This is a genomic window from Caballeronia sp. dw_276 (genome assembly GCF_018449635.1).
In the GTDB taxonomy this organism is placed as follows: Bacteria; Pseudomonadota; Gammaproteobacteria; order Burkholderiales; family Burkholderiaceae; genus Caballeronia.
This window is the reverse complement of the sequence record NZ_JAAVUV010000004.1, coordinates 56179-113428: the sequence shown is the minus strand read 5'-3', so window position 1 is coordinate 113428 and position 57250 is coordinate 56179. Positions and strand designations below refer to the sequence as shown.

At 59.5% G+C, this 57250-nt stretch carries 56 protein-coding genes (2 of these 56 running past the window's edge); 27 read left to right on the top strand and 29 right to left on the bottom strand.

Features of this window, described 5'->3' with window-relative positions; translation table 11 throughout:
* From HB633_RS09320 to dapA, 3 genes are all read left to right on the top strand, one after another.
* Positions 1 to 170, top strand: the 3' end of a protein-coding gene (locus HB633_RS09320) for an ABC transporter ATP-binding protein (protein ID WP_213777820.1). It extends 928 nt beyond the left edge of the window; the window shows 170 of its 1098 coding nt (coding positions 929-1098); its start codon lies beyond the left edge, outside the window; its stop codon occupies positions 168 to 170.
* Between the two features lie 96 nt (positions 171 to 266).
* Positions 267 to 1976 (top strand): ABC transporter permease subunit, encoded by a 1710-nt coding sequence (locus tag HB633_RS09315; protein WP_213778202.1) that lies wholly within the window; start codon positions 267 to 269, stop codon positions 1974 to 1976.
* Between the two features lie 26 nt (positions 1977 to 2002).
* Complete coding sequence (gene dapA / locus HB633_RS09310) at positions 2003 to 2908, top strand: 4-hydroxy-tetrahydrodipicolinate synthase (RefSeq protein ID WP_213777819.1); 906 nt, start codon at positions 2003 to 2005, stop codon at positions 2906 to 2908.
* Between the two features lie 9 nt (positions 2909 to 2917).
* Here the strand turns inward: dapA and HB633_RS09305 are convergent, their stop codons facing one another.
* Entirely contained in the window at positions 2918 to 3745 is an 828-nt protein-coding gene (locus HB633_RS09305) for an IclR family transcriptional regulator (protein ID WP_213777818.1), read from the bottom strand.
* Between the two features lie 71 nt (positions 3746 to 3816).
* Here HB633_RS09305 and HB633_RS09300 point away from each other — a divergent pair, with 71 nt between their 5' ends.
* Entirely contained in the window at positions 3817 to 4989 is a 1173-nt protein-coding gene (locus HB633_RS09300; RefSeq protein WP_213777817.1) for an alpha-hydroxy acid oxidase, read from the top strand.
* Positions 4990 to 5090: 101 nt separating this feature from the next.
* The gene (locus HB633_RS09295) at positions 5091 to 5432 is read left to right on the top strand and encodes a zinc ribbon domain-containing protein YjdM (RefSeq protein ID WP_213777816.1); all 342 of its coding nucleotides are present in this window, start codon (positions 5091 to 5093) and stop codon (positions 5430 to 5432) included.
* Here the strand turns inward: HB633_RS09295 and HB633_RS09290 are convergent.
* Entirely contained in the window at positions 5429 to 6079 is a 651-nt protein-coding gene (locus HB633_RS09290; protein WP_213777815.1) for a YukJ family protein, read from the bottom strand. The two genes, HB633_RS09295 and HB633_RS09290, sit on opposite strands and share 4 nt — an antisense overlap.
* Positions 6080 to 6353: 274 nt before the next feature.
* Between HB633_RS09290 and HB633_RS09285 the strand changes: the two genes are divergently transcribed.
* Complete coding sequence (locus HB633_RS09285) at positions 6354 to 6641, top strand: XRE family transcriptional regulator (protein WP_213777814.1); 288 nt, start codon at positions 6354 to 6356, stop codon at positions 6639 to 6641.
* A gap of 27 nt (positions 6642 to 6668) precedes the next feature.
* Here the strand turns inward: HB633_RS09285 and HB633_RS09280 are convergent, their stop codons facing one another.
* Positions 6669 to 7811 carry a GGDEF domain-containing protein gene (locus HB633_RS09280; protein ID WP_213777813.1) on the bottom strand — a complete coding sequence of 381 codons (1143 nt, stop codon included), beginning with the start codon at positions 7809 to 7811 and terminating at the stop codon, positions 6669 to 6671.
* A 390-nt stretch (positions 7812 to 8201) separates the two neighbouring features.
* Between HB633_RS09280 and HB633_RS09275 the strand changes: the two genes are divergently transcribed.
* Positions 8202 to 8891: a nucleoside 2-deoxyribosyltransferase gene (locus HB633_RS09275; protein WP_213777812.1), complete on the top strand. Its 690-nt coding sequence runs from the start codon at positions 8202 to 8204 to the stop codon at positions 8889 to 8891.
* Here the strand turns inward: HB633_RS09275 and HB633_RS09270 are convergent.
* Positions 8888 to 9643 (bottom strand): DeoR/GlpR family DNA-binding transcription regulator, encoded by a 756-nt coding sequence (locus HB633_RS09270; RefSeq protein WP_213777811.1) that lies wholly within the window; start codon positions 9641 to 9643, stop codon positions 8888 to 8890. The two genes, HB633_RS09275 and HB633_RS09270, sit on opposite strands and share 4 nt — an antisense overlap.
* A gap of 94 nt (positions 9644 to 9737) precedes the next feature.
* On the opposite strand from HB633_RS09270, the gene HB633_RS09265 reads away from it, so the two are divergent.
* A complete protein-coding gene (locus HB633_RS09265) occupies positions 9738 to 10322 on the top strand; it encodes an NUDIX domain-containing protein (RefSeq protein ID WP_213778201.1) in 585 nt (194 codons plus the stop codon).
* A gap of 102 nt (positions 10323 to 10424) precedes the next feature.
* On the top strand, positions 10425 to 11054 hold the full coding sequence (locus HB633_RS09260) for a LysE family translocator (RefSeq protein WP_213777810.1): 630 nt from the start codon (positions 10425 to 10427) through the stop codon (positions 11052 to 11054).
* A gap of 6 nt (positions 11055 to 11060) precedes the next feature.
* On the opposite strand, the gene HB633_RS09255 is transcribed toward HB633_RS09260, so the two are convergent.
* The 6 genes from HB633_RS09255 to HB633_RS09230 all read right to left on the bottom strand — a co-directional run bounded on the left by HB633_RS09255 (position 11061) and on the right by HB633_RS09230 (position 19856).
* Positions 11061 to 11960 (bottom strand): DMT family transporter, encoded by a 900-nt coding sequence (locus tag HB633_RS09255; protein WP_213777809.1) that lies wholly within the window; start codon positions 11958 to 11960, stop codon positions 11061 to 11063.
* Positions 11961 to 12074: 114 nt separating this feature from the next.
* On the bottom strand, positions 12075 to 13316 hold the full coding sequence (locus HB633_RS09250; RefSeq protein ID WP_255580831.1) for a CoA transferase: 1242 nt from the start codon (positions 13314 to 13316) through the stop codon (positions 12075 to 12077).
* 1 nt (position 13317) lies between these two features.
* Entirely contained in the window at positions 13318 to 14100 is a 783-nt protein-coding gene (locus HB633_RS09245) for an enoyl-CoA hydratase-related protein (RefSeq protein ID WP_346730288.1), read from the bottom strand.
* Positions 14101 to 14113: 13 nt separating this feature from the next.
* Positions 14114 to 15406, bottom strand: a complete 1293-nt coding sequence (locus HB633_RS09240) for an MFS transporter (protein WP_213777807.1) — start codon at positions 15404 to 15406, stop codon at positions 14114 to 14116.
* Between the two features lie 191 nt (positions 15407 to 15597).
* Positions 15598 to 18621: an FAD-binding and (Fe-S)-binding domain-containing protein gene (locus tag HB633_RS09235; RefSeq protein WP_213777806.1), complete on the bottom strand. Its 3024-nt coding sequence runs from the start codon at positions 18619 to 18621 to the stop codon at positions 15598 to 15600.
* Positions 18622 to 18635: 14 nt separating this feature from the next.
* On the bottom strand, positions 18636 to 19856 hold the full coding sequence (locus HB633_RS09230; RefSeq protein ID WP_213777805.1) for an aminotransferase class V-fold PLP-dependent enzyme: 1221 nt from the start codon (positions 19854 to 19856) through the stop codon (positions 18636 to 18638).
* Positions 19857 to 20012: 156 nt separating this feature from the next.
* On the opposite strand from HB633_RS09230, the gene HB633_RS09225 reads away from it, so the two are divergent.
* The 3 genes from HB633_RS09225 to HB633_RS09215 all read left to right on the top strand — a co-directional run bounded on the left by HB633_RS09225 (position 20013) and on the right by HB633_RS09215 (position 23141).
* Entirely contained in the window at positions 20013 to 20741 is a 729-nt protein-coding gene (locus HB633_RS09225; protein ID WP_213777804.1) for a GntR family transcriptional regulator, read from the top strand.
* Positions 20742 to 20985: 244 nt separating this feature from the next.
* Entirely contained in the window at positions 20986 to 22095 is a 1110-nt protein-coding gene (locus HB633_RS09220) for a porin (RefSeq protein ID WP_213777803.1), read from the top strand.
* Positions 22096 to 22097: 2 nt separating this feature from the next.
* Entirely contained in the window at positions 22098 to 23141 is a 1044-nt protein-coding gene (locus tag HB633_RS09215) for a nucleoside hydrolase (protein WP_213777802.1), read from the top strand.
* Positions 23142 to 23153: 12 nt separating this feature from the next.
* Here HB633_RS09215 and HB633_RS09210 read toward each other — a convergent pair whose 3' ends face one another.
* Positions 23154 to 24062: a LysR family transcriptional regulator gene (locus HB633_RS09210; protein ID WP_213777801.1), complete on the bottom strand. Its 909-nt coding sequence runs from the start codon at positions 24060 to 24062 to the stop codon at positions 23154 to 23156.
* Between the two features lie 91 nt (positions 24063 to 24153).
* Between HB633_RS09210 and HB633_RS09205 the strand changes: the two genes are divergently transcribed.
* The gene (locus HB633_RS09205; protein ID WP_213777800.1) at positions 24154 to 25503 is read left to right on the top strand and encodes an NCS2 family permease; all 1350 of its coding nucleotides are present in this window, start codon (positions 24154 to 24156) and stop codon (positions 25501 to 25503) included.
* A gap of 28 nt (positions 25504 to 25531) precedes the next feature.
* A complete protein-coding gene (locus HB633_RS09200; protein WP_213777799.1) occupies positions 25532 to 26626 on the top strand; it encodes an adenosine deaminase in 1095 nt (364 codons plus the stop codon).
* A gap of 128 nt (positions 26627 to 26754) precedes the next feature.
* On the opposite strand, the gene HB633_RS09195 is transcribed toward HB633_RS09200, so the two are convergent.
* Positions 26755 to 27153, bottom strand: coding sequence for an FKBP-type peptidyl-prolyl cis-trans isomerase (locus HB633_RS09195; protein ID WP_056360399.1), 399 nt, complete (start codon positions 27151 to 27153; stop codon positions 26755 to 26757).
* A 251-nt stretch (positions 27154 to 27404) separates the two neighbouring features.
* Between HB633_RS09195 and HB633_RS09190 the strand changes: the two genes are divergently transcribed.
* Positions 27405 to 28556: an epoxide hydrolase family protein gene (locus HB633_RS09190; protein ID WP_213777798.1), complete on the top strand. Its 1152-nt coding sequence runs from the start codon at positions 27405 to 27407 to the stop codon at positions 28554 to 28556.
* A 4-nt stretch (positions 28557 to 28560) separates the two neighbouring features.
* Here the strand turns inward: HB633_RS09190 and HB633_RS09185 are convergent, their stop codons facing one another.
* The 15 genes from HB633_RS09185 to HB633_RS09115 all read right to left on the bottom strand — a co-directional run bounded on the left by HB633_RS09185 (position 28561) and on the right by HB633_RS09115 (position 43843).
* Positions 28561 to 29040, bottom strand: a complete 480-nt coding sequence (locus tag HB633_RS09185; RefSeq protein ID WP_213777797.1) for a ferritin-like domain-containing protein — start codon at positions 29038 to 29040, stop codon at positions 28561 to 28563.
* Between the two features lie 117 nt (positions 29041 to 29157).
* Positions 29158 to 29337: a hypothetical protein gene (locus tag HB633_RS09180; RefSeq protein WP_213777796.1), complete on the bottom strand. Its 180-nt coding sequence runs from the start codon at positions 29335 to 29337 to the stop codon at positions 29158 to 29160.
* 15 nt (positions 29338 to 29352) lie between these two features.
* Positions 29353 to 29607 carry a hypothetical protein gene (locus HB633_RS09175; RefSeq protein ID WP_213777795.1) on the bottom strand — a complete coding sequence of 85 codons (255 nt, stop codon included), beginning with the start codon at positions 29605 to 29607 and terminating at the stop codon, positions 29353 to 29355.
* Between the two features lie 246 nt (positions 29608 to 29853).
* On the bottom strand, positions 29854 to 30609 hold the full coding sequence (locus HB633_RS09170) for an AAA family ATPase (RefSeq protein WP_213777794.1): 756 nt from the start codon (positions 30607 to 30609) through the stop codon (positions 29854 to 29856).
* A 58-nt stretch (positions 30610 to 30667) separates the two neighbouring features.
* Positions 30668 to 31021 carry a DUF1428 domain-containing protein gene (locus tag HB633_RS09165; protein WP_213777793.1) on the bottom strand — a complete coding sequence of 118 codons (354 nt, stop codon included), beginning with the start codon at positions 31019 to 31021 and terminating at the stop codon, positions 30668 to 30670.
* Positions 31022 to 31118: 97 nt separating this feature from the next.
* Positions 31119 to 32126, bottom strand: coding sequence for a 2-dehydropantoate 2-reductase (locus tag HB633_RS09160; RefSeq protein ID WP_213777792.1), 1008 nt, complete (start codon positions 32124 to 32126; stop codon positions 31119 to 31121).
* Positions 32127 to 32480: 354 nt separating this feature from the next.
* Positions 32481 to 33893 carry a pyruvate kinase gene (pyk, locus tag HB633_RS09155; RefSeq protein ID WP_213777791.1) on the bottom strand — a complete coding sequence of 471 codons (1413 nt, stop codon included), beginning with the start codon at positions 33891 to 33893 and terminating at the stop codon, positions 32481 to 32483.
* 18 nt (positions 33894 to 33911) lie between these two features.
* Entirely contained in the window at positions 33912 to 35306 is a 1395-nt protein-coding gene (gene pntB / locus HB633_RS09150; RefSeq protein ID WP_213777790.1) for a Re/Si-specific NAD(P)(+) transhydrogenase subunit beta, read from the bottom strand.
* An 11-nt stretch (positions 35307 to 35317) separates the two neighbouring features.
* Positions 35318 to 36865: a Re/Si-specific NAD(P)(+) transhydrogenase subunit alpha gene (locus HB633_RS09145; protein ID WP_213777789.1), complete on the bottom strand. Its 1548-nt coding sequence runs from the start codon at positions 36863 to 36865 to the stop codon at positions 35318 to 35320.
* A gap of 1 nt (position 36866) precedes the next feature.
* On the bottom strand, positions 36867 to 37646 hold the full coding sequence (locus HB633_RS09140; protein WP_213777788.1) for a fumarylacetoacetate hydrolase family protein: 780 nt from the start codon (positions 37644 to 37646) through the stop codon (positions 36867 to 36869).
* Positions 37647 to 37732: 86 nt separating this feature from the next.
* The gene (gene frc, locus HB633_RS09135; protein WP_213777787.1) at positions 37733 to 38980 is read right to left on the bottom strand and encodes a formyl-CoA transferase; all 1248 of its coding nucleotides are present in this window, start codon (positions 38978 to 38980) and stop codon (positions 37733 to 37735) included.
* Between the two features lie 282 nt (positions 38981 to 39262).
* Complete coding sequence (locus HB633_RS09130; protein ID WP_213777786.1) at positions 39263 to 39502, bottom strand: hypothetical protein; 240 nt, start codon at positions 39500 to 39502, stop codon at positions 39263 to 39265.
* Between the two features lie 231 nt (positions 39503 to 39733).
* Entirely contained in the window at positions 39734 to 40984 is a 1251-nt protein-coding gene (frc, locus tag HB633_RS09125) for a formyl-CoA transferase (protein ID WP_213777785.1), read from the bottom strand.
* Between the two features lie 23 nt (positions 40985 to 41007).
* Positions 41008 to 42765, bottom strand: a complete 1758-nt coding sequence (oxc, locus tag HB633_RS09120) for an oxalyl-CoA decarboxylase (RefSeq protein WP_213777784.1) — start codon at positions 42763 to 42765, stop codon at positions 41008 to 41010.
* A 361-nt stretch (positions 42766 to 43126) separates the two neighbouring features.
* Positions 43127 to 43843 (bottom strand): GntR family transcriptional regulator, encoded by a 717-nt coding sequence (locus HB633_RS09115; protein ID WP_213777783.1) that lies wholly within the window; start codon positions 43841 to 43843, stop codon positions 43127 to 43129.
* 239 nt (positions 43844 to 44082) lie between these two features.
* Here HB633_RS09115 and HB633_RS09110 point away from each other — a divergent pair, with 239 nt between their 5' ends.
* The 9 genes from HB633_RS09110 to HB633_RS09070 all read left to right on the top strand — a co-directional run bounded on the left by HB633_RS09110 (position 44083) and on the right by HB633_RS09070 (position 51818).
* Positions 44083 to 44592: a DUF1993 domain-containing protein gene (locus HB633_RS09110; protein WP_213777782.1), complete on the top strand. Its 510-nt coding sequence runs from the start codon at positions 44083 to 44085 to the stop codon at positions 44590 to 44592.
* Between the two features lie 174 nt (positions 44593 to 44766).
* Positions 44767 to 45162 carry a VOC family protein gene (locus HB633_RS09105; RefSeq protein ID WP_213777781.1) on the top strand — a complete coding sequence of 132 codons (396 nt, stop codon included), beginning with the start codon at positions 44767 to 44769 and terminating at the stop codon, positions 45160 to 45162.
* A 40-nt stretch (positions 45163 to 45202) separates the two neighbouring features.
* On the top strand, positions 45203 to 45823 hold the full coding sequence (locus HB633_RS09100; RefSeq protein ID WP_213777780.1) for a twin-arginine translocation signal domain-containing protein: 621 nt from the start codon (positions 45203 to 45205) through the stop codon (positions 45821 to 45823).
* A gap of 39 nt (positions 45824 to 45862) precedes the next feature.
* The gene (locus tag HB633_RS09095; protein ID WP_213777779.1) at positions 45863 to 47431 is read left to right on the top strand and encodes a GMC family oxidoreductase; all 1569 of its coding nucleotides are present in this window, start codon (positions 45863 to 45865) and stop codon (positions 47429 to 47431) included.
* A gap of 63 nt (positions 47432 to 47494) precedes the next feature.
* Positions 47495 to 47818, top strand: a complete 324-nt coding sequence (locus tag HB633_RS09090) for a ribbon-helix-helix domain-containing protein (RefSeq protein ID WP_213777778.1) — start codon at positions 47495 to 47497, stop codon at positions 47816 to 47818.
* Positions 47819 to 47821: 3 nt separating this feature from the next.
* Positions 47822 to 48169 (top strand): c-type cytochrome, encoded by a 348-nt coding sequence (locus HB633_RS09085; RefSeq protein ID WP_213777777.1) that lies wholly within the window; start codon positions 47822 to 47824, stop codon positions 48167 to 48169.
* 137 nt (positions 48170 to 48306) lie between these two features.
* Positions 48307 to 49740, top strand: coding sequence for an MFS transporter (locus HB633_RS09080; protein WP_213777776.1), 1434 nt, complete (start codon positions 48307 to 48309; stop codon positions 49738 to 49740).
* Between the two features lie 51 nt (positions 49741 to 49791).
* A complete protein-coding gene (locus HB633_RS09075; RefSeq protein ID WP_213777775.1) occupies positions 49792 to 50991 on the top strand; it encodes a CoA transferase in 1200 nt (399 codons plus the stop codon).
* Positions 50992 to 50993: 2 nt separating this feature from the next.
* A complete protein-coding gene (locus HB633_RS09070; RefSeq protein WP_213777774.1) occupies positions 50994 to 51818 on the top strand; it encodes a citryl-CoA lyase in 825 nt (274 codons plus the stop codon).
* Here the strand turns inward: HB633_RS09070 and HB633_RS09065 are convergent.
* Positions 51806 to 52570, bottom strand: coding sequence for an IclR family transcriptional regulator (locus tag HB633_RS09065; protein ID WP_213777773.1), 765 nt, complete (start codon positions 52568 to 52570; stop codon positions 51806 to 51808). The genes HB633_RS09070 and HB633_RS09065 overlap by 13 nt on opposite strands.
* 102 nt (positions 52571 to 52672) lie before the next feature.
* Positions 52673 to 53089 (bottom strand): helix-turn-helix domain-containing protein, encoded by a 417-nt coding sequence (locus HB633_RS09060; protein WP_213777772.1) that lies wholly within the window; start codon positions 53087 to 53089, stop codon positions 52673 to 52675.
* 103 nt (positions 53090 to 53192) lie between these two features.
* On the opposite strand from HB633_RS09060, the gene HB633_RS09055 reads away from it, so the two are divergent.
* The 3 genes from HB633_RS09055 to HB633_RS09045 all read left to right on the top strand — a co-directional run.
* On the top strand, positions 53193 to 54047 hold the full coding sequence (locus HB633_RS09055; RefSeq protein WP_213777771.1) for an SDR family oxidoreductase: 855 nt from the start codon (positions 53193 to 53195) through the stop codon (positions 54045 to 54047).
* A 172-nt stretch (positions 54048 to 54219) separates the two neighbouring features.
* The gene (locus tag HB633_RS09050) at positions 54220 to 56109 is read left to right on the top strand and encodes a phage integrase family protein (RefSeq protein ID WP_213777770.1); all 1890 of its coding nucleotides are present in this window, start codon (positions 54220 to 54222) and stop codon (positions 56107 to 56109) included.
* Positions 56110 to 56382: 273 nt separating this feature from the next.
* A protein-coding gene (locus HB633_RS09045; protein ID WP_213777769.1) for an AAA family ATPase crosses the window boundary here: on the top strand, positions 56383 to 57250 show its 5' portion. The gene runs 329 nt beyond the window's last position; only the first 868 of its 1197 coding nucleotides appear in the window; its start codon is at positions 56383 to 56385; its stop codon lies off the right edge, out of view.

Sequence of the window (57250 nt, the reverse complement as noted above, 5' to 3'; positions counted from 1 at the left end):
ACATCATGGTCACCGGCAGCATGACGAAGCTTTACTTGCAGTCGCATATCACCGACGCACCACCGCTCGTCGCCGCGTTTCCCACCAACCGGCTCGGTAGCCAGTACGAAATCGGGCAGACGCTCGGGCTTTCGTGGCTGACTGCGGACGCTGTTGCGATCGCGGGGTAAATGATGAATCGCTCCGCCTTGGTCGCCGAACAACCGCATCCCGAGATGCTCCCGCACCGTCCTGCGCGATGGCGCGCCTGGTTGCGTCCCGGCGCGATGAGTGCGCCGATCGTGATCCTTCTGCTCGTGATGCTGGTCTATCCCGTCGGGCAGTTGCTGCTCCTGAGCGTGCATAACGGCACGGGGTTCACGCTCGTGGAATACAAGCGGCTGTTTGCCTCGTCGGTTTATGTGGATGTGTTGGTCATCACGCTGAAGGTCTCCTTGTGGACCACGTTCTTTTCGGTGCTGACCGGGTATCCGATCGCGTATCTGATTTCATCGTTGACGCGGGAACGCAAGAATCGTCTTCTGTTCTGGGTCCTGCTTTCCTTCTGGACCAGCTTTCTCGTGCGCACATTTGCATGGGTCGTGCTGCTCGGGCGCAACGGCGTGATCAACCAGGTTCTGATGGGGTTGGGGATTATCGACCGGCCGATGAACCTGCTTTACAACTTCTCTGCCGTGATTGTCGGCATGGTCCACGCGTTGATGCCGCTCGCGGTGCTGACCATGTTGTCGGTGATGGAGAATATCGACCGGCGTTTGCCGAGCGCTGCGGCAACGCTCGGTGCGCGTCCCGGCACGGTGTTCTGGAAAGTGTATTTTCCGTTGTCCCTGCCGGGCGTCGCGGCAGGCGCATTGATGGTCTTCGTCACGGCAATCGGCTTCTTCATCACGCCTACGCTGCTCGGCGGACGTCATCAAACAATGATCACGCAACTGATCATCGATCAGGTCATGCAGGCGTTGAACTGGGGTTTCGCGGGCGCGATTTCCGTGTTGCTGCTGGCGGTCGTGCTGATCGTGTTCCTCATCTATGACCGCCTGGTCGGACTGTCGACAATGGCCGGCGGCTCCTCCGCACGCGGCCCGAAACACGGCGGCGGATTCGGCCGCAAACTCGGCGATTTCATCCTGACGACGCTAGGGAACGTCACTGATCTCGTCATCGGCCTGCTGCCGAAACGGCGCAAACGCGCAGCCGAGGGTGCGAGCCTCACCTTGCGTGCGGTCGTGATCCTGCTGCTCGTGTTTCTGAGCGCGCCTGCGTTCCTGATGATCCCGCTTTCCTTCGATTCAGCTTCCGGCCTTGCATGGCCGCCGCACGGATTTTCGCTGCAGTGGTATCGGCAGATCACGGATTCGCCGTTGTGGATGCAGGCCATCACACGTTCGATGCTCGTAGGTATCGGCACCGGCATTCTTTCGATGCTGATCGGCACGCCCGCCGCTTTCCTGCTCGTACGCGGCGGCATGAAAGGCAAGGCCGCGATGCTCGCGTTCGTGCTCGCGCCGATCGTCGTGCCGCGCATGATCATCGCGGTCGGCGTGTTTTATTTCTTCGCGAAGATCGGGCTGATTGGTTCGTCGTATGGACTCGTGCTGGCGCATACGGTGGTTGCCGTGCCGTACGTGGTGATCACCATGATGGCCGTGCTGCGCAACTACGACACACGCCTCGACCTCGCCGCGCAAAGCATGGGCGCGCGTCCGTGGGCCACATTGCGCCGCGTCACGTTCCCGATCCTTGCCGCAGGTTTGATGTCGTCGTTCCTGTTCGCGTTCGCAACGTCCTTCGATGAACTCACCATCGCCCTCTTCTCGTCGGGCGGTTTGAGCACGACCCTGCCCAAGCAGTTCTGGGACGAAATCACGATGCAGATTTCGCCGGTCATCGCGGCGGTATCGACGTGTTTGTTTGTGTTTATTGCGGTGCTGATCTGGGTCGCCGACCGCTTGCGCCGACGCAGCCTTGCTTCTTGAATAACCTTGATTTACAGGACTTGCTCATGCTTTCAGCTCAACAACTGCGTGGCGTTTTTCCGGCCATTCCAACCCCCGTCAATCCCGACGACACCATCAACGCCGATGCCGCCCGCGCCCTGATGCGCTATCTGCTGAAGCAAGGCGTGGATGGGGTGGTGCCTCTCGGCGGCACCGGTGAATACGGCGCGCTTTCGCGCGCGGAACGCATTCGTATGGCCGAAATCACGGCGAAGGAAGCAGCGGGAAAGATTCCGGTAATCGCCGGCGTGCTTGATCCCGGCTATCACGACGCGATGCAGGCCGGCAAGGATTTCGCCGCTGCGGGCGCCGATGGTCTGCTCGTGCTGACGCCCTATTACACGAACCCGACGCAAGGCGGCATTCGCGACTACTTCCTGCGTTACGCCGATGAATCCCCGTTGCCGATTCTCATCTACGAAATCCCGTACCGCACACGCATTGCGATTGCGCCCGAAGTCCTGCATGAGTTGTCGAAGCACGAGCGGATCATTGGCATGAAGGCGTGCAACACGGACATGTGGCACTTCTTGCGCACGGTCGCGGGCGTCGATGAATCGTTCGCCGTGTTGAGCGGCGAGGACACGCTGTTCCCGCTGCACGTGGCGGCTGGTGCGCGCGGTGGCATCGTGGTGACGGCGACGTTGTTGCCGACCGCGTGGAAAAAGATCTACGACCTGGCTCGCGAAGGCAAGACGCAGGACGCGCTCGCGCTGCATCGCTCGCTGATTCCGTTGATGAACATGGCCTTCGCCGAGACGAATCCGGGCCCGATGAAGTCCGTGATGGATCTCATCGATGTCCACGCACCCCACATGCTCGCGCCGCTGGTTCAGGCAGACCCGGCGTTGTCGGCGAATCTGCGCGCCGAACTGGAAAAGCAACTCGATCTGTTCGAACGCAAGCGTTGATTTGGACGCTCAGCGCTTGTAGCCGGAAAGCCGCGCCTTCGATATGGAAGTCGCGGCGACCTGCACGTGCTGCGCAAGTTCTGCTTCAACGCGTTCGATTGACCAGCGCGACGTGGGCACGGAAATGTTGATCGCAGCGACCGCCATGCCGCCGTGATCCGTCACCGGCGCAGCCACGGAAATATCGCCGAGCACGGTTTCGTTTTCGATCACTGCGTAGCCGCGCCGCGCGACCTTGCGCACGCGTTCAAGCAGTTTGTCGGGATTGGTTTCGGTGTAATGCGTGATGGGATCGAGCCGCGTTTGCGAAAGGATTTCGCGCACGCGGTCATCGGAAAGGCGCGACAGGATCGCGATGCCCGATGCCGTGAACATGGCCGGCAAACGCGCGCCAACCACGATGTCGATGTTGACCAGATGCTGCCCTGGAAAGCGCGCGACGAACACGATCTCGTGGCCGTCGAGCTCCTGAAGGTTGGTGGTTTCGCCAAGCCGGCGGCTGATGTCGAGAAGATACGGCGAGGCTTTATCGATGAGTTCGTTTGCGCGCACGTAGTTGTACGAGAACTGCAGCACCTTGGTGGTCAGGCCGTAGTTGCGCGTTTCCGGCACGCGATACAGATAGCCAAGCACTTCGAGTGTATGCACGAGGCGTTGCGTGGCGCTGCGATCGAGGCCGGAAGCGCGGGCGATATCGACGAGGGTCATGTGGCGGCTCGGACCGTCGAACGCGTGCAGGACCTGGAAGGCTTTTTCGGTTGATCCGACAAACAGCGACGAGCGCTGAGCCCCTTTCTCGCCTGACTCTTGTGGCTTGCCGGCAGCGCTTTTGACCATGCTTGTTTGGTTCTTGAAAGTATCGGATTGTGATTATCACAATTGTAGTGCAATCGAATCGGGGAGCTTGAATGGTTTCATCGGTGGCCGATTACCGGCTTGCTGCGCGCCGGCGTTTGTCGCGTTTGGCGTTTGATTATCTCGATGGCGGCGCGGAAGACGGCGACGCGTTGAAGCGCAATATCGACGCGTACAAACAATGGCTTTTCAAGCCGCGCGTGCTCAAAGACGTGTCGATTTGCTCGACGGCGACGCAGTTTTTCGGACGTGAAGCCGCCGCGCCGATGATCGTCGGACCAACGGGCCTGAACGGTCTTTTCTGGCCGCGCGCCGATGAACTTCTCGCTCAAGCGGCGAGCCGCGCGGGTTTGCCGTTCGCGTTATCGACTGCATCGACGTCGCTACTCGAGGACGTGCGCGCCGCCGCGCCGCAAGGCGACTTGTGGATGCAGCTCTACGTGCAACAGGATCGCGGCATTGCGGAAGACATCATGCGGCGGGCGAGCGCCGCGGGTTTTTCGACGCTTCTCTTGACCGTCGACGTCCCTGTGCACGGCAAGCGCGATCACGACACGCGCAACGGATTCAGGTTGCCGTTGAAGCTGACGCCGAAGCTCATCGCCGATTGCGTAATGCATCCGCGCTGGTCGATGCAAATGGCGCGCTTCGGTTCGCCGCAATTGAAGAACATTGCGAAGAGCGTGGGCGAGCGCGCGGATTTATCGCGTCATTCGGCCATGCTGAGCCGGCAGATGGATCTGAGCCTGGGATGGACGGACCTCGACTGGGTACGCAAACACTGGAGCGGAAACGTCGTCGTGAAAGGCTTGATGAGCGCCGACGATGCAACGCTCGCGTTGAAGCATAGTGCGGATGGCATCGTTGTATCGAACCATGGAGGCCGGCAACTGGGGAGCACGTTCGCGCCCATGGAAGTGTTGCCGCGAATCGTGGATGCCGTTGGCGACAGCATGACCGTGTTGATCGACGGCGGTGTGCGCCGCGGCAGCGACGCATTGAAAGCGGTCGCATTGGGCGCGCGCGGCGTACTGCTCGGGCGCGCGCCGTTGTATGGCGTCGCAGCAAGCGGCTTGCCGGGCGCTGCCGGAGTCCTCGATTTGATGATGGATGAAATGCTGATCGCGATGTGTTTGCTCGGATGCCAGACACTCGCGGACCTTGGCCCGGCGTTTATCGGCAATGCGAATGATGTAGTCAATCACGCGCCACGTTGCACGGCGTGAAGCGCAGTACAAGCCCTCTATAATCCCGCCTTTCGAAGCGACCTGTTTGCATTCCGAAACGTGTTTGCATCGCTTCGACTGTTACGATTATTTGAGAAATTATGTCTACACTTCCGCCCTGCCCGCTCTGCGCGATGGAAAACACTTACGCCGACGCCGACCGCATCATTTGCGCCGACTGCGGCCACGAATGGTCCGCGACCGATACCGCTTCCGCCGATGAAAACGAAACGTCCGTCGTCAAGGACGCGAACGGCAACGTGCTCGCCAACGGCGATTCCGTCGTGTTGATCAAGGACCTCAAGGTCAAGGGTTCATCGATCACGCTGAAGGTGGGTACGAAGGTGAAAAGCATCCGGCTTGTCGGCGGTGACCATGAAGTCGATTGCAAGATGGACGCCGGAAGCTTCATGCTCAAGGCTTGCTATCTGAAGAAGGCTTAAGACTTCACGGGGTTGCCGTTTGCATCGGTATCGAAGGTCTGCGACTGGAATGCGAAGAAAAACGCGCGCCACGTGTTGTCCGGATACGCGATCATCAGCGCGCCGTCCTGGTACGCGCCGTTGTCCCGCGCATACTGGCCGCCGTTGCCCTGGTTCATGTGAATATCGTGAACGCCGTTGCCGGGAACGAAATGGAAATACTGATCCGGCTTGTTTTGCTCGGGTCCCCAGCGCGATCCGAACGCGTAGACAATCGACCCTTCCATGGCCATTGCGGTCACGACCGCGGCTTCCAGTTTGTCTTTCAGGTCATTGTTCGCGCCGGGCGCGTCGGGCGGAACGGGTTTCATTGCCTTGGTATCAACAATCCCGCCGCGTACATAGTCGATTGCAAGACCACCGGGCGTCGATGACAACTTCGTGAAGCCGGGCGTGAGCGCGCCCAATTCCTGGACGAATGCATCGGGTAGCGTGTCGAGTTCTTCGAACAGCACGGTCGAAGGCGCGTGCGGCGCCGACGATTTCACATTCGATGCAATTCGATAAACCGTCGTGCCGCCGTGGACGAGAATCTGGTAATGGTCATCGTCTGCATTGCGGAGATGCCCGGTTACCGTGCCTTTGAGCACGCCGTAGTTGACTGACATGGGTTCCTCCCCTGGCTGGAATTTGATTCGCAGCAAAGTTCGAGCCGGTTCCCGGTTTTGGCGGTCGCCGAAACAAAAACCAGCGTAAATGTGCGCCTGCCATCAAACCGTCAAGGAAATATGCTCGGAGCGCCTTGGCATTTCCGCATCTTCGTTGTTATGTGCGCCCGAAAACATTTCGGCCGTTAAAGCGAATGTAATGTCACTAACACGACTCTTTGATCACTTAGAGTTGCCGTTCGAACACCGTAACCGCCCCTGGCATTGCGCATTCATGAACGCACACTCTCTTACCGACCATCACGTCAGCGACAGCAGCGAGAACAGCGGCGGACCGCGTCTAGGCCGCGCATTTGCTGCAAGGCTCGACATGACCATCAAGCGCTCGCGGCTGACATCGCAGCGCGTGGCTAAATCGCTTGGGGTGACAGAAGGCGATGTTGCGTTGTGGCGGGCAGGAATTACATTGCCGCGTAATGCGGATTGCCGGCGTTTGTCGGAATTGCTGCACGTGGATGTTTTGTGGCTAAGCGGCGGATCGGCGCCGGAGGAAAAACGCTGAAACCGCCCTAAGCTGCTTTAAGTCGCCTTACGTCGCCAGGCTCCAGCGCGCCTTGCCCATCGCCTTGGCTACGTTCAGGGCTTTATCCGCAGCGTTGAGTGCGGTCAAGACATCAGCGCCGTGATCGGGCACGAGCGCCACGCCAATGCTCGCACCTACATTCACCGAAACATGCGATGTCAGCGCAAACGCCGACGACATTTCATTGATGAGCCGGTCTGCGAACGCGGCGGCATCATCATGACCAGACGCACTGATGGTCACCACGAACTCGTCGCCGCCGATACGAAACACCATGTCGTCGGGGCCTTTCAGCGCATTCAGACGTCCGCCGATCATTACAAGCAAAAGGTCGCCGGCTTCGTGACCGTATTGATCGTTGACGGGTTTGAAACCATCCAGGTCAATGTAAAGCACCGCGGTTTTGCCGCCATTCCCCGACACCGTTTTGTAGCGAGTCTGCGACGCGTGAATCAATCCCGCACGGTTGGGCAAGCTGGTCAGCGCATCGTGCCGCGCACGGTGATCGTTTTCCCTTTCGGCTTTCATCGTGGAAACGAGCAGTCCGTTGAGGCGAAACGCAGCAATGCTCATTGCAACCAGATAGAACGGAATCTGGATCAGCGTAAGCGTAAGGATGAGTTCCGCGGACAAGGCCGCGGCAATGCAGCACGGACCAAGCGACAATAAGATCATGATCGCCACGAGCCGTGGCGCACCGAAATTCCTGAAGCAAATTCCGCCGACCATGGCGGCGGCCGACAAACAGGAAAGCGTTGCCGCAATCCAGTCGTTACTCAGGATGCTGATGAACGCGCCATAACCGACGCTTGCTCCCCACAGCACGCCTAGAAGCAAATACACGTCCGTAAATGTAGGCTGCCCACGACGCGCAGCCCGATGCGCCGCGACCAGCAAGGCCAGGCGCGTCCCGCACAGCAAGACTTCCATCGCCACCCACGCTATGAACGCTGGCGTGGGCTCACGCAATGTGATGGCGATTGAAACGGCAATGGTGTTGAGAACGCCGCCGGCAAAAATCGGCAGCGTGCCGAACAGACTTCCGATCAACGCAGCCCGTATATCGTCGGGAACGTCAGGGCCGGAATAGCACAGCCACGTTGTGAATCGCCAACGAGGCAGACTGAATGGCGCTAAGTTGGTATCCATGGATCTTTGCTTTTCTATGCGACTGCGTTTGCCACGTCGGCGTCGCACCTTCTGCCTGTCATGGACTCAATCGGTATGGTCAAGATCGGTCTGTCAAACGGATAACGCCAGCGGTCTTTAGGTCACTAAGTTGCGGCGTTGACGTGTGCTCAGGATTTTCCCTTAGCGGGATGACCGCACATGCGCGTATTCTAAGCCCGCTTACTAGCCGATAACCAGTCGCTCGCAGCTAATCAATGGTGAATAGCCTCTAACGCGGCCCAAGATGATTCGGCCAAGAATCACGTCTTCGAGGCAAAGGTAATGCAAGCGTGATTACGCCTTATCAAGCTTATCGGCGGCAATGCGATAATCTTGAGTTTTTAAAATGCAGGCGGTAAAAGGACAGCAATGCGCGGCCCAACCAAGAAACAACTGTCGTTGATCGAACTGGTCGACCAGGGCTTGAGCGTCGAGGAAATTGCGACGCGAACGGGCAAGCACCTTGCATCGGTACATAAACAGTTGAACCGGGTTCGGCGCAAAGTGCGTGAAGGTCACTATGCACCTACACCGCTTCCTATCGAAATGGCGGCCGCCACGCCGCGCATCTATCTTGCAGGTTTCGATGTCTTTCGAAGCGACGCTTCAAGTCATGGTGAAGCGCTCAAGGCGATGTGCCAGTCGCGCGGAACCATCGGCTTGTATCCGCTCGACGGAGAGATCCCGGACGAGCTTGATCACCGTGGAAAGGCGCAATGGATTTGTCACGCCAATATGGAGTCGATTCGCTCGGCGGATATCGTCATGGCGAATCTCAACGACTTTCGAGGGGCGGGCGAACCAGATAGCGGCACTTCGTTTGAAGTAGGATTTGCCGCTGCGCTAGGCAAGCCGGTATGGGCTTACACCGGGGAAAACCGGACGCTGATCGAGCGAGTATCAATTAGAAAGGAAGGAAATGCCTCGTATTGCGCCAATGGCTTCGTTGTCGAAGATTTCGGCTTGAACTTGAATCTCATGCTTGCATGCTCGGCACGCATTGTTGTGGGCGGCCCGGAGAATTGTCTCGATGCCATGGCCGTTGCGGGACTGATTTAAGCGCGCACGATCGTCACGCCCGACTTCTCAAGCGGTTTTGTCAGTGCCGGATCGGTCGCCTTCTCCACAATGATCGTCTGGGCGATCGCCAAGCCTCCAATCACGAATTGCGAAGCGGCGTTGATCTTGTCCGACGACGCCAGCACCACCGTCTCCGCCGCCCGCGCCGCAAGCGCCCGCTTCACATACGCTTCCTCGTAATCGCCGGTACTTAAACCCGCCGTGGGATGCACGCCGGTGACGCCCATGAAATAGATATCGGCCTGGATATGCGACATGGCTTCGATTGCGGCCGCGCCGACCGTCACGATGGAATGCTTGAAGAGCCGGCCGCCGATCACCAGCACTTCGATCATTGGATGATCGATCAGACCAACCGCGACGCTCGGGCTGTGCGTCACAACTGTCGCCCGCAAGTCGCGCGGGAGTTGCCGGATCAATTCGGCGGACGTCGTCCCGCCATCGATTATCACGACCTGACCATTTCCGATCATGGCCGCAGCGGCGCCGGCTATGGCGCGCTTGGCCGATGACTCGATCTCCCGCCGCTCCGCGAATGGCGCCACTGCGCTCGAGGCCGGCAGCGCGCCGCCGTGCACCCGCTGTAATAGCCCCTCGGCGGCCAGTTCGCGCAGATCGCGCCGGACCGTGTCCTCGGACACCTCGAAGGTTTCGCTAAGTTGCTTGGCAAGGACTTGCCCGTCGCGCGCCAAGGCATCGAGGATCGCTTTTTTTCGTTGAGACGTCAGCATGTTGGAAAACCCGTTTGCACGAAATATCTTGATATTGCACGAAACTGCACGATAACATGATGGCTCTATTTCCGCGATACCGGAGCCAAAAATGGTGACCACCACGAAAGACAGAGTCCGCATTATGGACACGGTCGTTCTCTCGGATGACTGGTACGTTCTCAAGAAAACCACCTTCGACTTCCTGCGCAGCGACGGTGTGTGGCAACGCCAAAGCCGCGAAACCTATGACCGTGGCAACGGCGCGACCATTCTGCTTTTTAATCGCGAGCAAAAGACGGTTGTATTGACGCGGCAATTCCGTCTGCCTGCGTTCGTCAACGGGCACGACGGCATGATGATCGAAGCCGCCGCCGGCCTGCTCGATAACGCCTCGCCCGAAGAACGCATTCGCGCGGAAGCGGAAGAGGAAACGGGTTATCGCGTGCAGAACGTCGAGAAGGTTTTCGAGGCGTATATGAGCCCGGGATCAGTGACGGAGAAACTGCACTTTTTCATTGCCGAATACGATGCTTCCTCGCGCGTGGGTCGCGGCGGCGGTGTTGCGGCGGAAGGGGAAGATCTCGAAGTTATCGAATGGCCACTTGGCGATGCACTCGATGCCGTGCGGCGCGGTGAAATTGTCGATGCAAAGACAATCATGTTGCTTCAGTTCGTGGCACTGAATCGCGTGTTGTGATTTAGCGTTTTCCGCTAATGATGCCGTTAAACCGCCTGCACTTAGCAGGAAACCCCTAGGCGATCAGCGTCACCATAATGGCTTCGAACACAGGGGCTGATCATGGTTTCGCTGCAATTGCTGATGGTGTTTATTGGTGCGCTCGCGGTGGTTTACGCGTTGCCCGGACCCGACATGGCGATCGTCTTGCAAATGAGCGCGTCGCGCGGGCTTAGACACGGTTTGTCGACCGCTGCAGGTCTTGCAGTCGCGCGCACGCTTCACGTCACGTTATCGGCACTTGGCGTCGCAGCGTTGCTACGCAGCGCGCCATGGCTTTATGACGGCGTGCGTATCGCCGGGTCGTTGTATCTGGCATATATCGCGATCCAGATTTTCCGCTCGCCGGCTTTTGGCCTTGATACGAACAACGCAGCATCGGGCATGGCGTACACGCTGCGCTCCGCATTCTTCAAAGGCATGATGAGCAGCTTGCTCAACCCAAAGGCGCTGCTGTTTTGCTCCGTGCTGCTGCCGCAATTCATTCATCCCGATGCAGGCGCGATCTGGTCGCAAGTCGTCGAACTCGGCGTGGTGCTGGTCGCGATGGGTGCTGCATTCGACACCACTCTGGCATTCGGCGCCACGCGAATATCGGGCTGGCTGCGCAGTCATCCGCGCGCGCAGGTCATGCAGCGCTGGACGTTTTCAGCAGCATTGCTGGCGTTTGCGCTGCGTTTGTCGATGGAATAAAAACTGTTAAACGATAGGACCATCAGCCTGCTTGCGCCGGATCGCGACAAGAATGGAACTGCCCACGATCAAAAGAATCCCCACGAGCGATACCATGCCGACGGTCTCGCCCCATGCCACATAACCGAAGATCGCAGCCCATACGATGCTCGTATAGTTGAATGGCGCGAGTGCGCTGGCGTCGGCCTGTCGGAACGCCATCGTCATCAGCAATTGACCCGTACCGGCAAGAACGCCGACCAACGCGAGGATTGCGAGTGAATCGAGCGTCGGCGTTTGCCAGGCGAACATCAGCGAGAATCCGCTTACAATGGCGCCAATCATCGTGAAGTAAAGCACGGTGACGCTGGAGTCGTCGCTTGCGCGAAGCCGCTTTATCTGCAGGATCGATAACGCGCCGAATATCGCGCTCAGGATCAACAATACCGGACCAAGCCAGTTGGTTTGATCGCTGCCAGGACGCACGACAAGCAGTACACCCACAAAGCCAATCGCCGCGGCGCCTGCATCGCGCCGTCTTAGCGTTTCCTTAAGCAGTAACGGCGCAAGCACGATCACGAAAATCGTCTCCGAATAGACGATGGCAACCGCCTCGCTTAGCGGCACATAAGGCAAACCCGCGAAGAAAAGTCCAAGCGCGCAAAGCAAGGTGATCGCTCTTAGCGTCTGCGCTTTGACGTCAAGATTCATCAAGCGTTGCGTCAGCGGTTTGCTGCTTTGCAGGCTCATTGCGAATGCGGGCAGCAAGCCAAAAATCATCCGGAAGAATGTCACCTCGTTTGCGGGATAACGAAGGCTTAGCGATTTCGCAAGGGCATCGACCAATGCGAAGCAAAACATCGCCGCAAGAATTTGCGCGACGCTGCGCAGCGGAACAGCTTTGCTTTGCGCAATGGAAAGAGGCATTGGGTTCACGTTTCCGGGAGAAAATACGCGCGGGTTGAACGTGGCGTAGCTTATCACCGGGAATCTGCAAGCAAAATGACGTGTTGGTTAAACCGACAGGGGTGTCGGCTTAAGTCAATTTACTGTCGTTTCACTAGCCAGAATCGCACCCTCATCCTTTAGCGCGCCGATGCGTTCATCGGAGAAACCATATTCGCGCAACACTTCCGCAGTGTGTTGTCCCAGAAGCGGCGCTGGCACCGGCGATTGCGTGCGGCCATCGGAGAAATGAATGGGCAAACCCAGGCCACGCATTCGGCCCGATACCGGATGCGTCGTTTCCACGATCATTCCGCGCGCCAATGCCTGTTCATGCGCGACCGCTTCCGGCACGCCTAGCACCGGACCCGAAGGCAAGCCGATGGTATCGAACATGGCGAGCCATTCGTTTGTGGTGCGCTCTACCAGCCGGTTCGTCAGAATCTCCACCAGCACGCCGCGATGTTTCATGCGCCCGGCGTTCGTACTGAATCGTTCGTCGTCGGCCAAGCCCGGAATATCCAGAACACCGACCAGACGTTCGTAGTTGCTCTGATTTGCTCCACCAATATTTACCCAGCCATCCTTCGTGCGGAATGCCTGATACGGCGCGCTCGTCGGATTCGCCGAGCCCGCTTTTGGCAGCACGGTGCCATCGGCGAAATAATTGGCGAAGGCCCAGTACATTTGCTGCAATCCGGCTTCGAACAGCGATGTATCGACCATCTGCCCCACGCCGGATTTCTGCTTGCCCGCATAGGCCGCGCAAATGCCGAGCGCGGCAAGAATGCCCGCGTTGATATCGGTGACGGGCGAGCCGGCCTTGATCGGCGCTTGCCCCGGTTCGCCGGTCATGCTCATTAGTCCGCTCATTCCTTGCGCGATCAGATCGAAGCCGCCTTTGTCGGCCATCGGGCCACTGCGTCCAAAGCCCGATATCGCGCAATAGATCAAGCCGGGATTTTCGGCCTTGAGCGCCTCGTAGCCCATGCCAAGTTTTTCCATCGTGCCGCGCCGGTAATTCTCCGTGACCACATCGGCCGTGGCCAGCATCTTGCGCAACACTTCACGGCCGCCATCGGTCTTCAGGTTGATCGCCACGCCCCGTTTGTTGCGATTTACGATCATGAACGAAGCCGATTCGCCGCCCTCGAGAATTGGCGCGAAGCGGCGGCAGTCGTCGCCACCGGGAATCTTTTCGACCTTGATGACGTCCGCGCCCATGTCGGCGAGCATCATGCCGCAAATGGGTCCGGACATGATGTGCGCAAGTTCGATGACGCGCATGCCGGCAAGCGGCCCCTGGCTTTTGCTATCGGGTGTTTCGAGTTCGATCATGTCAACGTCCCTTGAATTCCGGTTTGACCTTATCGAGGAAGGCCTGGTAGCCGTTGCGGAAGTCCTCCGTGCCGAAGCACGCGAAACCTTCGTCGCGTTCTGCATCGGTCAGTGGCGCCGGGTTCATCGCGCGCCTGACGAACTGCTTGTGCCAACGCGCGACAAGCGGAGCGCCATCGGCGATACGGCGTGCCGTTGCCAATGTCTCGGACGTGACCTGATCGTCCGGGACCACGCGCGTGACAAGGCCCTTGGTGAACGCTTCACGTGCGTCGAAGATCCGGCCTTCCAACAGGATCTCCAGCGCTATGGCGGGGCCGGCAAGCTTCACGAGCGCATCGAGTTCTGCGTGCGCCATCACGAGACCGAGGTTTTTGATCGGTACACCGAAACGACTCGATTCACCGCAAATTCGCAGGTCGCACATCGCAGCAATTTCGAGCCCGCCGCCTACACAAATGCCGTGGATCATCGCGACGATCGGATGCCGGCAAGCATCGAGCGCACTCAATGTGCGATGCATGATTGCACCATAGGCGCGTGCCTGCTCGACGTTGGAGCGATCGGTGCGGAACTCCGCAATGTCGTTGCCCGGCGAGAACGCCTTCTCGCCCGCGCCGCGAAGGATGATGCAGCGGACGGCGTCATCGGCGGAAAGCGTGTCGATCGTTTCGCCCAGCGCTTGCCAGAGCGGCTTGGTCATCGCGTTGAGTTTCTCCGGACGATCGATAACAACCGTCGCAATGGTCTCCTCGCGTTCAACCCGGATAGAAGCTTCGGTCACAACGTCTCCTGTTCTAAACGAATTTGCGCAGTGGCTCGGCGTTCTCCGCGCCCGCAGGCACGTCATCCAGAACGCGATCCGGCCGCATGGTGAACGACAGCACGATACCGACCGCCATCAGCACCATCGATACCGTAAAGGGCAGGTTCCAGTTCCCCGTCCGGTCGATCAGGAACCCGCCGACAACCGGGCTGATGATCGCCGCCAATGCCGACCCCGAGTTCATGATGCCGCTGGCAGTTCCAGCGTGTTTCGGCGCGATGTCCATGGGTACTGCCCACATCGGCCCGATCGTCATTTCGTTGAAGAAGAATCCGCCGCTCAGACATAACGCGGCCAGCGTGATCGACATGTTCGATACAAGCATGATCGGCGCAAGGGACAGCAGCGTCAGGAACATGCACACGCCGACCATCACGTTGCGTGCGAGGCGAAGGTTTTTACTGCGACGCAAGATGCGATCCGTCACCGATCCACCCAGCCAGTCGCCCAGCACGCCGGCAAAGAAAACGCCCGATGCGAAGAGCGCGGATTTGCCCAGCTGCATGTGATAGTTGTGGAGAAAGTACTGCGGGATCCAGCCGAGGAACAGCCACAAGACCCAGCCGTAGCAGAAGTACACGGCGGTGACCGGCGCCATGCGTCCGAGCAGCGCGCGCCACGGCACCGGCGTTCTTTGCTTTACGCCGGAAAACGATGAGAGCGTCTCGCATTCGGCGTCGGTAATGGCGTGGTGCTCGCGGGGGTTGTCGCGGAAATAGAAGATCCAGACGATCGCCCACAGAAAGCTGACGATACCCGTCACGATGAACGCGCCGCGCCAGCTCGTCGCGATCATCAACCACACGATCAACGGCGGCGCGACCGCATTGCCAATGCGCGATGCCGCGTGCGTGATGCCCTGCGCGAAACCGCGTTTATCGGCGGGCATCCAGTTCGACATGGCGCGCGTGGCGGTCGGGAACGTCGCGCCTTCGCCGAGTCCGAGCAACAGGCGCGCGATGATCAGGGAAACGAAGCCACCCGATAGTCCCGTCATGACCGTTGCGCCCGCCCAGATCACGGCGCATACGGCCAGCGTGCGGCGCGGCCCGAACCTGTCGCCCACCCATCCGCCGATGATCTGGAACACGAGATACGGGTAAGCAAAAGCGGAGAACACAAAACCAATCTGCGTATGCGATAAATGTAATTCCGCGCCGAATTGCGAGGCGGCGGTACTGACGTTGACACGGTCAACATACGTGATGAAATACATGGCGCACAGCAATAACAAAACGCGCGTCGTAGCTCGACGGAACATCATCGTCTCCTTGATTAGTGCGTGCTTCACCATGACGCCGCAAGGGCGCCTGAAGCGAACTGCATCCGGAACTTCGATAAAGCCTTACCTGATTGGCGTGGCAGCGTTGCTGCGAATCCTGGGCTTGCGCGGTCTTGTCATGCTTGTCTCCAGTACGCGAACTTTTGAACACGTCCGCTTTGGGTGTAAAGCTTTTAGAATTCTTTTAGCGCGGACGCGAGAACGCGTGCAACGTGCATCGCGTTTGCGCTCGTTCCATCCGCTATTTGATGACGGCAACTAGTGCCATCGGCGACTATCAATGCGTCTCCTGCTTTTCGTATGGCCGGCAAGAGCGACAGTTCGGCCATCGCTTTAGATGCTTCGTAGTGCTCGGCTTCGTAGCCGAAGCTGCCGGCCATTCCGCAGCAAGACGATTCGATCACCTTTACCTCAAGTGACGGAATCCAGCCGAGCACGGCTTGCACCGGACGAAACACATCGAAGGCTTTTTGATGGCAATGCCCGTGGACGAGCGCCTTAGGAATGGCAAGCGGTTTCAACGAAAGCCTTAGACGTCCCGCCTGTTTTTCGCGTACCAGAAATTCCTCGAAGAGAAACGATGTCTGCGCGAGCTTGCGCGCTTCATCGCCGTAGCCGTAGTCGAGGAATTCATCGCGAAATGAAAGCAGGCATGAGGGTTCGAGTCCAACCACAGGTACGCCGCGTTCGATAAACGGGCGCAGCGTGTCCAAGGTGCGGCGCGCTTCAGCCTTTGCTTCATCTACTTTCCCGGCCGACAGGAACGTGCGGCCGCAGCATAGCGGACGTTCGCCGTCTTTCAGATTCAGGTGGACCGTATAACCCGCGGCCTCAAGCACGCGCTTTGCCGCGCGCGCGTTTTCCGGTTCCATATAGTTGTTGAAGGTATCGACGAAAAGCAACACCTCCTTGCCATTCACCGAGGGCGGCAAGGGCTGTTCAGCCGTCGATAAAAACGACGCAACGAACTTCGGGAACGCACGTTCAGGCGCAAGGCCGAGACGCGCCTTGACCCACCTCGCCACGCGCGGCAAACGCTCCACCGAACCAAACAACGAAGGCGCGCGGCTCGCATACGGCGCATAGCGTGGCATGAATCCCACTAATCGATCGCGCAAGCGCAAACCGTGTTTCGCGGTCCACGCGGCGCGTGCCTCGATCTTGATCTTCGCCATGTCGACGCCGGTCGGGCAATCACGCTTGCAGCCTTTGCACGATACACACAAGTCGAGCACGTCCTTCACATCCTGACTCGCAAGCCCTTCTTCGCCGAGCTGACCGCTGATTGCAAGTCGCAACGTATTCGCGCGACCGCGAGTGACGTGTTGTTCGTCCTTCGTGATTCGATAACTCGGGCACATCGTGCCTGCATCGAACTTGCGGCAATGGCCGTTGTTGTTGCACATCTCTACCGCTTTCGCGAGACCACCGGTACGGTCATCGCCTGTGCCAGCCAGTGTTTCGTCGCCTGTGAGCGGATCGCGTGTCACGTTCCATTGCGACCAGTCGAGCTGCGTTTCTAGCGTGCGTTCACGGTATGAAGGCGGAAAGCGGAAGTTGGCCGCATCGTCCATTTTCGGTGGATTCACGATGCGATCCGGGCTCATGCGACTGTCGGGATCGAAAAGCGTCTTGATCTCGCGGAACGCCTCGTTGATCCGGGGTCCGTATTGCCACGCGACCCATTCGCCACGGCACAAACCATCGCCGTGTTCGCCCGAATATGCACCCTTGTATTCGCGCACCAAGGCGGAGGCTTCTTCCGCGATGGCGCGCATCTTCTGCGCGCCGTCCCGGCGCATATCCAGAATTGGCCGTACATGCAGCGTGCCGACACTTGCATGTGCGTACCAGGTGCCTTCGGTATGGTGCTTGTGAAAGACTTCAGTCAGACGCGTCGTGTATTGCGCCAGATGTTCGAGCGGCACGGCGCAATCTTCAATGAACGATACCGGCTTGCCGTCGCCCTTCATGCTCATCATGATGTTGAGCCCGGCCTTGCGCACTTCCCACAAAGCCTTTTGCTGCGAGGCGTCGGGCATCTCGACAACCGAACCGGGCAAACCGAGATCGCCCATCAGCTCAACGAGTTGTGCGAGCTTCGCGAGTTGCACGCCCTTATCCGCACCTGCGAATTCGACCAGCAAGACCGCTTGCGGCTGGCCGACCAACGCCTTTTCAATGACCGGCCGGAACGCCGGATTGGACATCGAGAGATCGATCATCGTGCGATCGACGAGTTCCACCGCGACCGGACCCAGCTTGACGATATGCTGCGTCATGTCCATTGCGTCGTAGAACGTCGGGAAGTTCACGACGCCCAGCGTCTTGTGCTCCGGCAGCGGCCAGAGCTTGAGTGTCAGACGTCGGGTGAACGCAAGCGTGCCTTCGGAGCCGACCAGCAACTGCGCGAGATTCGGTTCGCCATCCGCGCTGAATGGCAAAGGACTTTGGCAATCGAAGAGATCGATGTTATAGCCCGCCACGCGTCGCAGGACCTTCGGCACCTGCTCGCGGATTTCATCGCGTTCACGTTGCGCGATACGCTGCACCCCTTCGACCAGGGAGCGCGTGCGCGCGTCGGACGACATGGAATGCAAGGCGCCGAACGTCGCCTGGTGACCATCGGCTAGAACGACGTCCATGGAGACCACGTTGTGGACCATGATCCCGTATTCCATGGAACGGGAACCGCACGAGTTGTTGCCCGCCATGCCGCCGATCGTGCATTGCGCACTGGTCGATACATCCACCGGGAACCACAAGCCATGCGGCTTGAGCCACGCGTTCAGATGGTCCAGCACCACGCCAGGCTCAGCCGTCACCGTGCGCGCTTCGGCATCGAAATCAACGATGTTGTTGAGCCACTTGCTTGTATCGATAATCAGCGCCTCGCCGATCGTCTGCCCGCACTGACTCGTCCCCGCGCCGCGTGCGAGCACGGACGCCTTTGCATCGCGGGCAATGTCCAGCGCGAGCAGCAAGTCAGCCTGATCGCGCGGCACGACGACACCCATCGGCATGATCTGATAGATCGATGCATCCGTCGCGTAGCGTCCGCGTGCGGCACGATCGAACAGCACGTCGCCTTTCATCTCGCCGCGAAGACGCGCGGCGAGCGGAGAAAGTGTGGCCCTCGCCGATGCCGGCATCAGGTGGATTGGCTGGACGAGTGCTTCGGGGGATCGGGTCAGCATCGTTTTAGTGTTCTTCAGGCCGCCGCTTTCAGCGCAGGCGCCGCGACGTTGCTGGTCAGATAATCCATCGCCGCGAGCACGCCGCTTCCCGCGAGTTTTACGCCCGCCAGCTTGAGGCCCATTTCGCATCCGGTTAGCGTCGCCATCAGCGTCAAGTCGTTGCAATCGCCAAGATGTCCGATTCGGAACATCCGGCCCTTCAACTTTCCGAGGCCTGTGCCCAGCGACATATCGAACTTTTCGTAGATCAGCTTGCGGAGCGCGTCGGCGTCAACGCCTTCAGGCGTCATCACGCCTGTGAGAACCGGTGAATACACGGCGGGATCGGCGCATTGGATCTCCAGGCCCCACGCGTTGACCGCCGCCCGGCAGGCGGCAGCCAACCGTTGATGTCGCGCGAAGACGTTCTCGAGCCCTTCATCACCGATCATTTCCAGAGCTTCCGACAAGCCGTACAAAAGATTGGTATTCGGCGTGTACGGCCAATAACCGCTCTTGTTCATCTCGATGATCTCGTCCCACGCCCAGAACGCGCGCGGCAATTTCGCCGACTTGCTCGCCTCGACCGCCTTCTTCGATACCGCGTTGAAGCTGATCCCAGGCGGCAGCATCAGGCCTTTCTGCGAGCCCGAAACGGTGACATCGACGCCCCATTCGTCGTGACGATAATCCGCGGACGCAAGCCCAGAAATCGTATCGACGAGAAAAAGCGCCGGATGGCCGGCTGCATCGATAGCCCTGCGCACCGACGCGATATCCGACGTGACGCCAGTCGAAGTCTCGTTGTGCACCACGCAAACCGCCTTGATCTTGCGTTCCGTGTCCTCGCGCAGACGCGCTTCGATCATGTCCGCCTGGACGCCGCGCCGCCAGCCTTCCGTGCCAGGCAAACCCAGAAACTCCGGCTTCAGCCCGAGGTTTTCGGCCATCTTCTTCCAGAGCGTCGCGAAGTGGCCGGTCTCGAACATCAGGACGGCATCGCCGGGACTGAGCGTGTTGCACAGCGCCGCTTCCCACGCACCCGTGCCCGACGCGGGGTAGATCACCACGGGCTGCGCAGTCTTGAAGATCGATTTGATCCCTTCCAGCACCTTCAGTCCAAGCGCACCGAATTCCGGCCCGCGATGGTCGATGGTCGGGTAACTCATCGCACGCAAGATGCGGTCGGGCACAGGGCTCGGACCGGGAATCTGCAGGAAGTGGCGACCGGCGGGATGGAAATCGAGCTTCAACATGATGCGTCCTTTGAATTTTGCATGCAAAATACTCTAGCGCACTGCCGCGTTGCCTGAAAGCGATAAATGCTTGTTTTGCTTAGGTGAAAACCCGTCCCACGGTTTTTTGGGTGCGGCGCGGTAAAATCGCGTCAACAGAATGGCTAGAGGTATTGCATGCAAAATGATCATGCTCCTGATCGCGAATTCACGTTGCCGAAAGTCGAGCGGCAGCGGTTGCACGACACGGTGGTCGACCATCTGCGCAATTTCATCGTGGAAGGGATGCTTGCACCGGGCATGAAGCTCAACGAACGGACCTTGTGCGAGACGCTCGGAATATCGCGCACGCCGCTGCGCGAGGCGCTGAAGGTGCTCGCATCGGAAGGTTTGATCGATATTCTGCCGAACCGGGGCGCGTCGGTTTCCCGGATGAGCGACGCGGAAATCCGCGAGACGTTCGAACTGATGGGCGGACTCGAAGCGTTCTCGGGCGAACTTGCATGCGAACGCATGACGCCCGCCGAACTCAGCGAGATCAAGGCGCTGCACTACGCCATGCTCGCGTGCCGCGAACAGAACGATCTGTCCGGCTACTACAACCGCAATCAGGCCATCCACGACAAGATCAACGACGCCGCGCGCAATTCCGCCTTGCGGCAGACGTACATATCGGTGAACCGGCGGCTGCAGGCGTTGCGGTTCCGTTCGAACTTCCAGACGAAGAAGTGGGACAGCGCGATCCGCGACCATGAAGCCATGATCGCGGCCCTCGAATCACGCGATGGAAAACGCATGGCCGAAATCATGCGCGCGCATTTGATGGCGAAGCGCGACGCAGTGCTCGCCGAGCGGACCATGACCACGATGAAGCCGATTTCCGAAGGCGGAACGCTGCCGGGTTGATCAGTACCGGACCATCTACCGTGCCGCCGGGCCGCACCTCGACCGCTTGCGCACGCTGATCCCACCAGATCGAAGCCTCGCCTGACGCCCGTTGCATAAACTCATTTGATGGGTTTATAACAATTCATAATTATTTTTATGGTTTTCGGTTTTGTACAGTCCGATGCACTCGCCAGACGCCATGAATCCAAAAAACGGCGCGACGAATACATTCACACGCTCATCGGAAGATCACCGGACAACCATGAAACTACTCAAGCTTGCTCCCCTTGCAATGCTCGGCGCGTTCACCGCCTCATCGTATGCGCAAAGCAGTGTCACTCTTTACGGCCTGATTTCAGGGGGTGTCGGCTTTGCGACGAATCAGGGCGGCCACAACGCGTATCAGGCGTTGAGCGGAACGAACCAGAATCCGCGCTGGGGTTTGAAAGGCCGCGAGGACCTGGGCGGCGGCTTGAGCGCGATCTTCCAGCTTGAAAACGGCTTCAACATCATGACCGGCACGGCCGCGCAAAACGGCCGCGAATTCGGCCGCCTGGCGGCGGTCGGTCTCTCCGATAAAACCTACGGCACGCTCACGCTCGGCCGCCAGTACGACGCCATTCACGATTACATCGGCCCGGTGATCATTGCGAGCAACGGCGTGAATATCGGCGATAACGACAACGGTTATAACGACATCCGCATCCAGAATTCGGTGAAGTACGTGAGCCCGGATTATCGCGGACTGAAGGCCACGGCCATCTACGGCTTCAGCAATTCAACGGGTTTCGGCGACAACAACGCGTACAGCTTCGGCATTGGTTACGAGCACGGTCCGTTGCGCTGGAGCGCGGTCTACGCGCAGTACAACCATCCGTTCAGCAGCACGAATTCGGACGGCGCGATATCGAACGATTATTCGTCGCCCATCCTGATCTTCGATAAAAGCGCGACCAACCCGTCGGTGTTTGCGAAGAAGCAGCGCATTGCCGGCACAGGCGGTTTCTACACTATCGGCAAGGCCCAGTTCGCAGCGCTTTTCACCGATGTCCACTACGATTACCTCGACAACTCGCACCTGCACTTGCAGAACTTCGGCGTGAACGTGGTGTACACCATGACGCCGTCGCTGTTCCTGGGCGCCGCGTACGGTTATACCGATGGCAAATACGACGTCATCAACCAGAAACCGGCGTGGCATCAGGTCAACTTGCAGGCGGACTATTTCCTCTCGAAGCGTACCGACGTGGCGTTGACGGTCATCGGCCAGCAGGCTACCGGCGATGCACAACACGCGCAAATCTTCGCCTTCGCGCGCTCGACGACCACGCGCCAGCTCGTCGCCACCCTCGGCATGCGCCACGTATTCTGATCATGAGCCAGACTTCCAGTTTTCCTCGACGCACGTTTTTGAAGGCATCGGCGGCATTGACCGCATCAGCCTTGTTCAATCCGCTCGCGCACGCGGCCAACGAGCGACGCACGGTGATTATCGATTGCGATCCGGGTCAGGACGATGCCATCGCCATCCTGTTCGCGCTCGGCGCGCGTGATCGCGTCGATGTGCGTGCGTTGACGGCGGTGGCCGGCAACGTGCCGCTGAACCTGACGGAGCGCAACGCGCGCATCATCCGCGACTGGGCCGGCGCCACCAAGACGCTGCCCGTGTACGCCGGCTGTCCGCGTCCGCTGATGCGCGAGCTGATTACGGCGGCGAACGTGCACGGCAAGACCGGGCTGGAAGGCGTCGAACTGCACGAACCGCTGGCGCCGCTCGCCGGCCAGCACGCGGTGGCGTATCTCATCGATACATTGAAGGCCGCGCCGCCGAAAAGCGTCACGATTTGCGCGCTCGGGCCGCTGACGAACATCGCAACCGCGTTGACCGAAGCGCCGGAAATCCGCGACGCGCTGCGCGAAATCGTGCTGATGGGTGGGGCGTTTTTCGAGCGCGGCAACATCACGCCGGCGGCCGAATTCAATATCTATGTCGATCCGCAAGCGGCGAGCATCGTGTTTTCGAGCGGCGTTCCGATCGTCGTTTTGCCGCGCGATGTCGCCGTGAAAGCGCCGATCACACCGGCTCGCATTGCGCCGATTCGCGCGATCGGGAACCGTTGCGGCGCGATCGTCGCGGACATCATGGCGGCCGAAGTGAAGTATCAGAAAGGCCGCAAAGGCGTGGAAGACGCGCCGATGTACGACCCGACTGCAGCGGGTTATCTCATCGATCCGAGCCTCTTCAAGGGCAAGCTGGTCAACGTGGTGGTGGAAACAACCGGGCAATTTACGCTGGGTGAAACCGTCGTCGACTGGTCGGGACACAGCGGACGTGCGCCGAACGCGACGTGGATCACGGACGTCGATGCCGATGCGTTCTACGCCGCGTTGCGTGCAAGCATCGCGACGCTGCCTTGAAGTGCACCGGCCTTAAATGTGCGCGGCAATATAGTCCCAGCACGCTTTCACATGCGGCCCGCGATCAACGCCCGCCAGCGAAATCAATGCGATGGCGCGCGTGACGCGGGGTTTATCGAGTCGCAGCGCAATCAGTTCGGGATCGTGCAAATGCATCGTGTAGAGGCTCGGCATGACCGCGATCGCGAGGCCGTTGCGCGCGAGGGCGTAAAGCGGCTCGGTGTATTCCATCGTGTAGGTCACCGAGAGGCGCAGTTTTTCGTCGCCACTGGTCCTGTGCAAGGTGTCGCTCACGCTGCCGCGCACGAACACGGCGAGATCGCGGCCGACGAGCTTTTTCCACGGCACGGTCTTGAGCTTCGCAAGCGGATCGTCGCGACGCACGACGACCACGATCTCGTCCTCGAAAACATCCTTGAAACGCAGGGCTTCGTGGTTCGCCTCCGGCTCATGCACGCCGATGCCGATATCGGCGACGCCATCGCGCACGGCATCGATCAGCGCTGTATTCGGCAAGTCGGTGAGCGTAAAACGGAGCATGGGGCGCTGTTCGCGGAACGCGTTGAGCACAGGCAGCAAGCGTCCCGCCACCGACGGAATCATCGCGATGCGCACCGTCTGCAGCCGTTCCAGGAATGTGCTGGCCATGTCGTCGAAGGTGCCGCGCGCGTGATTCAGCAGACGTTCGGCGAGCGGCAGGATGCTCGCGCCGGCATCGGTCAATGTCAGCCGATGCGCGGAGCGCAGGAACAAAGGCCCGCCCAGCAGGAATTCGATCTGGCGGATCGCCGCGGTCAAGGCGGGTTGCGTAAGCGACAGCGATTGCGCAGCCTGCGTGAAACTGCGCGCATGCGCGAGCGCAACGAAGTACTGCACTTGGCGCAGGGTCAGCGCGGGCAACGGGCCTGATCGATCGGACATGAAGCGCTACCAGTTGGACGGATGCGCCGCAGTATAAAACGCGCGCTCACCGAAACGCGCGGAGGAAAAAATAGTGAACAAGGAATCTTCGATGGCTACTTCCGATGCAACCGTCCCCCGCAAATCCGGCGGCTGGCTGGACCGGCGCTTTGCGTTGAGCGAACGGAAGACCAGCGTGCGCATTGAGACGCTCGCGGGCATCACGTCGTTTCTGGCGGCGGCGTATCTGCTCGTCGTGATTCCGTCGCTGCTCGCCACCGGCGGCATGGATCGCGGCGCGGCGACGACATCGACCATCATCGTGTTCGTTTTGAGCACCGTTCTGATGGGGCTTTATACGAACCTGCCGTTTATTGTCGGGCCGGGAATTGGCGGGTCCGTGATTCTCGGCGTGACGCTCGCCGCGACCGAACATGTGGCGTGGCAAACCGGGTTGGGCATCGCGTTCATCTCCGGCGTGCTGTTTCTGATTCTCACGCTGATCGGCGCGCGGAGCTTGGTCGTGCGGCTGATTCCGCAGCAGATCAAGCTGGGACTAGCTGCATCGATAGGATTGTTTATCGCCGTGCTCGGGTTTCGGAATGCAGGCATGGTGATCGCGAATGCGAAGACCAATGCGCTCGCGCTCGGCGACTTTTCGCGTCCCGGGACGATTGTCGCGTTGATCGGACTGGCCGCGGCCGTGGTCCTCCAAGGCCGGAAAATCCCCGGCGCGATCCTCTGGGCGATCCTGATTGCAGCGGCCGCCGGCGTGCCGCTCGGCGTCACGCATTTGCCGTCATCGATGATTTCGTTCCCGCACGACATCATGCCCGTCGCGTTCAAGCTCGACATTCCGAGCGCGCTGACGGTCGCGGCGATTCCCTACTTGTTCGTGTTTTTCGCCGCCGAATTTTTCTCGACGCTGGGCACGACGCTCGCGGTCGGCGCAAAAGCGAATCTCCTCGATGAAAACGCCAACCTTCCCAATATCAATCGCCCGTTCCTGGTCGATTCGATCGCGGCCACGCTCGGCCCCGTGTTCGGCATTCCGGCGCTGACCGCGCTGGTCGAATCGGCGGCGGGCGTCGAGGCGGGCGGGCGCAGCGGGCTTTCATCGCTGGCAGCCGCGGCCATGTTCGCGTTGATGCTCCTGTTCGTGCCGGTCGCGCTCGCAATTCCCAAAGAAGCCACGGCGCCGGCGCTGATCCTGATCGGCTTGTCGATGTTCAGCACGATCCGCCACGCACATTTCGATGATTTCACGGACGCGTTCCCGGTCCTTTCGATGGTCCTGCTCACGCTGATGTCGAATAGTTTCGGCACGGGAATCGCAGGCGGCCTGCTGTGTTTCGTGATCGTGAAGCTGCTCGCCGGACGCTTCAAGGAAGTGCCGTGGGGTCTCGTCGTGCTGGCAATTCCGCTCGGCTATTACTTCTGGACCGTGGTCAAGCACCATTAATTTCCGCACTACCGCAAGACTGAGAACTATGAAAGAGACATACGGCAACGTACCGGCTTCGCGCACCGGCGTGGAAATCACAACCGCGCATCATGCGTTTTTCAAGGCGATCCCGAAGGCCGAACTGCATTGCCACTTGCTGGGCGCCGTGCGCCACGAGACGTTTATCGCGTTGGCGGAGAAGAGCAATGCGCCGATCGAGCGCGCTGAAATCGATGCGTTTTATACGCGTGGCGAAAAGCCCGTCGGCGTGTTGCGTGTGCTGCGCGCGCTCGATGAACACCTTCTCACCGGTCCCGACGACCTGCATCGGATCACTTATGAGTATCTTCAGGATGCTGCTGCGCATAACGTCCGCCACGCCGAGTTTTTCTGGAATCCAACGGGTACGGTGCGCGTCTCCAAGATCGGCTACGGCGATGCGCAAGCGGGCATCGTGCAAGCAATCCGCGACGCCGCGCGAGACTTCGGGATGTCGGCGCGACTGATCCCGAGCATCGACCGGGAGGCGGATCCGGATGAAGCCGTGGCCTTGGTCGAGTGGATGAAAGCGCATCGCGCCGATGAAGTCGCGGGTATCGGCATTGATTATCGCGAGAACGACCGGCCGCCGGAATTGTTCTGGAAGGCGTACCGCAATGCGCGCGAAGCGGGCTTCAAGACGACCGCGCACGCAGGCGAATTCGGCATGCCATGGCGCAACGTGGAGACGGCCGTCGAGCTATTGAAAGTAGACCGTCTTGATCACGGCTACACGATCGTCGATAACCCCGCCCTCGCCGCCCAATATGCCGCGTCGGGCATCGTGTTCACGGTGGTGCCGACCAACTCGTACTATTTGCGGACCTTGCCGCCGGAGAAATGGGCCGAGCTCCATCCGATCCGGAAAATGCCCGGACTGGGCCTGAAGATCCACCCGAACACCGACGATCCCACGCTGCACAAGGTCAATCCCAGCGAGGCATGGGAGCTGATGTTCAGCCACTTTGGCTTCGATACGGACGATCTGCGCGGTTTCATGGTCAACGGCATCGACGGCGCCTGGGTCGATGAAACAACCCGCGCAGCCTGGCGCGCGCAATGGGTCGCCGAATTCGACGTTCTGACGAAGCAGTTACCTTGAACAGTTGAATTTTTGATCGCGCCGGCAATGCATTTGATCGAACTGCAGCAACGCGCGAAAAACAAGACGATAGACCGGACGGCAGCCTGAATATTTCCCACCGCCTTCCGGTTTGAAGCACGCGCTTATCAGTTGCCGATTTTCAGCAGTTCCACTTCAAACGTCAGCGTGCTGTTCGGCGGAATAGCGCCCACGCCGCGATCGCCGTAAGCCGTTGCCGGCGGGCAAACCAGCTTGGCCTTTTCGCCGACCTTCATCTTTTGCAGACCTTGCGTCCAGCACGGAACGACACGTCCCAATGGGAACGAAGCCGGTGTGCCGCGCTTGTACGACGAGTCGAACTCGGTGCCGTCCGCAAGCGTGCCGCGATAGTTGACCGTGACCGTATCGGCGGCGGTCGGCTGCGCGCCCGTGCCGGCCTTCAACTCCGTTACGGTTACGCCCGAAGGCAGCGTTTCGGTCGCGGCGGCGGCATAAGCCGATGAAGCGAGTAAAACCATCGAAAGCAAAAGCGATACTTTTTTCATAAAACGTCCGGATTATTTCGTGGGTGAACTGGTGTGCCCGATTTCTTCGAACCACGGGAAATCGAGCTGCTTACCATAGCACGAGCGCGCCCGCGTTCAGAGATGCCGCGATTCGGCAGGCGGCTCGCCCCAGTTGTCGTGACGGCCGTTGGCGACGCGCACGGCGCTTCAATGCAAGCGAGGGTGCGGGGACGGCATTGGTAGAACTGCAGTAGCATCGGTGGCAATAAAACCCTTATACGGTGCCACTCATGGACGTCACGCCTTTCCAGATCGCGATACCCGATACCGCTCTGCAAGACCTTGAAGATCGCCTGTCTCGCGCGCGCTGGCCGCAATGTGTCCAGGATTCGGGCTGGCGCGAAGGAACGGATGAAACCTTCCTGAGGCGTCTTGTCGATTACTGGCAAAACGGCTTCGACTGGCGCGCGCAGGAATCGCGGCTCAATACGCTGCCGCATTTCACTTCCCGTATAGACGATAGAACCATCCACTTCGTGCACGCGCAGGGAAAGGGGCCGGCGCCGTTGCCGCTGATTCTCACGCATGGCTGGCCGGGATCGTTTATTGAAATGGAGGCGATCATTCCCTTGCTCGCCGATCCCGCCAGCCACGGCGGCGATCCGCGCGACGCGTTTGACGTCGTGGTGCCATCGTTGCCCGGGTACGGGTTTTCGTCCGCGCCCGCAACATCCGGCACGGGACCTTCCGAAGTTGCGCGCATGTGGGTCACGCTGATGAAAGGCCTTGGCTACGAACGCTACGGCGTGCAAGGCGGCGACTGGGGTGCGGCCGTTTCCACCTGGCTGGCGTTTCAGAATCCGGAAAACGTCGCGGGGCTTCATCTGAATTACATTCCGGGCTCGTACAGGCCACCGCTCGATGGCGATGAACCTGCGCCCTCGCCGGAAGAAACGCAATTTCTCGATAAAGCGAAAGCCTGGGCCGATGCCGAAGGCGGATACGGGCACATACAAGGGACCAAACCGCAAACGCTCGCATTCGGCCTGAACGATTCGCCGGCGGGTCTGGCGGCGTGGATTGCTGAAAAATTCAAGAGCTGGAGCGACAACGACGGTGACATCGAAAACGCGATTTCGCTCGATGCATTGCTTACCAATATCTCGATCTACTGGTTTACCGGCACGATCGGGTCATCGTTTCGCATGTATCTGGAGAGCCGGCGGCGGCCGGTGCATTTCGCGAGCGGGCAACGGGTGTTGCCGCCGACCGGCATTGCGATCTATCCGCACGAACTGCCGATGCCGCCGCGCTCGTGGATCGAGCGCGTCTACAACGTGCAGCGATGGACCACCATGCCGCGAGGCGGTCATTTCGCCGCCATGGAAACGCCGCATGAACTCGCGGAAGAGCTTCGGGCGTTTTTCAGGCCGCTGCGGTGATTTGTTAAAGCAGGTCCTTCGCGAGACCCGGGTCTGGCAATGTGGAAACGGCGCCGGGACGGCGTAGCATCTTGTCGACCTCGCCCGCATGCATTTCTTCCACGTGGATCATCTGACGCGCGTATTCCTCGAGCGCGATGGAACGGCTTTCGACCTCGCGCAGCAACGTCCGGTAATGACCCAGCGCGACCTTCTCGCTTTCGAGCGATTCGCGAAGAATCGAACCGATATCGAAGGTATGGGAATCGAGCAAGGGTCCTATTTCAAGCGACGGATACGCGCCGAGTGTCGTGATCCATTCGCCAGCCTGCTGGGCGTGAAGGAGCGACTCATCGGCTTGTTCCCTCAGCCACGCGACGATTGGGATACGGCCGAAGCCGAACACGAGGAATGAATAGTGGGTGTATCGGACCACGCCAGCGAGTTCCGATTCGAGAATCTGATTGAGAATCTCGACGACTCTTTCCTGATTGATATCCGGCATCTTCGCCTCCAAGTGCACACACTGGTTTCGCCCGGGACGACAGCGTTTTTCATGGTGCGCCTCAAGCGGCAGGCAGATCAAGTGCGCGGCCTTGCGCGCCGCAGCAAAACGCGGCGCTTAGAACTTTTCGATTTGCCGATGCGCGCTCACTGCAATGCCCAACGGCAACGCAATGCCGACGATCACGCCCAGCAGCGCCCCGAACGCGTGCGCAAGTTCAGCAGGCGTCGACAGCAATAAGTGCAAACCGCTCATCGCGGAGCACGTCAGCACAGTTTCAAAGGTTTGTATCAGCATTTGCTGCCCCTTGGTTTATGCAGGTTTGACCGGTTTCTTGCGTTTATCGGACGCGGGTTGCTTGAACATCGCCTTGCATTCAGGGCTGAGCTTGCTGTAATTCGCCTTCATGCAAGACGTGATTTTCCGCTCATTCGGAATCTCCGATGCGCAAAAGCGGATGGCGTCGCCCTTGCAGGCCGCCGTTTGTTCGTCGCGGGTTGCTGCGAAAGCGGCGCTGGCGGAAAGCAGGGTGAGAATGGAAATAGATGTCAGTGCGAAGCGGAGCATGGCGACCATGATGAGCAATAGTGCGCTTATTACCGCAAACATCACGCCTGGTCGCGCAGCGAGAATTGAATTATTCTTCTAATGATTTCGGAGGCTTGCTGGACGGGCTTCTCCGCTGTTCTTCCGTGCGCGGATGGCGTTCGCGATCCCGCCTGTGGAGCGACGTTCAGTCGATCAAAACGTCGTGCAGGCTGCGTCTTTTTCCATCGCCAGCAATTTTCGGGTCATCTTTGCCGATCCCTCCAGTCAGGCGTCATCGTCCAATAGCGTTCGAATCATCCGCCCGGGATTTGCCATGAACGCGCGCATGACCTGGACGTGTTCGGTGTCGTCATAATCGACGCGCGTTACGCCATCGGCAGTGAACTGGTAGATCCACGCGTCGGGATACGCCATGAGGATCGGCGAATGCGTTGCAATGACGAATTGCGAGTCGTCGTTCGCGAGATCGTGGATGCGCGCGAGCGCTGCAAGCTGGCGTTGCGGCGAAAGCGCGGATTCGGGCTCGTCCAGAAGATAAAGCCCTTTGCCGCCGAAGCGGTTCATCAGCAACGCGAGAAACGCTTCACCGTGCGAGCGCTCGTGCAGCGACTGGCCGCCGTAATAACTGATGACTGGCGGACCGAACCCGCCTCCGGCATCGAGATTTTCGATTTCTGTCGCGACGTTGAAGAAGCTCTCCGCACGCAGGAAAAAGCCGTCCCGGGGCTTCTTGAAGCCCTTGGCGACGCGAAGGTATTCATCGAGCGTGGAATGGGACGAGCGGGTATCGAAGCGGAAGTTCTTTGTGCCGCCTTCCGCGTTGAAGCCCATGGAAACCGCAATCGCTTCGAGCAAGGTCGATTTTCCCGAGCCGTTTTCGCCGACGAAAAACGTCACCTTCGGATGCAGTTCGAGCGTCTCGAGCGAACGGACGGCGGGCAGCGAGAACGGATACACATCGAACGATTCGACTTTTTCCCGCTGCAAGCTGATGCGGCTGATGTACTGGCTGGAGATCATGCGTGCGCGTTGACTTTTGGCGAAGCGCCATCTTAACGCTTCGCCGAGGGCAAACTGTTCACGCTTCCACGATCACCTCGAAGCCGCCGTAGATCATGCGTTTGCCATCGAAGGGCATGGGGTTCTTGTCGGGCTGGACGCGCGGATCGGCCATCACCGCGGTCATGCCTTTGTCGCGAGCCTCGCGCGACGGCCAGACGATCCACGAGAACACGACCGCTTCATCGTCGTTGCGTTTGACGGCCATCGAGAACGAGGTGAGCGTGCCTTCGGGAACGTCGTCTCCCCAGCATTCGACGACCTTCAACGCGCCGTGCTGCTTGAAAACCTCCGCCGCCATCTGCGCGTGCTGCCGGAACGCCTCGCGGTTGGCAGTGGGCACGGCTGCCACAAAACCATCGATATAAGTCATCACGCATCTCCTGTTCGGTCGTTCATAAGGGAAGCGCGCACAGCAGCGCTATGCGCCTCCTTACTCAACGACGAACGACCCGGCAGGAAATCGACAGTCAGCTCACCGGCGCAGGCTCTGGTGCCGGGGCCGGAACGTGCTGCGCGATCTGTTCGCGAAGTTTGATCAGCGCCAGCACCGTATCGATAGTCGGCGTCGCCTGCCCGACCAGCCGGCCCATCTCCTGCACGACGGTCAGGAGCGGATCGATTTCCATCGGACGATTCGCTTCGAGATCCTGAAGCATGGACGTCTTGTGCGCGCCGACCGCGCCCGCGCCATCGATACGCTTTTCCACATCGACGCGAAAATGCACGCCGAAACGTTCCGCGATGGACTTCGCCTCGAGCATCATGGTCCGCGAAACATCGCGCGTTGCGGCGTTGCTCGTGATCACGTCGAGCGTTGCGTGGGTCAGCGCACTGATTGGGTTGAAGCAGAGATTGCCCCACAGCTTGAGCCAGATTTCATCGCGGATATTGTCGCGGATGGGGGCGTCGAGTCCGGCCGCGACCATGATCTCGCCAAGCTTCTGGACGCGTTCGGTGCGCTCGCCGCTCGGTTCGCCGATGGGAAACTTCTTGCCGTACACATGGCGTATCACGCCGGGTTCCGTGATTTCGGCCGCCGGGTAGACCACGCAGCCGATCGCGCGTTCCGGTCCGAGTTGCTTCCACTGCTTGCCGCCCGGGTCGATGCTATCGAGCGTCGTGTTCGCGAATTCGCCGCCGTGCTTGTAGAAGTACCAGTAGGGAATGCCGTTGACCGCGGTCACGATCGCGGTCTCGGGTCCGAGCAACGGTTGCATTGCGCCGACCACGCCCGGCACCGAATGCGCCTTCAACGCGATGATCACGTAATCCTGCACGCCGAGTTCGCGTGGATCGGACGAACATCGGACCTTGACGGTTCGTTCGGTGCCATCGATCTGAAGTCGCACGCCTCTTGACTGCATCGCCGCCAGATGCGGACCACGCGCAACGAAGCTGACATCCGCTCCGGCTAAAGCGAGTTGCGCGCCCAGGTACGCGCCGATCGCGCCGGCGCCATATACACAGATTTTCATCGGACTCTTCCTGTTTTAAATAACGAATTCTGTCGGGCCGGATGGAACCGTCAATCCGGCTTCAGGCGATGCGAATATCTCGGCGCGTCTTGCGAAGCCGCGGATTCTGGTTCATGCCGTGCGATCGGCGACGGTCTCCACGTCGCGCGCCGGCATCCTTATGAGTGCCTTGACGATGACCACAAGTGCTTCAGGCTGAAGCCATGATGGCAACGTTCATCCATTAACGAAAGTGAAAGTTTCTTATGCGTTGAATAAGCTAATGCTTATGTATTTGGGATGCCTAAGAAAATCTGGACGTACGCGCTCAATCGCGCGGTTTTTTGCGCGAGTACGCGTTTGGCGTTTAATTAATTAAACGCGTGCAATGCGCAGCAAGTTCGTCGTTCCCGATTCGCCGAACGGCATGCCGGCAGCGATGGCGACTTGATCACCGGATGCGGCGAAGCCTTGTCTTGCAGCGGTCCCGCAAGCGGCGCTGACCATCTCATCCACCGATCCGATGTCCGGACTCACGGTGGAATGCACGCCCCACACCAGCGCGAGACGCCGCGCGGTCGCAAGCTTCGGCGTGATGCTCAAGATGGGCGCGGCCGGACGCTGGCGCGCAGCGCGCAAGCTCGTATGTCCCGACGTTGTGTACGTCACGGCGACCACGGCGTTGATGGTCTGGGCGACATCGCGCAACGCGGCGCAGATTGCGTCGCCGGGTGTATTCAACGGCAGTTCGTGCTGTGCATCGATCAGACTTCTGTACAACGGATCGTGCTCCACCTCCTTGATGATGCGGTCCATCATTGCAACCGCTTGAACCGGGAAAGCGCCGCTCGCCGACTCTGCGGAAAGCATGACGGCGTCGGCGCCATCGTAGATTGCGGTCGCCACGTCCGACGCTTCCGCGCGCGTGGGCACGGGCGCGGCGATCATCGACTCGAGCATTTGCGTCGCGATGATCACGGGTTTTCCATGGCTGCGGCACGAACGCAAAATGCGTTTTTGCACACCCGGCACGCGCTCGGGAGGAAGCTCCACGCCCAGGTCGCCGCGCGCGACCATCACGGAATCGGAAGCCTGCACGATTTCATCCAGCCGATCCAGCGCCGCGGGCTTTTCCAGCTTGACCATCAGGCCAGCGCGTTCGCCGATCAACTCGCGAGCATCGACAAGATCCTCCGGACGCTGCACGAACGAAAGCGCGATCCAGTCCGCGCCGAGCGACAACGCGAACTCCAGGTCGACGCGATCCTTTTGCGTCAGCACGGGGATCGGCAGGATGGTGTCTGGCACGTTCACGCCCTTCCTGTCCGATAAAACCCCGCCGTGCTTCACGCGCGTGCGAATGCGCTCGCCGTTGTTATCGAGGACTTCGAGGCGAAGCTTGCCGTCATCGAGCAACAATGATTGACCCGCGGCCACGACTTCGAACAGTTCGGGATGCGGAAGGTACACGCGGTTCACATCGCCGGGTTCCGGGTTGCTGTCCAGCGAAAACTCCGCGCCTTCGGCCAGCATCACCTTGCCCGCCGCGAACGGACCTACGCGCAGCTTCGGGCCTTGCATGTCGGCGAGTATTGATATCGGCCGGCCCGAAGCGCGCTCGACTTCACGCACGAGGTCATAGCGCCGCTTGTGATCCTCGTGCGAGCCGTGGCTGAAGTTCAGGCGGAACACGTCTGCGCCGGCGTTGAAAAGTTGCGTGATCGTATCGATATCGGATGTCGCGGGACCGAGCGTCGCGACGATCTTGGCTTTGCGTGAGCGGATCATAAGGTTCCAGTCTTTTGATCAGGCGGCGGACAATTGACGCAGCAATGCGTCGACGCTCGTCTTGGCATCGCCGAAGAGCATGCGCGTGTTGTCCTTGTAGAAGAGCGGGTTGTCGACGCCTGCGTAACCCGTCGCCATGCCGCGTTTGGACACCACGACAGTGCGCGCCTTCCATACTTCCAGCACCGGCATGCCTGCGATCGGGCTGCCCGGATCTTCGAGCGCGCCGGGATTCACGATATCGTTCGCGCCGATCACGAGCACGACGTCGGTCGTGTGGAAATCCTCGTTGATCTCGTCCATTTCGAGCACGATGTCATACGGCACTTTCGCTTCGGCCAGCAGCACGTTCATATGACCGGGCAGGCGCCCCGCAACCGGATGAATGCCGAAGCGGACCCGCACGCCGAGCGCTTCGAGCTTGCGCGTGATATCGCTGATGGTCGTTTGCGCCTGAGCCACAGCCATGCCGTAACCCGGCACGATGATGACTTCAGATGCGTCGCGCAGGATGGCGCAGACTTCATCGATGCTCGTTGCGATGACTTCGCCGCCCACATCCGCCGTGCTCGTTCCGCTGGCCGCGCCAAAGCCGCCGAGAATCACCGACAAGAAACTGCGGTTCATCGCGCGGCACATGATGTAGCTCAGGATCGCGCCGCTCGAACCAACCAGCGCGCCGGTCGTGATCAGCAGATCGTTGCTCAACATGAAGCCCGTCGCGGCGGCGGCCCATCCGGAATAGCTGTTGAGCATCGATACAACCACGGGCATGTCCGCCCCGCCGATCGCCATCACGAGATGCACGCCAAGCGCTGCTGCAAGCACGATCATGATGAGCAATGCGGTGATGCCGTCGGCGACCACATTTGCCGTCATGAACCGGTAACCCAGCGCCACGCACGCGACCAGCACTGCGAGGTTCAGCATATGCCGCGCGGGCAAGACGAGCGGCTTGCCGCTGATCGTGCCTTGCAGCTTCAGGAACGCGACAATGGACCCGGTGAACGTGATCGTTCCGATGAACACGCCAAGGTAGATCTCGCAGAGATGGATGGTCAGCTCGGCGCCGGCAATATCGCCCATCGGCATCAGATAGTTCGTGAAGCCGATCAACACCGCCGCCAATCCGACGAAGCTATGCAGCACCGCCACGAGTTGCGGCATTTGCGTCATCTCGACGCGCCGCGCGAGGACCGCGCCAATCGCCGCGCCAACAACGGCCGCCGCCAGCACGACCGCAAGCCCCGCACCCTGCGCGATAAGCAAGGTCGCCACGACCGCGATCAACATGCCAACCACGCCATAGATGTTGCCGCGCCGTGCGGTGCTCGGATGACTCAGTCCGCGCAAACTCAAAATGAAGAGCACGGCCGCGCCCAGATACGCAATGTTGCCAATTCCGTTCAGCATGTTTTTTCTCCTTAGTTGCGCTGAAACATCTTCAACATGCGATGGGTCACGAGGAACCCGCCGGCAATGTTGATCGTGGCAACCAGCAACGCGATGCCGCCAAGTACGGTCACGAGCGTGTCGGACGTGCCGAGTTGCAGCAGCGCGCCGATCACGATGATCCCGCTGATTGCATTGGTCACGCTCATGAGCGGCGTGTGCAACGCGGGCGTCACGTTCCAGACAACCTGATAACCGACGAACACCGCCAGCACGAACACCGTCAGATGCGCGACGAACGCAGGCGGCGCGACCGCGCCAAGCGCGAGCAGGGCCAATGCGGCGACCGCCAGGATCACAACCGATATCAAGGGATTGCGCGGTTCTTCCTTGATTTCCGCTGCGGCAGGCTTGGCAGCCGCGGGCTTGTGCGGCGCAATGGCAGCCGTTTTCGGCGGTGGCGGCGGCCAGCTCACGACGCCGTCATGCACGACGGTCGCGCCGCGCATCACGTCGTCGTCCATATTGATCTTCGCGATGCCATCTTTTTGCGGCGTCAAGTCCGTCAGCAAGTGGCGAATGTTGGTGCCGTAAAGCTGGCTCGATTGCGTCGCCATGCGGCTCGCAAGATCGGTGTAGCCGACTATGGATACACCGTGAACCCGCGCCACTTCACCCGGCTGCGTGAGCTCGCAATTGCCACCCTGCTCGGCCGCCATATCCACGATCACGCTGCCCGCGCGCATCATCCCGACCATCTCGGCGGTGATCAGCTTCGGCGCGGGTTTGCCTGGGATCAGCGCGGTCGTGATGATGATGTCGACTTCCTTCGCCTGCGCCGCGAACAGCGCCATCTCCGCCGCGATGAACTCCGCGCTCATCTGTTTCGCGTAGCCACCGCCGCCGCTGCCTTCTTCTTCGATATCGACCGTGAGGAACACCGCGCCCATGCTTTCGACTTGCTGCTCGACTTCGGCACGGGTATCGAAGGCGCGCACGATTGCACCCAGGCCACGCGCAGCGCCGATCGCCGCGAGACCCGCCACGCCCGCGCCGATGACCAGGACCTTCGCAGGCGGCATCTTGCCGGCGGCGGTGATCTGCCCGGTGAACACGCGCCCGAAATGCTGCGCCGCTTCGATGACCGCGCGATAACCTGCCATGTTCGCCATCGAGCTCAACGCGTCGAGTTTCTGCGCGCGCGAGATGCGTGGCACGGAATCCATCGCCATGACGTTGGCGCCGGCCGCCGCGAGTTGCGCCAGCAGCGCAGCGTTTTGCGCGGGCCAGACGAAGCTGATCAGCGTCGCGCCTTTCTTGAGCAACGTAGATTCATCCGGCTCGGGCGCACGGACCTTGATCACGATATCGGCGCCAGACCACAGCGCGTTGGTATCGCTCACTATCTGAGCGCCTGCTGCGCGGTAGGAATCGTCATCGAACGATGCAGCGAGGCCCGCTTGTGTTTCCACGTTCACCGAGAAGCCGAGCTTCAGCAACTGGCCGACGGTTTCAGGCGTCGCGGCAACGCGGCGCTCGCCCGCGCGAATCTCGCGCGGTACTGCAATGGTCATCGCCATGTCAGACTCCGCCCGATAAAACGTTCGACAACACGCCAATTCCGCCGATGGACACTTCCACCGTCGCGCCGTCCTTGATCGATCCCACGCCAATGGACGTGCCGCACGCGATGACATCGCCGGGTTCGAGCGTCATGTCCTGCGAGATCAAACTGATTTGCTGCGCGGGCGAATAGATCATGTCCGAGAGCGGATAGTTCTGACGCTCGACGCCGTCGAGACGCGTCACGACATGCGCGTTGCGCCAGTCGAAGTCACGCTGAATCGCGGGGCCGATGCAGCTGAACGTATCGAAGCCCTTCGACCTGCACCATTGCGCGAAGTTGGGATCTTCATTGAGGAGTTCGGCGGCGGTGACGTCGTTGATGCAGCTATAGCCGAAGATGTAGTCATCGGCTTCTTCCGCCGATACATTGCTGCAGCGCTTGCCGATCACGATTGCCAGCTCGCCCTCATAAGCGATTTTGCCGCTGTACGCTTTCGGACGCCGGATGGGTTCGCCGTGACCGATCACGGATGTCGGCGGCTTGATGAGAAACAGCGGATGGGAAGGCGCGGCCTTTCCCAGCTTTTCCGACAACGCGTGAAAGTTGTTCCAGAGCGCGACGACTTTTGTCGGCACGCAGGGGCTCAGCAGCGTGACGTCTTCCAGGCTCAGGAGCTTGGCGCCGGGCGTTGACGTCCCGAACATTTCGCCGTCGTATTGCGTGATGCGATGGTTTTCCAGAACGCCGAAGCCCGTCTGGCCATGCGCGTTCCGAAACCGTATCCACGTTTTCATCGTTTGTCTCCTGCAAGTTTTTATGGGGTGCGCTGACGCCGGCCGCAATCGGCCGCGTCGCGTCATCTTTTCGTGCGAGCCGGCGCTTATATGGCGCCGACGGCTCGCAAATGCGCAATCTGTTCCGGTTGATAGCCGAGTTCGGCCATCACTTCGTCGGTGTGTTCGCCGAGCAGGGGCGAGCGCGTGACTTCGGTCGGGCTATCGGATAACTTGATGGGATTGCCCACGGTCAAATATTTGCCGCGCACCGGATGATCGACTTCCACGATGGTTCCGGTTTCGCGCAACGACGGTTCTTCGGCGATTTCCTTCATCGATAAAATCGGGCCGCACGGAATGTCGTATTTGTTCAGGATGTCCATGGCCTGGAACTTGGTCTTGGTCATGGTCCAGCGTTCGATCTCCGAGAAGATGTCCTTCAGATGCGGCAAGCGCGCGGCGGCGGTTGCGTAGTTCGGATCGGTGGCCCATTCTTCCTTGCCGATCACGTTGCAGATCTTCGCCCAGACGGGTGCTTGCGTAATGAAATAGATGTACGCATTCGGGTCTGTTTCCCAGCCCTTGCATTTCAGGATCCAGCCCGGCTGACCGCCGCCCGACGCATTGCCTGCGCGCGGCACGGCTTCGCCGAATTCGCCATTGGGATATTGCGGATATTCCTTCATCACGCCCGTGCGCTCCAGCCGTTGCTGATCGCGCAGCTTCACGCGGCAAAGGTTGAGAACGCTGTCCTGCATGGCGGAGAGAACGTACTGGCCGCGGCCGGTCGTGTGGCGCTGAAACAGCGCCGTGACAATGCCAAGCGCGAGATGCAAGCCCGTGCCAGAGTCGCCGATCTGTGCGCCGGTCACAACGGGCGGGCCATCATCGAAACCAGTAGTCGATGCCGCCCCGCCCACGCATTGCGCGACGTTCTCGTAGACCTTGCAGTCTTCGTACGGACCAGGACCAAAGCCCTTCACCGACGCCACGATCATTCGGGGATTCAATTCCTGCACGCGTTCCCACGTGAAGCCCATCCGGTCGAGCGCGCCCGGCGCGAAATTCTCGACCATCACGTCGCAGACCTGGATCAGTTCTTCGAGAACCTGCTTGCCTTCGGGATTCTTTGTATCGATGGTGACCGAACGCTTGTTGTGGTTCAGCATCGTGAAATACAGGCTGTCCGCCTCAGGGATGTCACGAAGCTGGTCCCGCGTAACATCGCCGACGCCCGCTCGTTCAACCTTGATCACATCCGCGCCGAACCACGCCAGCAACTGCGTGCACGTCGGACCCGACTGCACATGCGTGAAGTCGAGAATCTTCACGCCCTCCAATGCCTTGCCCATTTTGCGTCTCCCTAAATTGATCTTTGTCTGCGTGGCGTGGCGCTATGCGGGTGGCCGGGCTTTGCCGGCTTATACCGTCGATCGCTCATGGGTTAGCGAAGGTTCGCGCGCCGGACGAACTACTTTGGTTCGCCTCTTCTGATATATCGTATTTTGAACATAGTATTTCTGCAACCGCTTTTGCGACTAATTTCGTCTGGCGACGCGCATTTGTTTTATGTGTCCGCTGAGTCGGCGAATTATTGGTTTTATTCAGGATCACCAAGCATTAAAAGCAAGGGTTTACCTGCTGGCCGTCGAGCTCAGCATCGCCATCGCCGCGCGGCGGGCGCCTGCAATTGCCGCGGCTTCGCTTTCAAACACAGCTTCATCGACCACGTGCTGGTACGGCAACAAACCAGATTGCGACTGCTGGTTTTCATCGACGGTGCGAATGGCGAGATATGCCGCCCAGCCGCCGTTGTGAATCAGCTGCATGGCGGACAGTTCGAGCCGGTATTGACCAAGGACTTCGACGTGCATTTGGAACCTCCTGATAGCGCTTCACGATAAAAAGACGAACGGGCGCCGTCAGCACATGGGCGCGCAAAACTTCCGTGAGGGTGTCGACGGCTGTGGCGTTGACCGACTTGTAATCAGTCAAGATTCGCCAAATCTGGAAGGGCAGTGATTCAGTCCAACGCGGCGCCCGCTTTGTGACGCCGCATTGCGCGGGGTCTCGAAGAATGAGACCCCGGTGCTTCAACTACAGTATCAAACTGCTTGAATCTCTTTCAGGTTGAAGATTTCCTGCTGGCTGTAACCAAGGCTCGCCAATACTTCTTCCGTATGCTCGCCCAACAGCGGCGACGCAGTCACTTCCGGCTTCAAGTCAGAAAACTTGATCGGGCTGCCGACCGTCAGATACGAACCGCGAACGCTGTGCGGCACTTCCACGATCGTGCCGCTAGCACGCAGCGACGGATCGTTCGCGAGTTCCTTCATTGTCAGCACGGGGGCGCACGGAATATCGAACTTGCGCAGGATATCCACGGCTTCAAACTTGGTTTTGTCGGCCAGCCATTCTTCGATGGTCGCAAAGATATCGAAGATATGCGGTTGACGTGCTTCAGCCGTCTTGTACGCCGGATCGTCGATCCATTCCGGCTTGCCGAGCGCCTTGCAAATCGGCGCCCATGCGTGACCCTGAATCGTGAAATAGATGTACGCGTTCGGATCGGTTTCCCAGCCCTTGCACTTCAAGATCCAGCCCGGCTGACCGCCGCCGCCTGCATTGCCGCCACGCGGAACCACGTCGCTGAATTCGCCGTGCGGATATTGCGGATATTCCTCGAGATACCCGACGCGATCCAGACGCTGCTGGTCGCGCAGTTTCACGCGGCACAGGTTCAGCACGCTGTCCTGCATCGATACCGCGACCTTCTGGCCCTTGCCGGTCTTATCGCGGCCGATCAGCGCCGTCAAAATCCCGATGGCCAGATGCATGCCGGTGTTGCTGTCGCCCAAAGCAGCAGCACTGATGGTCGGAGGACCGTCCCAGAAGCCCGTGGTCGATGCCGCACCGCCCGCGCACTGCGCGACGTTTTCGTAGACTTTCAGGTCGTCGTAATGATGGCCGTCGCTGAAGCCCTTCACCGATGCCACGATCATCTTCGGGTTCAGTTCGTTCAGCCGTTCCCACGAAAAACCCATCCGGTCCAGCGCGCCCGGGCCGAAGTTCTCAACCAGAACGTCCGATTCGCGGATCAGCTTTTCCAGCACTTCCTTGCCTTCCGGCTTTTTCGTGTCGAGCGTCAGCGACTTCTTGTTGCTGTTCAACATGGTGAAGTACAGCGCATCGGCGTCGGGGATATCGCGCAACTGATTGCGGGTCACGTCGCCCGAACCCGGGCGTTCGACCTTGATCACGTCCGCGCCGAACCAGGCCAGCAATTGCGTGCACGCAGGACCAGCCTGAACGTGCGTGAAGTCGATGATCTTGATGCCTTCGAGTGGTTTGCTCATGTCGTGTCTCCTTTAGCGTCGCTTTACTTTTTCATCGCCGCGCTTTGCGGGTTGAGGTTCGTCAGACGGCCGCTTTCCGTGCCCGCGGCTTCGTCGATAACAGCGTTGATCAGCGTCGGCCTGCCTGAGGCGATACCTTCCAGCAGCGCCTTCGTCAGTTCTTCCGGTGTCTCGGCGTTAAAGCCCACGCCACCGAATGCCTCGATCATCTTGTCGTAGCGCGCGCCCTTCACGAACACGGTCGGCGCGACGTCCTTGCCGCCAGTCGGATTCACGTCCGTGCCGCGATACACGCCGTTGTTGTTGAACACGATGGTGACAACGGGCAGGTCGTATCGGCAGATGGTTTCGAGTTCCATGCCGCTGAAACCGAACGCGCTGTCGCCTTCGATTGCGACCACCGGCTTGCCGCTCGTCACGGCCGCGCCGATCGCGAAGCCCATGCCGATACCCATGATCCCCCACGTGCCGGAATCGAAGCGCTTGCGCGGCTCGTACATGTCGATGATGCTGCGCGCATAGTCCAGCGTGTTCGCGCCTTCGTTGACGACGTTGATGTCCGGACGCGTCTTCAGCACGTCGCGGATTGCGCGCAGGGCGCTGTGGAAGTTCATCGGCGACGGATTTTGTTCGAGCGTCGCGGCCATCTTCGCGAGATTCTTGCTCTTCCTTTCCGTGATCGCGCCGGTCCATTCGACGCTCGGCTTCGTGAAACCGCCCGACTGGATTTCTGTCAGCAATGCGGACACGCATGAACCGATGTCACCGATCACCGGCGCGGCGATCGCCACGTTGCTGTCGATTTCCGTTGGGGAAATGTCGATCTGGATGAACTTCTTCGGTACCGCGCCCCACGTCTTGCCCTTGCCGTGCGACAGCAGCCAGTTCAGCCGCGCGCCGATCAGCACCACAACGTCGGCTTCCTGCAGCACGAACGAACGAGCCGCCGATGCCGATTGCTCGTGTGTATCGGGCAGGAGGCCCTTGGCCATGGACATCGGCAAGTAGGGAATGCCGCTCTTTTCCACGAAAGCGCGGATCTCGGCATCGGCTTGCGCGTAGGCCGCGCCCTTGCCGAGCAGGATCAGAGGACGCTTCGCGCCCTTCAGTACATCGATTGCGCGCTTCACCGAATCCGGCGCGGGAATCTGGCTCGGGGCAGCATCGACAACCTTGATCAGCGATTGCTGTGCCTTCACTGCGTCGATGGTCTGCGCGAGCAGTTTGGCCGGCAAGTCCAGATAAACGCCGCCAGGACGGCCCGATACAGCTGCGCGAATTGCCCGTGCAATACCCACGCCGATATCTTCAGCGTGCAACACGCGATACGCAGCCTTCGCGTACGGCTTGGCCGCGTTCAACTGGTCCATTTCCTCGTAATCGCCCTGCTGCAAGTCGACGATCTCACGTTCGCTCGAACCGCTGATCAGGATCATCGGGAAGCAGTTCGTGGTTGCGTTGGCGAGCGCGGTCAGGCCGTTCAGGAATCCCGGCGCGGAAACCGTGAGGCAGATGCCCGGCTTCTTCGTCATGTAACCGGCGATGGCGGCCGCGTTGCCCGCATGCTGCTCATGACGGAAACCGATGAAGCGCATGCCTTCGGCTTGCGCGAGGCGCGCGAGGTCGGTGATCGGAATGCCCACCAGACCGAAAATGGTGTGGATGTCGTTCAGCTTGAGTGCATCGATGACGAGATGGAAACCATCTGTCGTTTCCGCCTTCTTCTCTACTTGCGTGTCGCTTGCAGTGGCGCTCTGCGGGTTACTTACTACTTCGGCCATGACGTCTCCTCCTTTGGCGGGGTGTTTGTGTAGTTCGTGATATACAATATTCCACACACAGTATTAGTCAAGCGTCTTTTTGTTTCGATACTCGGTTGCTGCAGTGCCGCATATGAATCGACGCCGATTTGGCGCGGGTTTCGGCGGTTTTATGTTTGCGTCGCACCAAGTTGCCGCGGCATCTTGATTTCGCCAGACGCCCAATTTCGTTGCTCTCATCCGTAGAAAACCTGTTTGTCACGCGCCTGCTCGAAGGACCAGCAAAAGCGGCGCAAACGGTTGCGCAAAACCTTACGGATTACTAATGAAAGGACGCTCAAGCGACCGCCGGGTTGTTCCACAACAAGCGACGCGTGGTCCTTCAGTCGAGAAAATCGCAATTCGTTTCGACGAACAACGCGAGTTCCACCGAATGCTGCCGCACAAGGCTTTCGACGCGCTCGGTGTCCCGCTGCTCGAGTGCTTCGATGATATGCATGTGATCCACAATCGATCGTGACGCTCGGTCGCTCTGCGCGATCGTCATCCGCCGGATGGCGCGAACGTGCACAAAGAGGTTCTTCATCGTGTCGAGGATCACCTGCGATTGCGATAGATCCAGGATCGCCTGATGAAACGCGAGGTTCGCCTCGGAATACTCCTCTATGTGTTCGGCCGGCGTGGCATCGCGGAAATCGTCGAACATGCGGCGCAATCCCGCAATGTCCTCCTCCGATGCATGCAGTGTCGCCAATCGCGCAGCCATGCTTTCGAGCGCCGCCCACATATAGATCATGTCGACAATCTCGCGCTTCGTCTTGCGCTGTATATAGATGCCGCGTCTTGGCACCGTGCGCAGAAACCCTTCCTGTTCGAGCAAAGTCATCGCCTCGCGCACCGGCGTGCGGCTTACGCCCAGCGCTTCGGTCAGCTCCTTTTCGTCGAGCCGGATCTCTTCACGCGATCGGTAGATGTCTGCATCGGCGATAGCCTGTTTCAGTCGTGCGTACGCCTGGTCGCGCAGCGAGGCCGATGCGCTGATCGGCACAAGCGCGAGCGTTAGCGGCGTCGGGCGGAGTCCAACATACGTATCAGCCATTGAGGTGGGTGTCTCCCTGTTGGTATTCGGCTCAGCACCATCATTTAAATATATCCAATATGGTATATCAAGAACAAACGCAGCATAAACCTGTTTGGGACGGTTTGGCACGTTATGCGACGTCGGGTTTTCCCTGTGGCGACGCGGCTGCCCGGCAGTGCGCCCTTTTCGCGTGACCGTATAATCTTGCGCGGCATCCGGCGCTATAGCGGACCAACCAACATCCACAAAGAGTGATCATGACCATTTCCATCTACAACGCATCCGTCCCGGTCTTCAAGCAAATGCTGACGGCTTTGTCCGAGGTGCTCCGTAAAGCCGAAGTGCATGCAACTGAAAAGAAGATCGAGCCGAATGCACTGTTGCAAGCGCGTCTTTTCCCGGACATGTTCCCGCTCGTGCGTCAGGTGCAGATTGCGGTGGATTTTTCGAAGGGCGTGAGCTCGCGTCTCGCCGGTGCGGAAGTCCCGTCGTGGCCCGATACCGAAGTCACGTTCGCTGACTTGCAAGCGCTGATTGCGAAAGCTTTGGCTCACATCGCTTCCTTCGATGCCGCGCAATTCGAAGGCAGCGAGAACAAGGAAATCGTGCTGCGTCCGGGTACGCCCAAAGAGAAGAAGCTGGCAGGCAGCGCGTATTTGCAGCATTACGGCTTGCCGCAATTCTTCTTTCACGTGACGACCGCGTACGCAATCCTGCGTCATAACGGCGTCGAGATCGGCAAGCGCGATTACATGGGCGCCTATTGATTGTTGGACGCCACGTATCGTCTTGTCGTGAGGCGATACGCGACTAGGTGTTTAACCCGAGCAACGCGCTCCATCAGGGAAAACACATGGCTGTTCAAGCAGCGTAATAACCCGCTATTACCCGCTTTTGTGTCAACGTTGCATACTGAAGCGACGCTATGACAAGAGGCGTGCATGACCAAATTCCTCCACCTGATGATCCGCGTTCAAGCGCTGGATCGTTCTATCGCGTTCTATCAAAACGCGTTCGGCATGCGCGAGTCGCATCGCCTTGATTTCGATACTTTTACGCTCGTCTATCTTCGCGATCCGGACAGCGGCGCCGAGATCGAACTGACATTGAACAAAGGGACGACAACGCCTTATACGCACGGCACGGGCTACGGTCACGTGGCGTTTGCCGTGGACGATATCGAGGCGTTTCGCGACCGTTTGTTAAGCCAGGGCATGCAGCCGGGCGAGCTCAAATCGCTCTCGCACGATGGTGCTGTTGCCGCGCGCTTTTTTTTCATCACCGATCCTGACGGCTACAAGATCGAAGTGCTATCCAGGGAGGGTCACTACGTATGAACTGAAGCGACCGTTGGTCAAACTATAAAAGGAGACAATCATGCCCAAGGCAATCCCCATTGCCATCATCGCTGCAGAGAACCTTCATGGTTCCGCAGCCTCAGCAACGTCTGCGCGTGTAAGCCGCAGGCATTTCCTCAAAGGTTCGGTAGTGTTGTCCGGCGTACTGGTCGCCGGCACGCCCATCGCTATGCTTGCGCCGAGTCGCGCGTGGGCGGTGGAACTGACGCACGTCGATCAGGCTCAGGCCGACGCCATCATGACGCTCGCGCGCACGCTCTACCCGCACAAGACGCTGCCCGATGCGGTCTACGCGCTTGCCGCGAAAGATGTCGATGCGAAAGCCACCGATCAGAAAACGATGGACGTGATCAAGAGCGGCGTGGCGAAACTGAACGACGCGGCACAAGGCAAATGGGCCGGCAATACGGCGCTCTCCGATGCACAACGCACGGCTATTGTCGAAGCGAATCAGACCGATCCATTCGTGTTGCTTGTACGCGCGCAATGCGTCACCTCGCTCTACAACAACGACATGTCGTTTGCGCACTTCGGCTACGAAGGGGAAGCGTTCAGCAAGGGCGGTTACGTCGGCCGCGGATTCAACGACCTGACATGGTTGCCCAACCCGCCCGCAAGCGCGAGTCCGCCGGTCGCCTGAATCCGAACCTGAACGCGAAAATCTGCCGAGGAGGCAAGCATGGCTAAGTTCGACTACAACGACGACTCGGTTGTCGTGATCGTCGGTTCGGGCGCGGGCGGCGGGACGCTTGCGAACGAGTTGTGTCAGAAGGGCGTGAAAGTCGTTGTGCTGGAAGCGGGCAAACGCCAGTCGTCGGCCACGTTCATCAACGATGAATGGAAGTCCTTCGGGCAGCTCGCCTGGACGGACCGACGCACGACGTCCGGTAACTGGCGCGTCGCGAAAGATTTCCCTGAATTGCCGGCGTGGATCTGCAAGACGGTCGGCGGCACAACGACGCATTGGGCGGGTGCATCGCTGCGATTTCATGAACACGAGTTCAAGGCGCGCACGACGTATGGTTCCATCGATAAAGCAAATCTGCTCGACTGGCCGATCACGCTTTCTGATCTGCAACCGTACTATGCGCGAGCCGAGAACAAGATGGGCGTGACGCGCACGAACGGCATTCCGGGTCTGCCGGGCAACAACAACTTCAAGATCCTGTACGACGGCGCGACCAAGGTCGGCTACAAGAACTGCAACACCGGACACATGGCGATCAACAGCCGCCCGCGTGCGGGGCGTGGCCAATGCATGCAGCTGGGCTTCTGTTTTCAGGGCTGCAAGTCAGGCGCGAAATGGTCCACGCTCTACACCGAGATTCCCGCTGGCGAAGCGACGGGCCGGCTGGAAGTACGTCCTGAGTCACATGTGATGCGCATTGAAACGAATGCGGCCGGCAAGGCAAGCAGCGTGATTTACATGGACGCCGATGGCAAACAGCAACGCCAACGCGCACGCGTGGTCTGCGTCGCAGGAAATTCGATAGAAACGCCGCGTCTGTTGTTGCTGTCGGAATCATCGAAGAATCCTGACGGGCTAGCGAACAGCTCGGGCCAGGTCGGGCGCAACTACATGCGCCATACCACCGGTTCTGTGTACGGCGTGTTCAAGGAACCCGTGCATTTTTATCGGGGAACGGTGATGGCCGGCATCATCACGGATGAAGCCGAGTTCAATCCAAAACGCGGTTTCGCGGGCGGCTACGAAATGGAAACCATCTCGCTCGGGCTTCCTTTTGCAGCGGCATTTTTCGATCCGGGCGCGTGGGGATCGGACTTTACCTACTATATGGACAACTACGCAAACACGGCCGGCATGTGGATAGTCGGCGAGGACATGCCGCGCGAGACGAATCGCATCACGCTGAATCACGATGTGAAGGATCAGGTCGGCTTGCCGGTGGCGAACGTCCACTACGACGACCATCCGAACGATATTGCCATGCGCGATCACGCGTTCAAGCAAGGCGAGGCCATCTACGCGGCGGCCGGCGCCGTGAAAACCTTGCGTACGCCGCCCTACCCGTCCACGCACAATCTCGGCACGTGCCGGATGAGCGCGAAGTCGAGCGATGGCGTTTGCAACAAACATGGCCAGACCTTCGATATCCCCAACCTCTTCATTTCCGATGGCAGTCAGTTCACGACCAGCGCCGCTGAAAATCCGACGCTCACCATCGTGACGCTGGCGATCCGGCAATCGGATTACATCGCGGATCAAATGAAACGCCGAAGCATCTAGATGCTGCAACGGGGCCACCGTCCGGTGGCTCCGCCTTCGTTGCATTTTGCAAGGAGCTTGTCCATGTGCAGGATCTACGCGCAAACCGACCCGATTCTTTACGAATGCCGCGCGCGCTCGGTGCGCATCAGCGGCGTGACGACGACCATCCGCCTCGAAAATCTGTTCTGGCAAACGCTGTCCGAACTCGCGGCCGATAACGACATGACCACCAATCAACTCATCGCGAAGTTGCATGAGGAAATCACGGAGCATCTCGGAGAGACGACGAACTTCGCATCGTTCCTTCGCGTCACCTGTCTTCGATATCAAGGGCTGAGAGCAAACGCATCGATGGACTTTCGCACCCATGTTTCGAACAGCGCGGCAGACAAGGTGGCGGGCTGATCCATGAAGAAAGTGTTGAACGGGATGATGTGCGCGGCGTTTGCGTTGACGACTTCAGTGACGTACGTAGTGGCGCACGCTGCGCCGAATGGCGCAGCCGCGCTGGCGATTGTGCAGAAGAACAACTGCCTTGGATGTCACGCGGTCAAAACGCAAGTTGTCGGGCCGGCGTATCAGGTGGTGGCGAAGAAATACAAAAACGATCCTTCGGCGCCCGACAAGCTGTTCGCCAAGGTTCGCAACGGCGGCGCCGGCGTCTGGGGCGAAATTCCGATGCCGCCGAACCCCAATATCAGCGATGCCGATCTCCATACCGTCATCGACTGGATACTTGCCGGCGCAAAGTCGTAAGGCACGGCGTCGGCGGCGTCTAGGTAAAACCCCTATTTCGCGTGCCCTCCTCACGCTCTAATCTCGCATCACTCGTAAACAGAACGACGTTCTGTTAGATAGAACGTAAGAGATGAGACGCCCGTAGGAGGATTCAAATGGCAAGTCTGCCAATCGATGCGACCCGTGGATCGCAAAAGCCAACCGCCAGCGACACGGGAGTCAAGCCCGGGATCAACGCGCGTATCGACCGCTTGCCGGCTACGCGTTCGGTATGGATGCTCGTTTTTCTGCTGTCCATTGGCGGTTGGTTCGAATTCTACGACCTGTTTTTTACCGCCTACGTAGGCCCGGGCCTCGTCAAAAGCGGGTTGTATTCGACAACGACTGCATCGTTCTTCGGCGTTTCCGGACTGGGCGCATTCGTGGCGGCCTCGTTCGCGGGGTTGTTTATCGGCACGTTCTTTCTCGCTGGAATGGCCGATAAATACGGCCGCAAGACCATCTTCACCGTATCCCTGCTCTGGTATTCCATAGCGACGCTGGTCATGGCGTTCCAGACCACGGCGCCCGCCATCAACATGTGGCGGCTGATTGCGGGCATTGGCGTGGGCGTGGAACTCGTGACCATCGATACCTACGTCAGCGAACTCGTGCCAAAACATCTGCGTGGCCGGGCGTTCGCGTTCGTGCATCTCGTGCAATACACGGCGGTGCCGTCGGTTGCGTTTTTCGCGTGGTGGCTCGTGCCGCAAAAACCGTTCGGTCTCGATGGCTGGCGCTGGGTCGTGATCATCGGCGCATTGGGTGCGCTTGTAGTGTGGGCGATCCGTCAGCGTGTGCCCGAAAGTCCGCGTTGGCTCGCGCAGCAAGGCCGCGCCGCAGAAGCCGAGCAAGTGCTTCACGCACTCGAAACGAAAGTCGCCGCGCAATATGGACGTGCGCTGCCCGAACCTGTCGCGACCGTCGAACCGGCGACGACCAAGGCCGCATTCCGCGAAATCTGGCAACCGCCGTATCGCAAACGCGCGATCACCATGCTCGTCTTCAACTTCTTTCAGGCGATCGGTTTCTATGGTTTCGCGTCCTGGGTACCGACGCTGCTCGTATCCAAAGGCGTCACGATCACACACAGTCTGCTGTACTCGTTTGTGATAGCGATCTCGAATCCGTTCGGGCCATTGCTTGGCATGGCGATCGCGGACCGGATCGAACGCAAGACGTTGATTGTGTTGTCCGCGCTGGGTATCGCCGTCTTCGGCAGTTTGTTTGCGACGCAGACATCGCCCGTCATGCTGATGATCCTCGGTGTGTTGATCACCTTGTGCGGTACGTTGCTTTCGGTCGGTTATCACGCGTATCAAACCGAGCTTTTCCCAACGCGGCTGCGGGCGCGCGCCGTGGGGCTTGTCTATTCCATCTCGCGGCTTTCCGCGATGTTTTCCGGTTTCATGATTGCGTTCGCGTTGCGGCACTTCGAAGTGACCGGCGTGTTCGCATTGATCAGCGCGTCGATGATCATGGTGATGGGCGCTATCGGCATCTTTGGACCGCGCACGAATAATCGCAATCTCGATGAAATCTCGCATTGATGTTTGCATTGCGTTGTATGGATTTTTTAGCTTTAAACAAGAGGGTTTGACATGACGCTTCCGTTAGCTGGAGTACGGGTGCTGGATTTATCGAATGTGCTGGCCGGACCGTTTTGCGCGTATCAACTGGCGTTGCTCGGCGCCGAGGTCATCAAGGTCGAACATCCCGAAGGCGGCGATCTTGCGCGCAGGCTCGGCGCCGATGCAGAAGCGTCGGCGCGTGACATGGGCGCATCATTCGTTGCCGTGAACGCGGGCAAACAATCGATCACGCTCAATCTGAAGGACGCGCGCGGCAAGGAAATCCTGCGCTCGCTCGTGAAAACCGCGGACGTGCTGGTCGAGAATTTCCGGCCGGGCGTGATGAAGCGGCTCGAACTCGGCTACGAAGCGCTCAGCGAGATCAATCCGAAACTCATCTATTGCGCTATCTCCGGATTTGGTAAGGATGGCGATTTATCGAAGCGCCCTGCTTACGATCAGATCATCCAGGGCATTTCGGGCGTTATGAGCGTCACCGGCGATTCCGAAAGTGCGCCGTTGCGCGTGGGTTATCCCGTGTCCGATACCGTCGGCGGACTGACGGCCGCATTTGGAATATGCGCCGCTTTGGTCGATGCCCGCGCGAATGGCCGCGGCCGAATGCTCGATGTATCGATGCTCGAAGCCACGCTTTCAACCATGGGCTGGGTGGTATCGAATTACTTGAACGCGGGCGTGACGCCCTCGCCCATGGGCAACGAAAACTTCACGGCCGCGCCTTCCGGCACCTTCAAGACCGGCGATGGTTTGCTCAACATTGCCGCGAACGAGACCAAGCAGTTCGTGAGTTTGTGCCGTTTGATCGGTCGCCCGGATCTCGCCGATGACCCGCGTTTCTCCGAGCGCAACGCACGCAAGGTGAATCGTACGGCATTGAAAGCGGAGATAGAAGCCGCATTGGCGTCGGACAGCGCGATTAACTGGGACGCGAAATTCGTCGATGCCGGCGTGCCTGCCGGACGCGTGATGTCGGTGCCGGAAATCCTCGCGCATCCGCATATGGTCTCGCGTGAATTCGTGCATGAATTCAACGGCGATGATGCTGCAACCCGGCAACGCGTCACGCGCGCAGGTTTCCGTTTCGTCGATGCCGACACTGCGCCAACATCACCCGCGCCCGTGTTGTCCGCGAATACGCGCGACCATCTTTCCGTGCTCGGTTTCGACGCCGCGGAAATCGATCAACTACGCGCAGAAGGAGTGATCTGACCATGACGCAAGATTTCGATGCCGCCACGCTCGCCGCGGATTACTGGAGCACATCGATCATCGATATCCATCCGGGTTCGATCAACGTTCGCGGTTTTCCGATCCAGGAACTGATTGGTTCGATCAGTTTTCCGCAAATGATCTGGCTGATGTTGCGCGGCGAATTGCCCGATAAAAATCAGGCGAGCTTGTTCGAAGCGGCACTTGTGGCGTCTGTAGATCATGGGCCGCACGCGCCATCCATCGCCATTTCGCGCATGGCCACGAGTTGCGGTTTGCCGCTGAACGGCGCGATGGCTTCCGCAATCAACGCCCTTGACGACGTCCACGGCGGCGCGGGCCAGCAAGCGGTTGAACTCTATGATTCGATCGTCGCGCTGGAAACCTCAGGCGCCGGATTGAACGATGCCGTCGCGCAAGGCGTCGATGCGTTCATCAGCGAACGCGGCAAGTATCTGCCGGGTTTCGGCCACAGGTTTCATCCCGTCGATCCACGCGCGACGAAGTTGCTCGCTTTGGTCGATGCCAGTGTCGAGCAAGGCGTGATCGGCGGAAAGTATGCAGCGGTGGCACGGGGTATCGAAGCGTTGTTGAAGGCGCGCAAGAACAAGCCGGTGCCGATGAACATCGACGGCGCGACCGCGGTAATTTATGCAGAGTTGGGATTCGCGCCCGAGCTTGCCCGCGGGGTGTTTTGTTTATCGCGGGCGGTCGGAATCCTGTCGCACGCCTGGGAACAGCGCGGCCGAAAAGAACGCAACAAAGGTCCGATGCCGCGGCAAATGGCCTACAAGTACACGGGCAAGCCCGAGCGTCATTTGGCGTGAACTTCAGCCGCACGCCGCTGTGCCTGACGCAGCGCGCGTGCGTCGCCGCCGAGCGCATCGGTTGCTCGCGCCGCGCAATCGAACAACGCGCCAAGGTTCTGATCCACAAACGCCTGATCGATCCGCGAGCTCGGACCCGCAAGCGTGATCACGCCGCGTAAGGTCTGGCGTACGCCGAAGACTGGCATCGATACACCCGCGGTTTCGCGGTCGCGTTCACCCATCGATACGTAATAGAAGTCCTCGCGAATCTGCTCGAAGACTTCGCCTTCTTTTCCGCCGAACGCCAGCAGCGCCATCCCGCCCGAGCCGCTTTCCAGCGGCAGCACATCGCCTTCGCGCACGTGATAACGCACGGCGTGCGTCGAATCCACGCGATGCAGGCAGACGCGCACCGCGTCATCCCGAACGTAAAACGACACGCTTTCGCCGCTGATCTCGGCAAGCTCGCGCATGAGCGGCACGAGGATATCGCCGAGATTCAGGCTGCGTTGATACACCGCGCCAAGCATGAACGTGGATGGACCGAGTTGATAACGGCCATCGTCGAGACGCAACAGCAAGCGGTGCTGGATCAGCGCGCCAGCAAGGCGCAACAACGTGCTTTTGTAGAGACCTGTGCGAGCCGCGAGTTCGGCGAGCGTGAGGGCGTCATCGTCGGGGCGGAAAGCGAAAAGAATCGCGCACGCACGGTCGATGACAGCAACGCCTTCGCTTTCTTTCGGGCGTGGGTTATCGGCGGGCGTTGGCATGGTGACTTGACGGGGTGGTATCGAAGGAGAAATTTTACGCGATGCCGGTCGCCCGGACATGGGTTGTTGAGGGCGATGGCAAGGCGTTGCGTGGGCAGACAGTTAGTTGCTTTCACCGTCCGGCACGTTTCGCGCATTCATGATTCGCGACAGATTGACCTCGATCCAGTCGGCCAGCGCACTTACCTGCTGCGCAATCTCCTTGCCGAGCGGTGTCAGCCGGTAGTCCACGTGTGGCGGCACCACGTCGTACGAAGTCCGGACTACGAATCCATCGGCGGCGAGCCATTGCAATGTCTGCGCAAGCATTTTTTCGCTCACGCCATCGACCTTGCGACGCAAATCGCTGAAACGGCAGGTTTCTTCATCCAGTAACACCATCAGTACGAGCACGCCCCATCGACTGGTCACGTGCTTGAGCACTTCGCGCGACGGACAATCCGCCGAAAGCAACTCGCCCCGGCGAACGAGTTCGGACAAGGGCACTGCGCCAGCGGTCATTTCGATATTCGAGTTCATTGATACTTACCTTCGCGTACGTACTTACGAAAAGTTAGTTTATTCGATACCGTGCGGATTCGGTTGTCTACACGACGTTTTCCATCATTAAAGGAGTCCTCTCATGATCGCAGTCACCGGCGCCACCGGCCAACTTGGCCGTCTTGTTATCGAAGCATTGTTGAAAACTGTGCCTGCGGCGCAGATCGTCGCCGCGGTGCGTAGTCCGGAAAAAGCCTCCGATCTCGCTGCCCGCGGCGTTCAGATCCGGCCGGCGGACTACAACGATCCCGTCACGCTCGACGCAGCGTTCGCGGGCGTCGAGAAGTTGCTGCTGATTTCATCGAACGAGCTTGGCAAGCGCGGCGTTCAACATCGCGCGGCGATCGATGCTGCGCGCCGCGCCGGTGTGGAACTGATCGCCTACACGAGCGTGCTTCACGCCGATACATCGCCGTTGGGTCTTGCCGGTGAACATCGTGAAACGGAAGCGGCCTTGCGCGAATCGGCGGTGCCGTTTGTCGTGCTGCGCAACGGGTGGTACACGGAAAACTACACGGGCAGCCTGGCGCCGGTGCTCGAACATGGCGCCTTGCTCGGCGATTCGGGCGATGGACGGATTTCATCGGCGGCGCGTGCGGACTATGCCGAAGCGGCCGCCGCCGTGTTGACCCGCGATGAGCAAGCAGGTCGCATCTACGAACTGGCTGGCGATACGGCCTATACCCTCACCGACTTTGCTGCGGAAGTTGCGCGGCAGGCGGGCAAGGCGGTGGTGTATCGGAACATGTCCGAGACCGAATACAAGGCAGCTTTGATCGGCGTCGGCTTGCCCGAGCCAGTTGCCGAGCTGATCGCTGACTCGGGAACAGGCGCGGCGAAAGGTGCTCTCTTCGATGACAGCCATCAACTAAGCACGCTCCTCGGCCGTCCGACGACCTCGTTGGCTACCGTTGTTGCTGCGGCGCTTGCGAAGTAACCATCTGTGAACGCGCGCAGTCAAGTTGAAGGCTGCGCGCTGCTGCACCGGCTCTGGATTCTTTGCGCCCACGGGTCTTCGTATACTTATCAGATGTAGCGTTTTTTCTTGTCAAACGTACTTCTCGCTGGTAGCCTCTCTTCAAGCTCTTGAAATCAAAGCATAAATACTCATGCCGGCTGCCTCCACCCCGCCATCCGTTCGCAACGCCGAGAACCGCACGTCGATAAAGCGGCTTACGCGTGAACATTTCGCGTTGTATCGCGGGTATCTGGACGGTGTGTCGGTCGAACAGCTGCACGCCACTTATGGCGACGCTACTACCGACGTTCGCGCCACCCGGCGCCTCATCGGGCTCTTGCGCGACACGCTTTCAAGCGCCGCTCGCCGGACCCGCGACGTCGAAGCCACGCACCTGTTACGCCTGCGGCCAGGCAGCATTCCTGAACGCGTCGCTATAAGCGCCATGCCGACGCTCGAGGCTTACCGCGACGCCATCGATCCGAACGGGTTTCATAGCGAAGCTGAATTGCTCGAGCTTTATCGGGCGGAATACTCTCGGGAGAACGCGCCGCTCGACCGGCGCATTTCGCGGAATGCACGGCTTCGGCGCCGTCAGGCGGACGCGCTCGCACGGATGGAAGCGAGTCTGGTCCAGGCGCCGCAACCCGATCACCCGGTATCAAGCTGGCTGGAACCTGCGATCGCGAGCCGGCTGCAACGGGCGCATATATATACGCTCGCGGATTTGCTGGGGTTTATCGAGCGGCGTGGGCATCGTTGGCATACGGGCATTGAGCGAGTTGGGCCGAAGGCGGCGCGGCGCGTGATTGACTGGCTTTCGCTTCATGCGGATTCGCTGGGTCATACCTTGTCGCCGCGCGCCGTCACCCCTCGCCGGCACCTGGACAGTAACGATCCGGCGCTTGCCCGACCGCGGGAATTTGGGATCGTGCCGCTCGAAGCGCTCGACGTCCCGCCCGAACTGGACGGCTCCGCGGGCACGAATCGCGCGAAACGGTCTGCCCCGGATGGCGATTTCCGTACGGATTTGCAGGCGCTCAATGCATGGCTTGCCGGTCGTCAACACAGTCCGCACACGGTTCGGGCCTACAGGCGCGAAGCCGAGCGTCTGCTTCTCTGGGCAATTCATTTGAGAAAAAAGGCGCTTTCATCGCTCGATACCAGCGATTGCACCGAGTACGTCGAGGCGTTTTTGAAGGATCCGCAACCCGCCGCACAATGGGTCGGTAGCGCGAAAATCGAGCGAACCCACCCTGATTGGCGGCCGTTTATCGGCGGGCTTTCCGACCGCAGCCGCGAAACGGCCCGGGCGATCCTGCGCGCAATGTGCGAATGGCTGGTGGATCGAGGTTATCTGAAAAGTAACCCGTTCTCACGCTGCACTACGATTGCAATCGGACCACGAATCGACGTCGCAGGCCGTTCGCTGAGCCAGCATCAATGGAACACCGTGGTTCAGGCGAGCATGCGCATCAGGTATTCGCGCCAGGAACTTCGAAATTTCCTGGCGATGCAGCTGGCTTACGCGACCGGGCTGCGGCGCGCGGAATTGGCCGCGTCCACCACTGGCCAACTGTTTGCAACGATGCCAAGTGCTGCCGGCAGCAAACGCTGGCAACTGTTGATTACCGGTATCGGCCGTCCGGACCGTTACATTCCAATTCCCGATTCGGTGATGGAAGTGGTTATCGCCTCTCTGCAGGCGCGAGGGTTGCCAGGGAATCCGGCTGCCTGCGCGCCCGATACACCGCTCCTGGCGAATTTTCGTACGGGCCAAGCACTCACGCCCGATGGGGTCGGACAGGTTTTTCGCCGGTTACTGCTTGGATCCGAGCCAGTCGCGACGCGCGGCTTTCCCGCCCAAAAAGATGCTTGCCGCAATCCAAGCACGCATTGGATCCGCCATACGCATTCGCATCACGCGCTGGAACGAGGCGTGGACTGCCGGGAAGTTCAGGTGCGCCTTGGTCACGCCCACCTTTCGACCACGCGGCTGTATCTTAAATCCGCCCCCGCCTCGCAGGGTCAAAGCCGCTAAACCACGGTTCGCGCCTCTCGAATCGCGCAACACGTTTCACGTCCTAGACTGATTCCGCAGACCTAAAACAGGCTCCGTCGCCTGTTTTCCCTCAAGTCGTTTCTCATGTTTTTGCCCGCAGCCCATTACCCGCGTGCCTTTGCGGGTGTCCGGGGGTGGCAAAGTTTACTTGCGTTTACTCCGTATACCTCTTAGTCTTCGGTTACCGTCGGTTCTACCTTTTGAGGAAGAATCCACGTTTTTGGTAGAACCAGCACCACCGGGAAGAAACACATGGATATCAACCTTTCGACGCCACCAATCGAGGTGACGCCGGACGATCTCGTCAATTTGGCCGCGCGCTCTGCCAAAATGCTCGAGCGAATTCGCACGCAGATGCTCCAACCGTTTCCACGGAAGGTTGCCCCGGTGTTTCCGAGCGGCAAACTTCAGGAATTGTGCGGCATCGATAAAGCGCGTTTCTCCTATCTGATCAAGAAAGGCGAACTTCCGCAAGGGACGCAGGAAAAGCCGGGCGCTGCCCGGCAATTCACGTTGGCGGAAACCATTGAATGGGTGCGGGCGGAACGCAAGCCCAGACAGCGTCCCGAAGGCAAAAAAGGCAAGGTCATCGCCATCGGCAACTTCAAGGGCGGTGTCACCAAGACCACGACGTCCATGGTTCTCGCGCAAGGTCTGTCACTACGACACGGACGCCGCGTGCTGCATATAGACATGGATCCGCAGGGAAGTGCGACCACGCTGTACGGAATCAACCCTCACGCCGAGATCAATGGCGATCAAACGATTTTGCCCTTGATCGAGGCGTACGTGAATGGCGAAGCCTTCAGCATGAAGGATCTCCCAATGCAAACGTACTGGGAAAACCTTGACCTGATTCCGTCCTCGACCGATCTCTTCAATGCCGAATTCATGCTCCCAGCACGGGTTCATGCGTCGCCTAGCGCGAAATTCTGGAATGTGTTGAATGACGGACTGGAAGATCTAAAGGACGAGTACGACTACATCATCATCGACACCGCGCCGACGCTGAGCTATCTCACCATCAACGCATTGTTTGCAGCAGATGGAGTAATTGTTCCCGTGATGCCGGACACGCTTTCGTTCGCATCCATGGTCCAGTTCTGGTCGCTTTTTTCCG

Bases quoted from the DNA above. Each gene is read 5' to 3' on its own strand.
- HB633_RS09315 (WP_213778202.1), top strand. From the start codon at position 267: ATGAGTGCGCCGATCGTGATCCTTCTGCTCGTGATGCTGGTCTATCCC.
- dapA (WP_213777819.1), top strand. From the start codon at position 2,003: ATGCTTTCAGCTCAACAACTGCGTGGCGTTTTTCCGGCCATTCCAACC.
- HB633_RS09305 (WP_213777818.1), bottom strand. From the start codon at position 3,745: ATGGTCAAAAGCGCTGCCGGCAAGCCACAAGAGTCAGGCGAGAAAGGG.
- HB633_RS09300 (WP_213777817.1), top strand. From the start codon at position 3,817: ATGGTTTCATCGGTGGCCGATTACCGGCTTGCTGCGCGCCGGCGTTTG.
- HB633_RS09295 (WP_213777816.1), top strand. From the start codon at position 5,091: ATGTCTACACTTCCGCCCTGCCCGCTCTGCGCGATGGAAAACACTTAC.
- HB633_RS09290 (WP_213777815.1), bottom strand. From the start codon at position 6,079: ATGTCAGTCAACTACGGCGTGCTCAAAGGCACGGTAACCGGGCATCTC.
- HB633_RS09285 (WP_213777814.1), top strand. From the start codon at position 6,354: ATGAACGCACACTCTCTTACCGACCATCACGTCAGCGACAGCAGCGAG.
- HB633_RS09280 (WP_213777813.1), bottom strand. From the start codon at position 7,811: ATGGATACCAACTTAGCGCCATTCAGTCTGCCTCGTTGGCGATTCACA.
- HB633_RS09275 (WP_213777812.1), top strand. From the start codon at position 8,202: ATGCGCGGCCCAACCAAGAAACAACTGTCGTTGATCGAACTGGTCGAC.
- HB633_RS09270 (WP_213777811.1), bottom strand. From the start codon at position 9,643: ATGCTGACGTCTCAACGAAAAAAAGCGATCCTCGATGCCTTGGCGCGC.
- HB633_RS09260 (WP_213777810.1), top strand. From the start codon at position 10,425: ATGGTTTCGCTGCAATTGCTGATGGTGTTTATTGGTGCGCTCGCGGTG.
- HB633_RS09255 (WP_213777809.1), bottom strand. From the start codon at position 11,960: ATGCCTCTTTCCATTGCGCAAAGCAAAGCTGTTCCGCTGCGCAGCGTC.
- HB633_RS09250 (WP_255580831.1), bottom strand. From the start codon at position 13,316: ATGATCGAACTCGAAACACCCGATAGCAAAAGCCAGGGGCCGCTTGCC.
- HB633_RS09240 (WP_213777807.1), bottom strand. From the start codon at position 15,406: ATGATGTTCCGTCGAGCTACGACGCGCGTTTTGTTATTGCTGTGCGCC.
- HB633_RS09235 (WP_213777806.1), bottom strand. From the start codon at position 18,621: ATGCTGACCCGATCCCCCGAAGCACTCGTCCAGCCAATCCACCTGATG.
- HB633_RS09230 (WP_213777805.1), bottom strand. From the start codon at position 19,856: ATGTTGAAGCTCGATTTCCATCCCGCCGGTCGCCACTTCCTGCAGATT.
- HB633_RS09225 (WP_213777804.1), top strand. From the start codon at position 20,013: ATGCAAAATGATCATGCTCCTGATCGCGAATTCACGTTGCCGAAAGTC.
- HB633_RS09220 (WP_213777803.1), top strand. From the start codon at position 20,986: ATGAAACTACTCAAGCTTGCTCCCCTTGCAATGCTCGGCGCGTTCACC.
- HB633_RS09215 (WP_213777802.1), top strand. From the start codon at position 22,098: ATGAGCCAGACTTCCAGTTTTCCTCGACGCACGTTTTTGAAGGCATCG.
- HB633_RS09210 (WP_213777801.1), bottom strand. From the start codon at position 24,062: ATGTCCGATCGATCAGGCCCGTTGCCCGCGCTGACCCTGCGCCAAGTG.
- HB633_RS09205 (WP_213777800.1), top strand. From the start codon at position 24,154: ATGGCTACTTCCGATGCAACCGTCCCCCGCAAATCCGGCGGCTGGCTG.
- HB633_RS09200 (WP_213777799.1), top strand. From the start codon at position 25,532: ATGAAAGAGACATACGGCAACGTACCGGCTTCGCGCACCGGCGTGGAA.
- HB633_RS09195 (WP_056360399.1), bottom strand. From the start codon at position 27,153: ATGAAAAAAGTATCGCTTTTGCTTTCGATGGTTTTACTCGCTTCATCG.
- HB633_RS09190 (WP_213777798.1), top strand. From the start codon at position 27,405: ATGGACGTCACGCCTTTCCAGATCGCGATACCCGATACCGCTCTGCAA.
- HB633_RS09185 (WP_213777797.1), bottom strand. From the start codon at position 29,040: ATGCCGGATATCAATCAGGAAAGAGTCGTCGAGATTCTCAATCAGATT.
- HB633_RS09180 (WP_213777796.1), bottom strand. From the start codon at position 29,337: ATGCTGATACAAACCTTTGAAACTGTGCTGACGTGCTCCGCGATGAGC.
- HB633_RS09175 (WP_213777795.1), bottom strand. From the start codon at position 29,607: ATGCTCCGCTTCGCACTGACATCTATTTCCATTCTCACCCTGCTTTCC.
- HB633_RS09170 (WP_213777794.1), bottom strand. From the start codon at position 30,609: ATGATCTCCAGCCAGTACATCAGCCGCATCAGCTTGCAGCGGGAAAAA.
- HB633_RS09165 (WP_213777793.1), bottom strand. From the start codon at position 31,021: ATGACTTATATCGATGGTTTTGTGGCAGCCGTGCCCACTGCCAACCGC.
- HB633_RS09160 (WP_213777792.1), bottom strand. From the start codon at position 32,126: ATGAAAATCTGTGTATATGGCGCCGGCGCGATCGGCGCGTACCTGGGC.
- pyk (WP_213777791.1), bottom strand. From the start codon at position 33,893: ATGATCCGCTCACGCAAAGCCAAGATCGTCGCGACGCTCGGTCCCGCG.
- pntB (WP_213777790.1), bottom strand. From the start codon at position 35,306: ATGCTGAACGGAATTGGCAACATTGCGTATCTGGGCGCGGCCGTGCTC.
- HB633_RS09145 (WP_213777789.1), bottom strand. From the start codon at position 36,865: ATGGCGATGACCATTGCAGTACCGCGCGAGATTCGCGCGGGCGAGCGC.
- HB633_RS09140 (WP_213777788.1), bottom strand. From the start codon at position 37,646: ATGAAAACGTGGATACGGTTTCGGAACGCGCATGGCCAGACGGGCTTC.
- frc (WP_213777787.1), bottom strand. From the start codon at position 38,980: ATGGGCAAGGCATTGGAGGGCGTGAAGATTCTCGACTTCACGCATGTG.
- HB633_RS09130 (WP_213777786.1), bottom strand. From the start codon at position 39,502: ATGCACGTCGAAGTCCTTGGTCAATACCGGCTCGAACTGTCCGCCATG.
- frc (WP_213777785.1), bottom strand. From the start codon at position 40,984: ATGAGCAAACCACTCGAAGGCATCAAGATCATCGACTTCACGCACGTT.
- oxc (WP_213777784.1), bottom strand. From the start codon at position 42,765: ATGGCCGAAGTAGTAAGTAACCCGCAGAGCGCCACTGCAAGCGACACG.
- HB633_RS09115 (WP_213777783.1), bottom strand. From the start codon at position 43,843: ATGGCTGATACGTATGTTGGACTCCGCCCGACGCCGCTAACGCTCGCG.
- HB633_RS09110 (WP_213777782.1), top strand. From the start codon at position 44,083: ATGACCATTTCCATCTACAACGCATCCGTCCCGGTCTTCAAGCAAATG.
- HB633_RS09105 (WP_213777781.1), top strand. From the start codon at position 44,767: ATGACCAAATTCCTCCACCTGATGATCCGCGTTCAAGCGCTGGATCGT.
- HB633_RS09100 (WP_213777780.1), top strand. From the start codon at position 45,203: ATGCCCAAGGCAATCCCCATTGCCATCATCGCTGCAGAGAACCTTCAT.
- HB633_RS09095 (WP_213777779.1), top strand. From the start codon at position 45,863: ATGGCTAAGTTCGACTACAACGACGACTCGGTTGTCGTGATCGTCGGT.
- HB633_RS09090 (WP_213777778.1), top strand. From the start codon at position 47,495: ATGTGCAGGATCTACGCGCAAACCGACCCGATTCTTTACGAATGCCGC.
- HB633_RS09085 (WP_213777777.1), top strand. From the start codon at position 47,822: ATGAAGAAAGTGTTGAACGGGATGATGTGCGCGGCGTTTGCGTTGACG.
- HB633_RS09080 (WP_213777776.1), top strand. From the start codon at position 48,307: ATGGCAAGTCTGCCAATCGATGCGACCCGTGGATCGCAAAAGCCAACC.
- HB633_RS09075 (WP_213777775.1), top strand. From the start codon at position 49,792: ATGACGCTTCCGTTAGCTGGAGTACGGGTGCTGGATTTATCGAATGTG.
- HB633_RS09070 (WP_213777774.1), top strand. From the start codon at position 50,994: ATGACGCAAGATTTCGATGCCGCCACGCTCGCCGCGGATTACTGGAGC.
- HB633_RS09065 (WP_213777773.1), bottom strand. From the start codon at position 52,570: ATGCCAACGCCCGCCGATAACCCACGCCCGAAAGAAAGCGAAGGCGTT.
- HB633_RS09060 (WP_213777772.1), bottom strand. From the start codon at position 53,089: ATGAACTCGAATATCGAAATGACCGCTGGCGCAGTGCCCTTGTCCGAA.
- HB633_RS09055 (WP_213777771.1), top strand. From the start codon at position 53,193: ATGATCGCAGTCACCGGCGCCACCGGCCAACTTGGCCGTCTTGTTATC.
- HB633_RS09050 (WP_213777770.1), top strand. From the start codon at position 54,220: ATGCCGGCTGCCTCCACCCCGCCATCCGTTCGCAACGCCGAGAACCGC.